The organism is Pedobacter sp. T50_32 (genome assembly GCF_057652195.1).
This window is the reverse complement of record NZ_JBYFBY010000003.1, coordinates 230,687-288,357: the sequence shown is the minus strand read 5'-3', so window position 1 is coordinate 288,357 and position 57,671 is coordinate 230,687. Positions and strand designations below refer to the sequence as shown.

Genomic DNA, 57,671 nt, shown 5'->3' with positions numbered 1-57,671 from the left:
CTCGTTATACCTTAATGAGTAACCACGGTGATGTAAATGGCTATACCAATGCAGGTTTAGTAAAAATACCAATGGTTGTTGGTTGGAATTTGTATCAAGGTTGGTATGGTGGTAAATCGGAAGATTTTGGACCAGCTTTAGATCGAATTCATGCTGCAATGCCTGATAAACCGTTAATAGTAACAGAATACGGCGCAGATGTAGATCCGAGAATACACGCAGAAAATCCAATTCGTTTTGATAAAAGTTTGGCTTACGGCATGCAATATCATCAAATTTACATTAAAGACATTTTAAAAAGACCTTTTATTGCTGGTGCTGCAGCTTGGAACCTATCAGACTTTAGTTCGGAAACGAGAAGTGAAACCATGCCAAGCATCAATAACAAAGGCTTATTAACTTTAGATCGACAACCAAAAAATACGTATTTCCTTTACAAAGCGCATTTCAATAAAGATCCATACCTAAAAATAGGAGATGGCTCATGGAAATTTAGAGCAGGAACGACGACCAAGCAGGAGCTAAGCGTTATCAGTAATTTAGATAGCGTAAGCTTAGTTCTAAATGGCAAAAAGTTGGAGCAGAGAGCTGTAGTAGATGGTATAGCAAGTTGGTCTGTAGATTTCATTTCTGGAAAAAATGTAGTTGAAGCAACAGCTGTCAAAGATGGTAAAATGTATAAAGACCAATCTACCATAGATTTTGTATTGCAACCACAAGCTTTTTTAAATTCTTCAGCAGCATTTAACATTGTATTGGGTTCGCAGCGACAATTTAGAGACGATAAAAATCAAATCTGGCTACCAAGTCAGCTGCACGAGCAAAACAGTTGGGGGCATATTGGGGGTGAACCTTTCAAAATTAAAAACAGCAGCAGGCAATTGTACGGCTCTGATAAAAATATCATCGGTACACAAAATGATCCGATCTATCAAACGCAATTGGTGGGCATAGAGGGCTTTGAGTTAGCTGCGCCGAAAGGGAAATATGAAGTTACCTTGCATTTCGCAGAATTAATGGGAAATGGTATCCAATCGGTGCTACCCTATAACCTAGATAGCTTGGTTGCTGAAGGTAAAGAAGTACCTCCACAACGTATTTTCGATGTTTACTTAAATGGCAAGTTAGTGGTGAGTGCACTAAATCTAGCTGCAAAATATGGCATTGCTAGAAGTGTGGAACGAAAGTTTGAGTGTATCGTAGCAGATGACAAGGGAATTAAACTGCTGTTTAAAAGCATAGCTGGTAAGCCAGTATTAAATGCGCTGCAAGTAAGAAGGATAAATTAATATGTATACTTCGAAAGGGAGTAGCGCAAACGTTTCCGCAGTTTTTGAAAATTGTTTTGTTTATGAGTTTTCTCGTTCGTAAAGGATTGAGACATATTAAAGTATTCTGAAGAATATTTAGTAAGTATTTGTTTTTTAGTTATTTATGTTGATGTTCTTGTTAAACGTTTGAGGTAGCTAGAGATACGCCTCGTCGAGTATAAAGGTAATGATAGTGTAAGTGCTACAACAAGTGAAGGTTTGCAAAGCGATAAAGCTTTTGTAGTTTCATATTTTTAAATTGGTTAACCAAATAATAAATCGTATGTCCAAACAACTGAAATTAGTTCTTCTGTGTCTAATTATTTTAAGTCAATCTTTAAAAGCGCAACAATCTCAACGTTTAAATACGGGTTGGGAGTTTGTAAAGCAAGATTTAGGTGGTATTTGGGAGGCCGTTCGTCCAGTTGGTAAGGGCAATCCAGAAGAACTTCCATTTTGGCAAAAAGTAAACCTACCGCATTGCTTTAACGATGTTGATGCTGTAGACCCAGATGTGCACTACTATCAGGGTGCAGGTTGGTACAGAACAAATTTAGATATCGAAAATCCTTATTCGAATGGAAGGACTTTACTGCATTTTGAAGGCGCAGGGCAGAAAACTCAAGTTTATATCCACACCACCAAAGTTGCCGAACATGTTGGCGGTTACGATGAATGGACTGCAGATATTACCAATGCCGTAGCTGAATTTAAGAAATCGCCTTTGTTTAAAACGCAGTTCAAGGGCAAAGTTCCAGTAATCATTCGCTGCGATAACACTAGAGATTTGGAAATGATGCCCTCAAGCCTGTCCGATTTTAATGTTTATGGTGGGATTTATCGTTACCTCAATCTCGTTTATAATCCGCAATTAGCTATTGATAAGGTTTTTGCTCATGCCAAGGTTGAAGCCAAAGGAGCACAAGGAAACCTAACCGTAAAAGCACGCTTCTTAAATCAAGACAATTTAAAAGATGCTGCGGTAAATATCAGCTTGATAGATCCAAATGGAAAAACAGTTTTCACTGCAAACAAAACCATAGGCGATTTTTCTGATGATCAGTTGCTGGTTGAAACTAATATCAAATCTCCAAAACTTTGGTCGATAGAAACTCCACAGCAATACGAAGTGAAAGTTAGCTTAACTGCTAATGGACAAACTTACAATACTACACAGAAAATAGGTTTCAGACATTTTGAGTTCGTTAAAAAAGGGCCGTTTACGCTTAACGGAAAACGTGTATTACTTCGTGGTACACACCGTCACGAAGATCACGCTGGTGTAGCAGCAGCAATGACCGAAGAAATGATGGTGACGGAAATGAAGATGATGAAGGAAATGGGAGTGAATTTTATCCGTTTAGGCCACTATCAGCAGTCACGCATCATATTAGATTTATGCGATAGTTTGGGCATTTTAGTTTGGGAAGAAATTCCTTGGTGCCGTGGTGGTTTAGGTGGCGCCGTTTATCAAGAACAAGGCAAGCGAATGTTGACAAACATGATCGAGCAACATTACAATCATCCCTCTATTATTATCTGGGGGCTAGGGAACGAGAACGATTGGCCAGGAGATTTCAGCGAGTTCGATAAAGAGAAAATCAGAACTTACATGAAAGAATTGAACGACCTATCACACAAGTTAGATCCTTCGAGAAGTACCGCAATTAGACGTTGTGATTTCTGTAGAGATATTGTAGATGTGTATTCACCGTCTATTTGGGCAGGTTGGTATCGAGGCATCTACACAGAATATAAGGGCGTTTCAAAGGCAGAATTTGATAAATCTGATCGTTTCCTACATGTAGAGTGGGGTGGAGATAGTCATGCTCGTCGCCATTCTGAAAATCCAGACAATGCTTTGATGAAAGTTAAACAGGGCGGCGGCGCCGATGAAAGAGCTGGCGATGCCTCTTTGTATGGAGGTGGCGCAAGGGTAAGTAAAGATGGTGATTGGAGCGAAAGCTACATCGCTAACTTAATTGATTGGCATTTGAAAGAACAAGAAACCATGCCCTGGCTAACGGGTACTGCATATTGGCCATTTAAAGATTTTAGTACACCAATTCGTCCAGAAAATCCAGTGCCTTATGTAAACCAAAAAGGTGTCGTAGAACGTGATTTCACTAAAAAAGAATCATACTACATCTTTCAATCGTATTGGACAGATAAACCAATGGTACATATTTACGGACATTCTTGGCCGGTACGTTGGGGCGCCGAGGGCGAAGAAAAAATGGTTAAAGTATATTCTAATTGCGATGAAGCAGAACTTTTTGTCAATGGAAAAAGCCAAGGTGTGAAAAAACGCAATAGTCAAGATTTTCCGGCTGCTGGTTTGCGTTGGTCGGTGCCAATGCAGAAAGGAACTTATAAATTAAGAGTAGTGGCTAAGAAAGGTAAAGTAACTGTAACCGATGAAATTACCCAAGAATATCAAACCGAAAAATGGGGTAAACCGGCCAAGTTAGTACTTCAAAAAATTAAGGATACAAACGGAATAACTACTGTGGAAGTTAAAGCTTACGATGCGAATAATGTATTGTGTTTAGATGCAGCAACAGAGGTTAAGTTTAACTTATTGGGTGATGGAGAATTAATTAAAGATCAAGGAACTTCTACTGCATCATCTAAAGTTCAGCTTTATAATGGAAGGGCAATCATTAGCTTAAAAACGAACGATAAAAAGAATGTGGTTTCGGTAAGTGCTGCTGGTTTACAAACAGAATTTTTAACCATTGAGAAATAAGGTTAGGAGTGCGTTGTCATTCTGAGCATAGCGAAGAATCTATTAAAATTAAAAATAGATGTCTCGTAACCTCGACATGACAGCGAGCTTTAAACAGGTAACTAAAAAAGATTGAAAATGAATAAAAGACTATTTATATCGCTGCTTTTGATGGGAATGATGAATATTGTCTTGGCACAAAATTCTTTTAAAACCCAAGCTACAGCTATATTAAAAAATCAAATTTTAAAAGAAGCTGACTGGGCAATGCAGCAAAAACCAGTTACGGTAACTGCAAGTAGCTCGCCACGGAGTACTGGTGGTAAACACGATTTCTTTTCAGAAGGAGATTATTGGTGGCCTAACCCAGCAAATCCAAACGGTCCGTACGTAACTAGAGATGGCGAAACCAATCCAGATAATTTTGTAGCGCACCGCCATGCCATGATCCGTTTCAGTGAAATTGTGGGTGCTTTGGCATCAGCATACCAGATTACTGGTGATGAAAAATACGTAAAACACGCTATCGCACATCTTAAAGCATGGTTTATAGATCAGGAAACCTTGATGAACCCAAATTTGGCTTATGCTCAGGCGGTAAAAGGATTATATGCTGGCAGAAGCTGGGGTATTATCGATTCCATACATTTAATGGAAGTTGCGCAAGGTATTGTAGTGATGCAAAAAGCTAAGTCCTTCGACAAAAATGCATTAACAACAATCAAAAAATGGTTTGCTGATTATATCCTTTGGTTAAATACAAGTAAAAATGGTATTGCCGAAAAAAATGCAAAAAACAATCATGGCACCACTTGGGCTATGCAGGTAGCCTCTTTTGCTAAGTTGGTAGATGACCAACCGATGTTAGATTCACTGCGCATGCGCTATAAAAATGTGTTCTTGCCTAATCAAATGGCTTTAGATGGCAGCTTTCCACTTGAGCTAGCTCGTACTAAACCTTATGGCTATGCTATTTTTAATTTAGATGCCATGGTAATGCTCTGCCAAATTTTATCAACATCAAAAGATAACCTTTGGACTTATCAAACATCAGATGGGAAATCGATTAGGAAAGGTTTGGATTATCTTTATCCTTATATTGCTGATAAATCTAAATGGCCGCTAAAACCAGATGTAATGTTTTGGGATAACTGGCCGGTAGCACAGCCGTTTTTGTTCTTCGGAGCTAATTATTTTGCAGAAAAGGGCTGGTTTAATATTTGGAAAGGCTTAGATCTAAAACCTACAAACGAAGAAGTAATTAGAAATTTACCAGTGAGACATCCGCTAATTTGGCTGTGATATGAGATTAAAGTCGGTTATATTTATTAGCATTTTGTGTTTTACAACGCTTTCAAAATTGTTAGCGCAGCAATGGCAATCTAAATTCGTGAAACTGGAAAGCGATGGAAAATTAACGTATTTACCTAATGCCAAAGGCGATATAATTCCTGATTTTAGTCGAGTGGGATATCATCAAGGCGATAAAGAAATTCAGAAGGTTAAGGTAGTTAAAGTCTTATCGGCCAACGGGAAAAATGATCAGCAGCAAATACAAGAAGCCATTAATGAACTATCGAAACTACCTTTAGATGTAATGGGTTTTCGCGGTGCAATTTTGCTAAAAAGTGGTACTTATGAAATTCCAGGAAGTATCAATATCAATGCTAGTGGTATTGTATTGAGGGGAGAAGGTTTAGCCACGAAACTCATAGCTACGGGAACTGGCCAACGGAAATTAATCAGTGTAAATGGTGTTGGAAGACCTAAAGAAGTGCCAAATACGAGAACAAAAATTGAGGATGCCTACGTGCCTGTGGGTGCAAAATCATTCAAGGTAGCCAATGCAGCTCAATTTAACGTGGGAGATGACATCATGGTTTATCGCCCAGGCACCACAAAGTGGATTCAAGACTTAAAAATGGATCAGATTGAAGCGAGGGAAGGCACTGTACAATGGAAACCAGAAGACTACCATCTAAATTTCGAACGGAAGATTACTGCAATTAAAGGTAATGAGATTTTTATTGATAATCCCGTAGTAATGGCAATGGAAACTCAATATGGTGGCGGCGAAATTTATAAGTATACTTTCGAGGGCAGAATTAGTGAAGTTGGTATCGAAGATTTGTTGTTAGAATCTGCTTATGAAACCGACACCGACGAAAATCACGCTTGGGATGCAGTATGGATGAACAGAGTTGAGAATGCTTGGGTAAGTAACGTAACAAGTAAATATTTCGGTTTTTCTTGCGTAAATCTGGCTACTTACAGTAAACAGGTGACGGTTAAAAACTGCACGTCTTTAGCTCCAAAATCAAAAATTGACGGTGGCAGAAGATACTCCTTTAACAATGATGGCCAACTGAATTTGGTGCGAGATTGTAAAGCTGATGAAGGTAGACACGACTATGTAACTGGTGCCAAAGTAGCTGGGCCAAATGTGTTTTATAATTGCATTGCTACTAACGCAAAGGCGGATATTGGTCCGCATCACCGTTGGGCGGTAGGTACTTTATACGACAATGTAACGACCGATGGAGATATTAACGTACAGGATAGAGGCAACTGGGGCACAGGTCATGGCTGGGCAGGCGTAGCACAGGTTTTGTGGAACTGTACCGCTAAAAAAGTAACAGTTCAAAATCCTTATGTAAGTGGAAATAATTATGCTATTGGTGTCAGTGCTGTAAAAGGAGATGGACGGCTAAAAGATCGCCCAGACGGCTTTTGGGAAGGATTAAATAAAAAAGACATGATGGTGCCATCTCTATTTATAAAACAATTGGAAAATAGAAGAAAATAGACTTATAACTTGAAAGATTGCTTCGTCGTACCTCCTCGCAATGACGTTAATTTTTCGTCTTTGCAAGCTTTGCGAAGCAATCTTAAAGCGCATTAAAAAATAAATCCAAAAATATCAACATAACAAACGTATGAAACTAAAAATTACAGCCGCAATTTTGTTTGCTACAGTTAGTGTGCAGGCGCAGAAAATAGACGTTTCCAAAGCTTTTAACCACGCTGCAACACAAACGGACATCCTAGTGAGAAATGTAGATTCTGCAAGGCAGACTAAACCTAACCTAGTATCACCACGTACAGTAGAAAACGGACAGTTTAAAATGGTAGTTTCCAGAGATTGGACCAGCGGATTTTTCCCTGCAGAATTGTGGTATTTCTACGAGCAAACTAAGGATAAAAAATGGCTAGATCTTGCAAAGAAATATACTGAGGATATTAAAAAAGAGCAATTCAATAAAGGAACACACGATTTAGGTTTCATGATCTATTGTCCGTTTGGCAACGGTTACCGTGTTACAAAAGATACTGCTTATAAATCGGTAATTATACAAGCTGCAAAATCACTTTCTACCCGCTTTAATCCTACGGCAGGCGTAATTAGATCTTGGGATCACAGCGGTAAAAAATGGGATTATCCGGTAATTATAGATAACATGATGAACTTAGAATTGCTTTTTGAGGCTACGAAGTTTACCGGCGATTCATCGTTTTACAAAATTGCGATTACACATGCAGATAACACCATCAAAAATCATTACAGACCAGATTTTAGTTCTTATCACGTAGTGGATTATGATGTGAACAAGGGCGGCGTGATCAAGAAAACAACAGCGCAAGGTTATGCGAACGAGTCGTCGTGGGCTAGGGGCCAAGCTTGGGGATTATATGGTTATACTTTGATGTTCCGTTACACTAAAAATCCAAAATATTTAGCTCAAGCAGATGCAATTGCTAACTATATCCTTAACCATAAAAGTACACCTGCAGATGGCATACCATACTGGGATTACAACGACCCGAAAATACCAAATGCACCTAGAGATGCTTCTGCGGCAGCTATTACTTCTTCGGCATTATACGAGTTAGCAAAGTACAGCAAAAATGCAAAGAACTATAAGGCATCAGCCGATAAAATCTTACGTTCTTTATCTACCGCTTATACAAGTAAAGTAGGCAATAACTACGGCTTTATTTTAGAGCACAGCACAGGACATCATCCTAATAATTCTGAGATTGATGTGCCAATTAATTACGCAGATTATTACTACATCGAAGCATTGAGACGATATCAGGGTAAGTTCAATTTTTAATAGGTTAGGGCGATCTAAGAAATTAGATCGCCTTTTTTATTAATACGAAATTTTAATAACTGTAATGATTAAGGAAGCAATTAGCTAATTCAGTTACCTAAGTTCTGCACAGTTTGCTCATGCCGCTCATCCTACGCAATAGCCACATCGACCTAATTGTAAGGTAGTTGTAGTACGTTTTTTGGTTTAGAAGGCAATGTACTACATTTAAGCAAGCAATACGTTGGTGAGAGTAATTACAATCTAAAAGTTTTTAGATATCAACACATCTTCCGTCGGATAGTAGCTTATTTGGCCCTCGCTTGCTAGAATTGCCATTCCCTCTATTTTAAGTATCCCTGTCGATATGCTTAGATAATAATTCATGTAATAGCCGGGGTGTGAGCTTGCGGTATGATTGATTTTATAAACATCATGATATGTTTTTCCCAATATGCTCAAACTAGCATTCTTTTCTAAGATCTTATATTTTATTGTGCCGTATATATCGCTTTCCAAGGGGTCTAGCGGTGTTGGTACGAAATAATCCCACTCGTCTCCCACGTTTGCATTTTTTTTGAGCATTACAAATTTTAAATTACTCTCTGGCCATTCTGTATGACTAGCAAAGCTTTCTTTGTCGGCGTACCAAAATGCATCAATTTCTGGAAGAGGCGTACCTATAAAACCCAACTTGATATTGAAAAAATTATCATCGTTTTTAGACACAATTCTTTGGCTGATCTCAGTTTCGCCACTTGGCGTGGTTACTTTATAATTCCATTGATTGCCAACTTTAACAAAAGGAAAAGCAACTTCCACTTGTGTTAGATTCTCTTTCTTTTTACAAGCAGCTAGGATTAAGCAACCTACAAGCACATACAAGGTTTTTTTCATGTTTTATAATTTAAGTATGATAATAATTTGAAGTAAAAGTAAATGTCAATAATGCAACTAAGCATAGTAAAAACCCTTATTATAACTATTCCGTAGAAATACACGGTAGTGCCATTAGCGCAACAAAGAATATATGAAGTGCAGCCAAGAAAGATGTAGACAATGAAAGCGTAAGTAAAGTCATCGATGCAAGGTTTATAAAACCAATGAATAATTAAGCTTACCTTTGCGCCGAAAATGTGGTCTTCATTTAAGAAATTTCTATCAGCTATCTGGCTTCTATTTACTAGTGAGCACACCGTAGATGCTTTGCGCAACACGCTAGCCGTAATTTTGCCTATTGTAGTTTTTTACAATTTAGGATGGCCAACAACGGGCATTGGAATAGGTATAGGAGCTTTAATGATTTGCATGACTGATTTACCAGGAAATCGTGCGGATAAATTTAAAGCAGCTTGGATTAGTGTGTTCATTTTTACTCTTGTAGCACTTATAACAGCTTGTAGCACATCGTTACCGCTGTTGATGATTGTTGTTGTGGTTGCCATCACATTTCTATTAACAATGTCGGCGGTACTGGGGCAACGTATGGCTGCAATAGGTTTAATGGGAATTATCTTAGCCACGTTCACCATCGGCTTAAAACCTAAAGATCCGTTGCTTTATGCCAACTACATCTTTTGGGGCGGGGTATGGTATTATGTCATCAGCTTATTGCAAATTTCTGTTTTTCCATATCGATCGTTAAACAGAGCTATTTCGCAAGCCGAAAGAGAAACATCAGCTCTGCTAAGATTAAGAGCCCAAGGTTACAACACAAAAGTTAGTTTGTCTGGCTTTAACCAAAGAAATATGCGTCTGCATTTGAAGCTGGCAAGTAGCCACGAACTCATCAGACAATTGCTTTTGAGCGATCGTAAAGCAATACAGAAGTTAAATCCGAAAGTTGCTGCATATCTCGAGAAGTCTATCAATTTGATTGATCTGTACGAGCAAGTAAGTGCTGTGCACTACGATTATCCTTACCTGCGTAATCAATTTGAACACACGGGAGCGCTGCCACTGATCCAACAAAGTATTGAGTTGCTAGCTAAATTGCTGGTCAAACCTAATCATCAATTATCCGTTGCGCAGTTTGAAGATTTACATATTGCTCTCCTACAAAAAGCAGAAACGCTTGAGGAAGAAAAGAAGGTATTGTTAAAGCAGATTTTAGCAAATATCGATGAAATCTATGCCTTAATTATCGCCATTCATCAACCTCAAATTGCTAACCAGCTAAATGAAGATACCGAGCGCTACCGCGATTTTCTGACACTTACACCGGTGCAGGCTAAAGCAGTAAAAAGTCACTTTTCGTTAAGTTCCCCAATATTTCGTTTTTCGCTACGTTTATCAGCCTTGTGTTTAGTTGCCATGATATTAATTGCTTGGCTAACCGAAGAACATTATAGTTATTGGCTGTTGCTTACCATGGTGATTGTTAGTAGACCTGGTTATGGACAAACCATGAAACGTAATGCAGAACGTGTAGCAGGTACTGCCATCGGTTTGTTGATTGGCTGGAGTTTGAGCCACTATTCCGATGTGCAGTTGCAGTTATCTGTGAGTGTACTTGGCTTGTTTGGTTTCTTTGCTTTTAATCGTGTAGCTTACAGCATCAGTGCTGTTTGTATTACAGTAGCAGTAATTTTGTGCTTAAATGTTTACGATGGAGATTTGTGGCGATTAGTTTCGGACAGAGCTTTATTTACCATTGTTGGGGTGTTGTTGTGTTTGGGTGCAACTTTCGTATTTCCGATATGGAATGCCCCTCGTTTGAGTACTTTGATGGCAAAAGTGGTGAAAGCTAACCTACTATATTTTCAAGCAGTAGTGAAATTGAAGCCGAATGATTTAGATTCTATTCACCAAACAAGATTGGCGAGAAAGCTAAGTCACCAACAGTTGTCTGCTTTGAGCGAAGCCATTCAGGCTGCACAAAAAGAACCGTTAAAAAAGCAACTGAATTGGTCACTTATCAAACGTGTACAGCTTTTCAACTATCAATTTAATGTGCTTACAGCTACGTTTGCCAGCTTGCAAAAACAGGGTGCTAATTTTTTGGGAAAGGATGATATCGCTAATATTGAAAGAAATTTAGAACAATCGCTAATCAATATTCATCAACTAGATTTAAAGCAAGCCATAGAGCTACCTCCTTGGGGAGACCAACCCTTACATTTATTAGAGGTATCAAATTATTTAGCGAATATTCATAAAAAGAGTTAGCCTAGAACATTGCGCAATAAAATTTGTTATAACATGAAATTCAATATTCCATGTTATGAAAAGAAGATATTTAGTACTAGCCGCATTTGTAGGTTTAATTTTCACTGCCTGTGGTTCAGAAAATTCAGATAGCAAAGCCGATACAGTGGTTTTGGACAGTCCAGCCGTTTCAGATAGTTTGGATATTAACACAGCTGATGCTGATAGCGCAATGAAAGATAGTGTTGTTATAGATACAACTATTCGCTAGCCTGTAAACGCTTACAATTTCCCTAAATATCAGTTTTGCTTAATTCTTAAATAGATTAGGTCTTTTACCAAAGGATTGGATATATTTACAATCACTAACCAATTCCCCCTTTGGCATTTAGATTTAACATACCCGTTTTAACAGGACTGCTGCTTTTTGTATTAGCCAATTCCGTAGGTGCACAACAGGCACCTATAAAATTTACCCATCTATCTTTTAAGGAAGGCTTGGCACAAAGCCCCATTTCCACTATCGTTAAAGATAGCAAGGGCTTTATTTGGTTAGGCAGTTGGAAAGGTTTAACCCGTTACGATGGTTATACATTTCGCATTTTCAAACATCAGAATAACCAGCCTAAAAGTATCAGTAACAACAGAGTAAATGCTATTGTAGAGGATAAACTAGGTAAACTATGGATTGGTACATCCAATGGACTTAATATCTATAATCCAGCTACAGAAGTATTTAAAAGGGTTGATATTAAAGACATTAAAGGTGGAAGGAACTACATTTCTTCGGTACTAATAGACAGTTATCAAAATGTTTGGACAGCCACTTTTGCGGGTGTTAAATTAGTAGATACGCAAAAATGGGTACTTAAAGAGCAGATTGGCTTAAAGGATACAACATCCAACAGTTTATACACAGCAGTTTCATTTACCATGTTCGAGGATAATGCCAAGAGAATATGGGTAGGATCTAAAAACGGCGTAAAACTGTTCAATCCAAAATCTAAGAAGCTTCTAGCGCTACCTAGATCAATTGCTAACTCTAAGGAGTTAAATGCTGCGAAAATCATCGTTATAAGACAAGACAAAGCTGGCAATTTATGGTTCGGTTCAGAAACTTCTGGCCTGTTTAGATATGAACCTAAGAATGATAAGCTCAGCGTATTTAAATATCAGGACAATAATTCTAAAAGCGTTCTGTCAAATTGGATCAGGGATGTTTATGTTTACGATCAAAAGCACATTTGGGTAGGAACACGTAATGGATTGAGTATATTCGACACTCAAACGGAGCAATTTACAAATCACACACATAGCGCAGTAAATCCAAACAGTTTAAGCGATAATACCATCTGGAGCTTTATGCAAGACGAGGCTTCTGGAATTTGGATTGGTACTTTTGCTGGTGGATTGAACGTCTATTATCCATCTAATGCAAACTTTGGCAACATTGGCGAACGTATTGGTGAGAGAATGGGTCTCTCTCATTTGGTAGTAAATGCTATTTCTGAAGATAAAGATGGTGGTCTGTGGGTTGGAACTTATGGTGGCGGCATAAATTATTTAAATAGAAATACTGGCGCTTATCGTTATTTTGATATCCGTAACGATCAAAAGCAAACACGTAACGGTGTAAAATCATTAGCGGAAGATAATGATGGAAATTTATGGGTAGGTACATTAGATGGATTATGTCACTTCAATAAAGACACTAAGAAAATTCGGTTCTACAAATTTGCCGTAACACAAGGGAAATTTAGCGAAAACCTTATCAACTCTATTATTCCAGAAACTGATGGCGTATGGGTAGGTACAAATGGGGGTGGAATGAGGCATCTAAGACCTGACGGTACTTATGAAACCTTCGTGCATTCGCCCCAAGACAAATCGAGTATCAGCGATAATTTTGTGGTTTCCTTAATTAAAGACGTCCAAAACAATCTTTGGATTGGTACACAAAATGGCCTAAATTATTACGATCGTAAGAAAAACACATTTAAGCGTTTCATCAAACGCAACAAGCCAAATACACTTAGCAATAATAGTATCATCACGATGTTTAAAGATTCTAAAGATAGACTTTGGATAGGAACAGATGGCGGTGGTTTGAACTATTATAACCCGATAACAGACAAGTTTTTCGCACTAAACGAACAAGAAAATCTAACCGATGAAGTGATCCATGCGATAGTAGAAGATGAACTAGGCAATATTTGGTTAAGTACTGATAATGGATTGTACAAACTGCACTTCAAGAATTTTAGTTTGCCATTTTCTGCTAAAAATGTCGAAATCACTCATTATAATGCTGACGATGGTTTGGCGAGTAACCAATTCCAAACTAATGCCGGTTTAAAGTTGAGGAGTGGTGAGTTGTTGTTTGGTGGTATAAATGGCTTGACTTCGTTCTTTCCCGATCAACTCATCAAAAATAAAATAAAACCGAAAGTAGCTTTTACTGATTTTTTAATTAGGAATAGACCTGCTTTGGTAGATTCCGCTGGCTCACCGCTTAAAAAATCAGTTACTTTTTCAGATCATATCGAGTTAAAATATGATGAAGGTTACATCACCATCAAGTTTGCGGCTTTAAATTTCATCAACCCAGAGAAAAACCAATATGCTTACAAAATGGAGGGCATTAGGGGCGATGATTGGCATTATTCGGGTACGCAACGTGAAGCAAATTATACCAATTTAAGTCCTGGGAATTATACGTTTAAGGTAATGGCAGCCAATAATGACGGTTTATGGAATACCGAGCCAATTACCTTGTCAATTAAAGTTTTACCGCCTTGGTGGCAAACTTGGTGGGCTTTTTTAATTTACGGAGCGATTATCTACTATGTCGCCTTAACCATTTACAAGTTTCAAAAGAACAGATTAAAATTGAAACGTGAATTGTATTTGGAGCATCTGGAAAAGGAAAGGCAGGAAGAACTCCATCAAATGAAAATAGACTTCTTCACTAATGTTTCGCATGAAATTAGAACTCCGCTTACCTTAATTCTTGGTCCCATAGAGAAAATGTTGATGGGCTCTGGACTAAATGCATCCGCAAACAAGCAATTGATCCAAGTACAACAGAATGCCAATAGACTAATGCGTTTGGTAACCGAGTTAATGGACTTTAGAAAGGCAGAAAGTGGACACATGAAACTTGCTTTCTCGGCTTGCAACTTCATTCAGTTTGCAGAAGAAATTTATCTATCATTTCAAACCCTAGCGCAAGATAAACGCATTGATTACCAATTTGAAAGCGATACAAAAGAGCTAGAAGTTTATTTTGATAAGGATCATTTAGAAAAAGTGCTATTCAATTTACTTTCTAATGCGTTCAAGTTTACGCAAGAGGGCGGTAAAATCATCTTTAAAATCGAAGCAAGCGATGACAATATTTCGGTTAAGGTTATTGATAATGGTAGGGGAATTTCGCAGAAGAATATTGAGCAATTGTTCACTAAGTTCTTTCAGGTTTACAACGAAGAGGTTTCTAATAGTGGTTACGGGATAGGCTTAGCTTTGTCTAAAAACATAGTAGAACTGCACAAAGGAACTATAGATGTGGTGAGTAATATTGAGGATGAGCATAACAAGCAAACAACGTTTACGGTAACCTTACCCTTAGGGTCGGCTCATTTAGATCAAAATGCGATTATCCCTGAATATATGAACAGCGATAATCCGGTGCACTACTATTTGCAGTCGGCAGCAAACGAAATTATTGCCGATACAGATACCACAGACACTTTACATAAGTACAGCATCTTAGTTATTGAAGACAATCTCGAACTGCGAAACTTCATTAAAGATTCGTTCAAAAGCCAGTATCGGATCATTGAAGCGGCCAATGGGGTACAGGGCTTGGAAATGATCTTGTCAGAACTGCCAGATTTGATTATAAGCGATGTGATGATGCCAGAAATGGATGGCTTGGAGTTGTGCCGAATAATTAAATCTGATGAACGCATCAACCATATTCCTGTAGTACTGTTAACTGCCAGAGCTGCTTATATCCATCAGGTTAATGGGTACGAAAAAGGTGCCGATGCTTATATCACCAAACCATTTAGCACACAGATTTTAGCACTGAATGTTAAAAACATATTGGCTACTAAAGAGGCAGGCCGACAAAAATTTGTGCGGGATATTTTGCTAAATCCAGCACCAATTAAGATCGAATCGCCAGACGATAAGTTTTTAGCAAAGCTGATGCAGATTATTGAGCAAAATATAGATAATACAGATTTCGACGTTACAGCACTAACTCAAGAAATTGGGATGAGTAAGACTGTACTTTATAAAAAAGTTCAATCCATTACCAATCTTTCGGTAGCAGACTTAATAAAATCGATAAGATTGAAACAAGCAGCACACTTGTTAGATATTAATCAAATGAGTGTGGCCGAAGTAGCATTTGCTGTTGGTTTCAACGATAGGAAATATTTCAGTAAGGAGTTCAAAAAACAATATGACGTAAGCCCTTCGGAGTACTTAGCTAATAAGCAATAGGTTTATGTTTATGAATTGAAATTTCACGAAAATTGCCTTAGATTAAAAGAAAAGACAATTTTACCCCTAATTACGGACGATTTTACCCCTCTACTTTAAGCCAGTCTATACATCTTTGCTACAACCAAATATTGTATGATGAAACCGCTAACTAACCAAACAGCGTGTGCAGCGCTAAATTCCAAATCCCAAAAAGTTTATTGCTTAGGTGTTGAAACATCTTATCTATTGATGTGCTTGCATATCGAAGGAACTGCTGTAGCTAATATATTTTAACTAACCATACTATTAAGCCGAATTGAATGATACTACTTTACAAAAGATTTAGTTTTTGTTCGTTACGATTACCAAAAGAAATTGCACACCATGCTAAGAAGGTGTGGCTACTGTTCTTGATGCTTAGTTGCAGTGCCATACTGTATGCACAGAACAGAACAATTTCTGGTAATGTGAAAGACAATCAAGGTTTGCCAATCCCTGGTGCATCTATTAAACTAAAAACTGCTGGCACTACTGCTATAAGTGACGGCGATGGTAAATATACCATTACTGTTCCTGCCGGACCTGCCATTTTAGTATTTAGCTACATTGGTTTTGTACAACAAGAAATTACTGTTCCGTCGGGAGTTAGTACTCAAAATGTTGCTTTAAAAGAAGATAATACCAATTTGAATGAGGTGGTGGTAGTAGGTTACGGTGCACAAAAGAAGTCTACTTTAACAGGAGCCATCAGTACCATTAGTAGCAAAGAGATTTTGCAGTCTCCAACATCTAACGTTACCAATAGTTTAATAGGTAGAACTCCAGGCTTAGGAGCTGTACAACGTAGTGGACAACCAGGTTCAAATGCAGCGGTAATTAACATTCGCGGTTTAGCTACTTACAATGGTTCAGGTGCTATAGTAATTGTAGATGGTATTGAGCGCCCAGATTTTGGAGACATCGACCCAAATGAAATTGAGAATATAAACGTACTTAAAGATGCATCTTCTACAGCTATTTTCGGTATTAGGGGTGCAAACGGTGTAATTATCGTTACCACCAAATCTGGAAAAGAAGGTAAACCAAAAATAAGTTACAGCGGTAATGTAAGCCTACAAGGATACACAGGTATTCCGAAATCATTAGATGCTTACACCAATGCCTACTTAATTAACGAAGCCAATAGAAATGATGGATTAGCGCCAACCTGGAGCGATAATGCCTTGCAAAAATTTAAGGATGGCTCAGATCCTTTAGGTTATCCAAACATCAATTGGTTTGATTATGTGACCAGAAAAACCTACCCACAAACACAACACAACGTAAACGTAAGTGGGGGTACCAAAATGGTTAAATATTTTGCTTCGGTGGGCTATCTTTTCGAAGATGGAATTTTCAAAGAGTTTGATTCTCCTTACCAAATCAATACAGTTCCTAATTACAACCGTTATAATTTCCGCTCTAACTTGGATATCAAACTAACGGAAGACTTAGAAATAGGAGTAAGATTAGGTGGTCGTTTGCAGAAAAGATATCAGCCAAGCGGCTTACAAGGAAATTCTTTCTCTTACGATAATATTGAAGGAATGGTATCTCGTATTTTACAAGTTCCTGCCTTTGCTTATCCGGTTACATTGCTAGATGGTCGCTTAGCGCAAAACCCAAGTGTGGGTACAAATATTTGGAACCCATTAGGTGTTTTAACCCGTTGGGGAACAAGAAATGACGATTTTAATAACGTACAAAGTACATTTAACTTAACCTACAACTTAGGTAAGGTTGTTAAAGGACTTTCATTCAAAGCTAATTTAGGTTACGATTCTTATTTCGAGAACATCACCCGTCGTAATGCAAGTTGGGCTGCTTATGTGATAGATAGGGACTCTAAAGAGATTACGCTAGCTGGAGATAGACCTAGAGATGAACCTTTAAGTGGTTTAATTAGTAGCCACGGAGGTACAATCCACACCAATATTCAGGCAGGTTTTAACTATAATAGAAGTTTCGGTAAGCACAATTTTTCTGGTGTAGCCTTAGGTACTCGTCAGTTGATTAACGTACAAGGTTCTACTGCAACTACGGCACCGCCGAGAGCTTCGCAAGGTGTGGTAACTCGTATTACCTACAATTATGCTGATAAATATTATGCAGAATTTAACGCCGCCTACAACGGTTCAGAAAACTTTCCAGTTGGCTTAAAATATGGTTTTTTTCCAGCAGTATCTGCAGGTTGGACAGTAAGTAGCGAAGATTTCATGGATAACGTAAAATGGATTAGCTACTTGAAGTTACGTGGTAGTTACGGTTTGGTGGGTAGTGACGAAATTGGACAACGTTTCCTTTACATCACTAGTTATCTGCGTAACGCTGCAGGGTTTACAGCTTCTACGCCAGCCTATAGCAGACCAGGAATGCCTGTGCATTTCGGTGATCCTACCAGTGTAGTTACTTATCCAGTGGTGTACTTGCCTAACAGCGCTATTGGTAACCCCGAAATTACTTGGGAAACTGGTTTAAAGCGTAACATCGGTATCGAAAGTAAATTTTTCAAAAATGCACTCTCATTAACTATCGATTTGTTTGATGAAACCCGCAAAGACATTTTAACCAATAGAAACTCAGGTTTAACAAGTTTAGGACAGGGTTATCCAGCCTTAAATGTTGGTGAGGTTTACAATAAAGGTTATGAAGTAGAACTAGATTACAGTAAGCAAAAAGGCGAACTAACTTATGGAATTAACACGCAGGTTTCCTTCGCCCGTAACAGGATCGTAAGTAGGGACGAGCCTATTGGGCAACCTAGCTACCAAAAACAAGAAGGTAAGCGTGTTGGGCAGTTTTTTGGCTACGTAACCAACGGTTTCTACACTTCTCAGCAAGATATTGATAGTTATGTGCCAAATGAACTGGGCAGACCAATTCCTGGAGATTTGAAATACGTAGATATCAATGGAGATGGTCGTATCAATAGCGATGACAGAACTGCAATTGGCTATTCTAGGGTACCAGAATATATTTTCAGTTTATCTCCAAGAGTTGCCTACAAAGGGTTTTCGGTTTCGGTAATGTTGCAAGGCGTAACTAATGTAAGTTCTGATGTAATCTTAACAGAGCAAAACAACGGCCAGCAAATGTATGAGTTTATGTTGAACCGTTGGACACCACAAACCGCCGCTACGGCAACTTGGCCGGCATTGCACTCTAGGGGTAACACATTTATTAGCTACCAATTAAACGATTTCATTTTGCAAGACGCTTCTTACATCAAGCTGCGTAACGTAGAAGTTTCTTACACCTTGCCAAAAAGATGGTTAGAGCCTTTAAAAATCTCGTCAATGAGAGTGTTTTTAACAGGACAAAATTTAGCTACTTGGACCAAATTTAAGATGTACCTAGATCCAGAAAACATCAACGTTACCAACAACGATTTTTCGAGACAATCTATTTACCCTACATCGAGGATATACAATTTAGGTGTAAACATTCAATTATAAGCATGAACATGAGAAACATATATTATTCTTTCGTTTTCCTTTTTGTTGCTCTTGCTGTTACTTCATGCAAAAAGGACTTTCTAGATCGTACGCCATCGGCAGATTTAGATGAGAAAAAAGTATTCAGCGATCCAGCTTTGGCCATCGCTTATGCAGACAACGCCTACAACCATTTGATAGACGATTATGCAAGGTTTAATGCACATCGTGGCACTACATCTCAAGCATCAGACGAAGCGGTTTCGGGCAATACAGATGTTGGTGTTCGTACCCTAAACCAAGGCTTATTCCACGATCATTACGAACGTGGTGGTGCACAGCTAAATGATATTGGTGACGTATGGGATAGGGCTTATGCAGGTATTAGAACAACCAATACCATGTTGGCAAAAATGAACGAAATTCCATGGACAGATGCACAAATTAGTGCTAAAACTCCGCAAAGAATTACTGGAGAAATGCACTTTTTACGAGCATTTCTCTACTTTGAACTGATCAAACGATTTGGTGGAGTGCCAATTTTCGATAAACCAGCAAGTATTTTCGATAACATTGATATTCCCCGCAATTCTTACCAAGAGTGTTTAGATTTTATATTGGCTGATATTGACAAAGCTGTACTTCCAGATGCCTTACCAGATCAGTACAATGCTTCTAATTATGGCAGAGCAACCAAAGGTGCAGCACTAGCGCTAAAAGCTAGAGCGTTACTGTACGCTGCAAGTCCGCTAAATAACCCTACAAACGAAGCAAGCAGATGGAATGCGGCAGCTAACGCAGCAAAAGCAGTAATGGATATGAACTTGTATTCGTTACAAGCCAGCTATAATGACATAATGAATGTAGCTAACTCTAGCGAATACATTATGATCAAAATCCGTCCACCTCGTGTAATTGATGGTTTCCTACTAGATTTTGTGATGTCACCAGGTTCTGGCGGTGCACAAGGATCTATGAACCCGACGCAAAACCATGTAGATATGTACGATATGCAGGCTACAGGCTTGCCAATCACAGATCCGGCTTCGGGTTATAATCCACAAAATCCTTATGTAGGTAGAGATCCACGTTTTGACGCAAATATTTTATACAATGACGTGCCTTGGCAAGGCCGCAGAATGGGAATGTGGTCGCAAACTAATGGTACAACCACCACCTATGGTGCCGATTTTAGACCAAACAACATCATTTACTCTGCTACTCGCTACTACTGCCGCAAAATGTGGCCAGAGGTTTATGTGAGAAACGCCACTCAAAGAGCGCTATTCAATTACATTTTCTTCAGATATGCAGAAGTGCTGTTAAACTATGCCGAGGCTACCAACGAAAGTGAAGACACACAAACGGCAAGAGATTTGGCCATTACCGAAATCAATAAAATAAGAGGTAGAGTAAATATGCCAAGCATTCCAAACACCTTAACGCAAGCCCAGCTAAGAGAAGCTATTGTGAAAGAGAGAGCGGTAGAACTTGCTTTTGAAGATTTTAGATGGTACGATTTGATCCGTTGGAAGCGAGCAAAAGATGTGTTAACGCAACCGATAAAAGGGATGGATGTAGTAAGAAACGCAAATGGAAGCTTTACTTACAATGTGATCACTTTACCGAACCTTTACCAAAAAAGATTTACCGATCACATGTATTTGTATCCAATTCCGAGAAGGGAAGTATTTAAGAGCAACGGCATTTTAATACAAAATCCAAATTGGTAATAAGTAAGATTTGAAACATTTTTTGTGTGAGCTAACCATAAATAATAAATAAACTAGATGAAGTTCCTAACCAGATATATATTACTTTCTTTACTGAGCATAACTTTCTCTCAGCGTGTTTTGGCACAAACAGAGCAAATTACTGTAAAAGGTAAGGTTGTGGATCAAAGTGGTGCCGCAATTGCTGGAGTTGCAATTGTGGTGCAAGAAAAAACAAGCGGTGTCACAAGCGATAAAGATGGAAGATTTTCTATCGAAGCCAGTACCAACGACCGCTTTGTTTTTAAGGCGGCGGGTTATAATATCCACTATGTGCCAGCTTTAGAAATTAAGGAAAATACACCAATTACCTTGGTTAAATCTTTAATTGCCGCGGGCGATGATGACAATGTTTATATCCCCTTTGGCGTGAGAAAAAGGAGAGAAGTAACCGCAACAATTACCACGGTAACCGATAAAGATTTACCACAATTGCCACTATCAACCTTAAACAATGCCCTAACGGGACGTCTTTCGGGCTTACATATTCAGCAAACTGGTAATCGCCCAGGTACAGATGATGCTACATTTTTGATTAGAGGAAGATCTTCTTACAACAGTGGCCAATCGCCTTTAGTTTTGGTAGATGGCGTAGCCCGTGAGTTTGTAGATATGGATTTGAATGAAATTGAAAGTATCAGCGTACTAAAAGATGCGGCTTCGCTGTCTTGGTATGGTATGTACGGTGCCAATGGTGTTGTTTACGTGGTAACCAAAAGAGGTAATGCAAGTGCCACCAAAATAACTTTAGATGCGCAGGGAGGTGTACAAACGCCAACAACCTTAATCAATCCGCTACCTTCTTATGCCTATGCTTACTTATACAATGAAGCCCGCCAAAATGATGGTCAAGCACCTCAGTATAACCAACAAAGTTTAATTGGTTATTATACCAAATCAGATCCTTACTTATATCCAGATGTAGATTATACTTCAGAGTTTTTAAAGAAAATATCGCCAGTGCAACGTTATGTAGCTACAGTAAGCGGCGGTAATGCTTTTGCTAGATACTTTACCTCGGTAAGCTTTTACGATCAGGATGGTTTATATAAAGGTGGAGAAACACCGAATTTCAATTCAAATACTAATTTTAGAAGATATAATTTCCGTACCAATTTAGATTTACACATCAATAAAAATCTAGATGTTACTTTAGATGTAGGTGGCCGTGTATCTAACCTACGCTATCCAAGAGATGGTAACGGTGGATTTTTAAGCGCTATTTTCGGCACGCCTTCTAACGCATTTCCATTAATTAACCCTAATGGTTCTTACGGAGGTAGCACGCTTTTCAGAACAAATCCTTTGGCAATGTTACAAGCAAGAGGAAACATCACGGATGTATATCGTACCCTGTTAGCTACGGTAACCGTTCGTCAAAAACTAGATGCTGTATTGAAAGGCTTGTCGTTAAATGCTGCTTACACCTATGATATGACGGGCTTGTATACGCATGGTTTTACGCAAAACTACATTGCTTACGAGTGGCAGGGTGGAAACTCTTACCAGGGGTATGGAACAGAAACGCCTTTAAACTATGCTTCGAGTACCTTTAGCGACAACCTGCGCAACAACGAGTTTTGGGGTGGTTTTGATTATGATAATACCTTTGGTAACCATGGTTTCAAATTTTCTACCCGTTTTCAGCGTGCCGTGTCAGCTTCAGCAAGTAGGTTAGATGATAGAAGGGAAGGCATATCAAATCGTTTGTCTTACAACTACAAACAACGTTACTTTGCCGATGCCATAGCTACTTATTCAGGTTCGCAAAACTTTATGCCGAGCAAACGCTTTGGTTGGTTTCCGGCAATTGCCGCTGGATGGATCGTTTCTGAAGAGAATTTCTTAAAAGGCAATAAGGTGTTAGAATACTTCAAAATCCGTGGATCTTACGGCATTGTGGGCAACGAAGCTATTGGCGCATCAAGACGTTTTGCCTTTAATAACTATTTTACTAGAGGTGGTACGCAATATTTCTTCGGAACAGGATTTAGTGCAGTACCAAATACCGAACAGTTAGATTTGGCAAACCCTAATTTAACCTGGGAAAAAGCCATTAAATCTAGTGTAGGTTTTGATGCACAGTTCTTAAACCAGTCGTTAACCTTAACTGCCGATGTATTCCGTGAGCACAGGAAAAACTTACTTACGGCAGATTTAGCTCCCTCAATTGTAGGGCAACCTTTGGTAAATATTAATGCTGGCGAAGCTCAATATCAAGGTATTGAAACCAATTTGAGCTACAACAAAACCATCAATAAATTCACCTTTGGTGTACATGGAAACTATACTTATGCCAAAAGTAAAATCTTGAAATTAAATGAGGAAGCTGGCCTGCCTGCTTATCAACGACAAGTTGGCTTTCCAATTGGCGGCGTAGTAAATGGATCAGGAACGGTAAGAAGGTTTTTAGTTTCCGAAGGTTTATTCCAATCGGAAGAGGAAATCGCGGCAGCGCCTGTACAACGTTTTTCGGGAGCTGTTAAACCTGGAGATATCCGCTACAAAGATATCAATGGCGATGGCGTAATCGACAATTTCGACTTTGTAAGCACTAACTATTCTGATATCCCAACCTCTTACTTCGGTTTTGGAGGTTCAGCAAAGTACAAAGGTTTCGATATCAATTTCTTATTTCACGGCGTAGCCGGAAGAACTATCCAAATCGGAACTTTGGTAAATGCGGGAACTTCAAATTCGGGCTATATTAACCAGTTTAGTGCTTACCGTTGGACACAAGCTGGAGCAGATGAGGCTTTGTATCCACGTTTAACCATAGCGGATAGAGCCAACAATACACAAAACTCTGATTTTTGGTTACGTAGTGGAGATTTCTTAAGGTTAAAGCACGTAGAATTCGGTTATTCTTTACCTGCAAATACGCTTAAAAAACTTAAAATTTCACAATGCAGGTTCTTTGTTTCGGGCTTTAATTTGTTAACGTTCGATAAGTTAGATGGCTTTCCGATAGACCCAGAAATGCCAGAAGCAGGTTACAATTCTTCGTATCCGGCACTAGCAACCTATGCTTTCGGTTTAAATCTTAAATTTTAATAAGATGGCAATGAAAATCAGACATATCAACATGAAAAAATATATGAGCCTATCTTCCAAAATATTGATGTTTACCGCTTTAACTCCTGTGTTTTCTTCTTGTAAGAAAGACTTTTTGCAAGATGGCAGCATCACAGATGGTGCTATTAAAGGAGAAGAAGTTTGGAAAAATGACGCATACGCAAGAGGTGTGCTCAATAATGCTTATTTCGCTATCCCAGAAGGATTTAGTATTGATGGTAACGGTGGAATGTTGGCTTCTGGCTCTGACGAGGCAGTAAATTCTGGGGCAAACGCAACCATCAGCATTTTTAACAATGGCACTTGGGGGCCAGTAAGAACTGTAGATGATGAATACAGTAATCTTTACGAAGGTTTAAGGAAAGTAAACCTATTCTTGGAAAATCTTCCTATTGCAGAAATTATTCCTACTGATGGTTTAACGGTAGCAGAAGACAAAAGCAGGTTAGAGGGACAAGCCTACTGTTTGAGGGCTTGGTTACATTTCGAGTTGGTAAAACGTTACGGCGCCATTACTTTAGCTACACGTGTTTTTAGTAGGGATGAAAATCTAAATCTGCCAAAGAACACTTACAAAGAATGTTTAGATCAAATTATTGCAGATTGCGATAAGGCAATTGCATCAAACATTCCTGTGTTTACGAGAGAAACAACGGCCAACAAGTTTGCTTGGCGCACTGGCGATTATGGTAGAGCTACCAAAACTGCTGCAATGGGTTTAAAATCTAGAATGTTGTTGTATGCCGCTAGTCCGCAGTTTGCAGCGCAAAGCGGAGTTACTTGGCAGCAAGCGGCAGATGCAGCCAAAGCCATCATCGATTTAAATGTACATAGTTTACGCACCAACTACACCAACGTGTTTAATTTCGGTGCCGATCCATACAATGTGGAAGTACTTTTTGCTACCAGAGCTCAAAACAGAAACGATATTGAGCAACAGCAAGCACCGATTGGCTATGATGGCGCCAGCGGCAGAACAAACCCAACCCAGGAGCTGGTAGATGCTTTTGAAACTACAGATGGAAAGCTGATTACCGATCCTTCGAACGTTACCTACAATGAGAATAATCCTTATGTAAGTCGCGATCCTCGTTTTGCATTGGTGATTAACTACAACGGTAGGATGTTTAAATCTACAAGAGCAGTGCAAACCTACGTTGGCGGTTTAGATGGTTTAAATAGAAACATTAACGCTACTAGAACAGGCTATTACATGCGCAAGTTTTTAAGCGAAGCGGCTACTTGGAACCAGCAATCTAATACGTTGGCTCGCCGTCCGTGGGTGGTGCAACGTTATTCAGAAATATTGTTGAACTATGCAGAAGCTTTAAATGAAGCGCAAGGCATTGCCGCTGTAACTGAAGTGCTAAGGCATGTAAACATGGTTAGAGCACGTGCTGGAGTTACGATGCCTGCTTTGCAAACTACAAATCCTGCAGGTAATGGTTATGTGGCACTAACACAAACCGCAATTAGAGCACGTATTCATAACGAAAGAAGAGTAGAGCTTTGTTTCGAAGGTCATCGTTTTTTCGATGTAAGAAGATGGAAACAGGGCGAACTTTATTTCAATAAACCAGTAACCGGAATGCGTATCACCATAGATGGTTCGGGCGCTATTCTCTACAACCGATTTGAAGTAGAAAGACGTTACTTCCAAGAAAAAAATTACTTATATCCATTCTCACAAAACACCATTAATCGTCAGCCTGCGCTAGTACAAAACACAGGTTATTAAAACTTTATTATGATTAAGCTAAATAAATACTTCCTATTATTATTACTTTCCGTTGCTTTCTTATCGGCAGATGCACAATTGGTGCAAAACATCTTTGGCCGTAAACATTTAAGTCTAAATGGCCGATGGAATTACATCATCGATCCTTACGAAATGGGTTACTACGATTATCGCCATGAACCCTTTGACCAATCTAAATCTGGTAAGGGAGGCTTTTACGACGACAGAGCGCAAGTAAACAAAACGGAGCTAATTGAGTATAACTTCGATTTATCGCCAACCGTAAAAATTCCTGGCGATTGGAATTCTCAGGTAGAAAAACTGGAGTTTTACGAGGGTACGGTTTGGTTCAGACAAAAGTTTGTATCAAATCCAGTAGCTGATAAAAAGTACATTCTTTACTTCGGTGCGGTAAATTACGAAGCACATGTTTACCTAAACGGGAAAAAATTAGGTGTACACAAAGGTGGATTTACACCGTTTCAGTTTGATGTAACTGGTAAGTTAAAAAACGGACAAAACTTTGTAGTAGTGAAGGCCGATAATACCCGTAAACAAGATGAAATTCCTACGGTTAATACCGATTGGTGGAATTATGGTGGTATTACCCGCGATGTAGTTTTAGCTGAATTGCCAAACAACTACATCAACGATTACAAAATTCAGTTAGCTAAATCTAACTCAAAGCAGATAGAAGGTTACGTGAAATTGAGCAGTGCATCGGCTAATCAAAAAGTGGAAGTGAGCGTTCCAGAAGCTGGCTTAAAAACAACAGCTACAACAGATGCAAATGGCTTAGCTAAAATTAGCATTCCAGTAAAGAATTTATCGTTGTGGAGCCCAGAAAACCCGAAGCTTTACCAAGTAGTAATTACGTCTGCCAGCGATAAAGTGGAAGATAAAATCGGTTTTAGAACCATCGAAACTCGTGGTCAAGACATTTTATTGAATGGAAAATCGATCTTTTTGAGAGGTATTTCGCTACACGATGAAAACCCGCTTATTCCGGGCAGGTTGCGCGGACAGGGTGATATGCGTATGATGTTGCAGTGGGCCAAAGAATTGAACTGTAACTATGTGAGGTTAGCTCACTATCCGCATAACGAAGAAATGAACCGTTTAGCAGATGAAATGGGCCTATTGGTTTGGGCAGAAGTTCCTGTTTACTGGACCATTTCTTGGGAAAATCAAGATACTTACAACAATGCAGAGCAACAGTTAACAGATTTAATTGAACGCGATAAAAACAGAGCAGCAGTAATTATTTGGTCTATTGGTAACGAAACACCTTTAAGCGAGCCACGCTTTAAGTTTATGAGCAAGCTGGCAGACAAAGTGAGAGAACTAGATCAAACTCGTTTGGTTGGTGCTGCTTTAGAGGTTCATCGTAAAGGATTTGACGTAATTGTTGATGATCCGCTAGGAGAAAAATTAGACTTGGTAAGCTTTAATCAATACGGTGGTTGGTATTGGGAGCTGCCGAAGGAATTATCTAAATATAAATTTCAGATAAAGTACAATAAACCTGTGGTAATTACCGAGGTAGGAGGTGATGCATTAGCAGGTTACCATGCTGATGAAGACACTCGCTGGTCTGAAGAATTTCAAGAATCGCTTTATAAGCACCAGATCCCTTTTATGAATACAATGAGCGGTTTACGTGGTATGACACCTTGGATTTTGACAGATTTCCGTTCTCCACGCCGTCAACATCCTTTCTTCCAAGATTTCTGGAACAGGAAAGGCTTGATATCAGAAACTGGAAAGAAAAAGAAAGCATTTTATGTGCTGAAAGATTTCTACGATCAAACTCAGGTAAAATATAAATAAGGTATTCAGGCAGTTCATTTCTAAAACACTGAAAAATGAAAAAGTATAGCATATTAATAGTTGCGCTCGGATTAATTTTTGGAGGATGTCTTAAAGGACAGAACGACCCAGTTTTTCCTTCGCCAGAACTTACCATTCCCATAGATGAAAGCACTAGCTTGCAAAAAGCTTTACCATTTAAAATTGGTGCAGCGGTAAACAACGGTTTGTTGAGAACCAGACAGGCCTATCGGGATGTAGTAGTAAAGGAGTTTAATAGTGTAACTTCAGAAAATGCAATGAAGTTTGCGCAATTGCACCCTTCTGAAAATACCTACACTTGGACAGAAGCAGATTATTTAGTTGATTTTGCGCAACAAAATGGCAAGAGGGTACACGGACATACCTTAATCTGGCATAAAAATCCGCCAAACTGGGTGTTAAACTTCCAAGGTGATGCAGCAGCTTGGGATAAATTACTGAAAGACCACATTACAGCCGTTGTTTCTAGATATAAAGGTAAAGTTGTGTCTTGGGATGTAGTAAACGAGGCTGTAGCTGAAAATGGATCATTGAGAACAGAGAGCATCTGGTTGCAGAAGTTAGGGCCAGATTTTATAGAAAAAGCTTTTCGCTACGCACATCAGGCAGATCCAGATGCACTATTGTTTTATAACGATTATGGTCATGAATTTGGCCCTACCAAAAGAACAGCAATCATCAATCTAGTGAATGGTCTTTTGCAAAAAGGTGTGCCAATCCATGGCGTCGGAATGCAAATGCACACTCGCTATACGCAATCTAATGCAAACCTTTCGGCTGCAATTACTACTGCTGCTGCGACAGGTTTAAGAGTACATATTGCAGAGTTAGATATTGCAATGAACCCAGATAACATTCAAGATTTGGTCTACAGTGCAGGTTTGGCAGAACAGCAAAAAGCCAAATACGAATTTATTGTACGCACTTTCAATGCAATTCCAAAACATCAGCAATTTGGCATTACTACTTGGAACGTTGGCGATTCGGATAGTTGGATTAGAGGAGAATATAAACGTCCAGACTGGCCACTTCCTTTCGATGATAATTACAACAGAAAAGCTGCTTATCAAGGCATTTTAGACGGTGTGAAATAACATCCTTACTAAAAAACAAACCAGATGAAGAAAACAATATGCTTAATCATAGGTGCTTTGGCAACCATAAGTACCTCATTTGCACAATTTGCTTCCGATAATATTGCGGTTTACCGTTTTGGAGATGGAAACACCTTAGTAAACGGGGGCAGGGTTCCAGTTTTTATAGACGAGTATAATCCGCTAACAGGCGAAAAGGTACGTACAATTGCCGTTTCTAGGGCTAATGCTGGTAGCAATTACGGTATCGAAGGCTTAGGTTTAACTGGCGGAGGAGGCTACGAAACTGAAGGTTTTCCAGCACTGTCAAGAGATGGGGAGATTTTCTCGATCATTGGTCGCCATCCTACAAACTCGGCTCAATTTGTTATCGGTACTATTAATGCTGCAGGTGTATTTAGTTCAAATACTTTAGTAATAGATGGTATTGGAGCACCCCGTTCTGCCGTAATAGAAGGAAATGCAGTTTATTACAACGGATACCAAAACGGAGTGATGTACAAAACCTTAGGCACTGCAACTGCCGGGACAAGAGTTTCTTCGGGGCAAGCGGCGCCACGTGTGTTGTCTATTGCCGAAACTATCTTAGGCAACAACGAAGGATTAAGAATATTTGCGCCTATTGGAGGTACTATCACGCAATTGGCAAATGCTTCTCCGTTGCCAACTTCATCGGTAAACTTTTCAACGGCTCCAAACTTTCCTGGAGCTGCAATGCCATTTAACGTTCACCATGCAATTGCCATCAAAGCTTATGGTAGAACAATTGTTTATGTTTTAGATGACGGAAACACTTCGGGTTCTGCACCGGTAATTAGAAAGTACAGAAGTAATTCGGGCGGTAGCGATTGGTTACCACTAGGAAGTGTAAGTGTGCCAGCAACTACTAAAAACCTAGCTGTAAAGTTTGATGCCGCAGGTGCAAAACTTTACTTTACTACCTTGGGTACGCCAGGCACGCAAAATTCTAGCATTTATAGGTTAAATGATGATTTTGCTACAGCTTTAGCTAGCGAAAGCAAGCAATTGAGCGGCACACCTGTATTAATTGCTACTGCACCGGCTAACACTTCATTTAGGGGCGTAACACTTGCCCCAGGATATCTAAAAGCTCCTTCTACACTACAAGCTAACGTAATTTCCTTAACGGAAGTTAGGTTGAATTGGCTTGACAATTCTAGCACAGAAAGTGGATACGAAGTAGAACGTTCTACCGATGGCGTGAATTATAATTTGTTGACGACCACCACTCAAAATGCTGTTCAGTACATAGATAATACTATTACAGCTGGAACCACTTATTACTACAGAGTAAGAGGAATTGAGGGCACTGCTCGTACCATTTATACCAATCCTGCTAAAGCCGAACTTGGTGCAGGCATGGTTACTGATTTGAATTTTGCAGCATTAACAGTGTACGAGGGCAGACCAGTAGGAACAGAAGTTGGTACATTTACGGTAACTCCTGCAAATACTACAGTTGCTACCTACACTTTGGTAGCAGGAAACGGTAGTGCAGACAATGCCAAGTTTAGAATTGTAGGCGACAAGCTGCAAAATAACGTGTTGCTAGATTTCGAAGCACAGGCGAGCTATCAGGTAAGGGTTAGGGCAACATCTTCATCTAACTTCATTTTTGAAAAAAGCTTTACAGTTACCGTTAATGATGTAAACGAAGCACCGACTATAGATTTGGTAACCGAGAAGGTAGTCTGTGAAGGAACGGAAGAACATATCATTGTATTAACTGGCATTACTGCTGGTCCTGAAGTTGGACAAACCTTAACTGCTACAGTAAGCGCAAGTCAGCCAGCACTTTTTCAAAGCCTTCAAATTAATTTGTTAGGTGGTGGTAATGGCGAAATCCGTTACCGTTTAAATGCAAATGCAACTGGAGAGCCTGAAATATCGATTACGCTTAAAGACAATGGCGGTACAGCCAACGGAGGTGTTGATACACACACAACTAAATTTATTTTGAAAGTATTTGCGTATCCCACAGTTGCCATTAACTCAGATAGAGGCAACATTGTTGATAAAGGTTTAGCAGTTAGGTTAACCGCATCTGGCGGAACTTCTTACCAATGGGAAAGCAACCAAAGCATTGTGGGGAACACCAACACCGCTGAAATTACCGTGAGACCTTCAGTTAAAACTACATATAAAGTAACGGTTTCCAATGCTGGAGGTTGTACATCTACTGCCGAATTTACTATCGATGTTAATGATAATTACAATATAGTAACCGCTGCAAATTTAGTTTCGCCAAATGGCGATGGTGTAAACGATTTCTGGATCATCAAAAACATAGATATGTATCCGCAAAGCTCGGTTAGGGTTTTCGATAGGGCGGGCCGTGTAATTTTCGATAAAAAAGGTTACCAAAACGATTGGGATGCTCGAGTTGGAGGTGCTTCGTTAAAAGCAGACACCTACTATTACATCATTGATTTTGGATCAGGTTTGCCTAAAAAGAAAGGTTCATTAACCATAATGAATAACTAATTAGCGTGTATAAAATGAAGATATATCAAAAATATTTACTTGCAATTGGCTTGCTTACCGTGCTCAGCACAACGCTTAAGGCGCAGCTTAGTCCAATGGGAAACATGTACTTCTTTAACCAGTATTTGAGTAATCCAGCAATGGCAGGCGCAAAAGATCAGGTTAATGTTAACCTATTGTATCGTAAGCAGTTTAATGAAATTCCGAACGCACCAACTTATCAGGTAGTTACCGGAGAATATGCTTTTTCTGATAGAGCGGCCGTTGGCTTAAATGTAGATTTGTCGAAAAGTGGGCTGATTAATCACAATCGCATCATGGCAAGCTACGCCTATCATTTGCCAGTATCAGCAGCAGGCAAATTGCATTTTGGTCTTTCTGCTGGTGTAGCCAAAGATTTTGTCAATCGTGAAGATATCACAGCAGAAAGCTATGATCCAGTTGTCAATCGCTTTAATGAGATGGGATACCGCTTAGATGGCGACTTAGGTGTAGCTTTTACCGACAACAAGTTCAACCTACAAGCAACGCTACTCAACCTTAACAATCTACTAAAGACAGATCCAAACTTTGTAACTGGTGTCAATTATGCCACATTTTTTACTTCGGCATCTTACAAAATCAGTGCGGCTAAAGATTTGTCAGTTGAGCCAAAATTGGTTTATCGCGGTATTAAAGGAATGGACAATATTGTAGAAGGCGGTTTGGGACTTTCTTATCAGGATTTTAATTTGTTCGGTTTATACCATAGCACTAAAAACGCAACCTTGGGCTTAGGTTTTAAATACCAGCAATTTAAAATTTCTGGCATTTACAGCATTGGTCCATCTGCCATCAGATCATTTACCGGAGGTGATTTCGAAATAGGTTTAGGATGGGCTTTGAGTGGAAAGAAGTAGAACTTGTGAATAATCAAATTCCAACGATCAAAATCGGCCAAGTCGTCAGTTCTATTTAAATATCAAGTAATCAATTTTATTAACCAAAAATAAACAGCATATGAAAAAAAGACTACTCACAATTTTATTAACTGCCGCAAGTGCATTTGGTGCATTTGCACAATTTACAGCAGGTAATTTAGCGGTTTATCGTTACGGAGACGGTACTGCGATGTCTAACGGTACTCGCGTACCAGTATTTGTTGACGAATACACTCCGACTGGAGCTTTCGTAAAAACAATCGCTATCCCACGCACAGCAGCTGGAGCTAACTATGGTTTCGAAGGATTAGGCTTAACTGGTACTGGAGGCTTCGAGGCAGAAGGTTTTCCCGTGCTTTCCAGAGACGGATCGGTGATGTCAATCTTCGGCTATAATCCTGGGCAATCGGGACAATTTGTAATAGGTACATTAAATGCTGCCGGAGCATGGACTGCGAATACTCTAGCAATTGATGCAATCGGGGCGCCACGTTCTGCGGTGGTAGAAGGAAGTGCAGTATATTTTCATGGCAATACCATTGGAGTGAGATATAAAACATTGGGCACAAACACTGTTTCTGAAAGAGTTTCTGCGAACCAGCCAGCGCCTAGAGTTTTAACCATTGCTGAAACTTTGTTGGGCACTAATCCAAGTGTAGTAAATATCTATGCGCCAGATAATAATAACAACTTCCCAGCTAGTACATTAGTAACCACTTCAACCTCTTTTAATTCTTTGATTTTTAGTGGCGGCAATCCTGCAAATGCACATCAGGTAATTGTTTTAAAAAGCCCCGGTGGCCGCACCATGCTTTACGCCTTGGAAGATAATGGAGGTGCGCCAAGAGTAAGAAAATATCGTTCTAATGCAGCTGGAAATACTTGGATAGCTTACGGAGCGGTTAACGTTCCCGTAAATACGAAGAGTTTGTCGGGTACGATTAGCACTGCTGGCGTTAATTTGTACTACACAACTTACGGTACCGTTGGCGGTAACAATTCTAAGCTATTCAAGCTATTTGATCCGTTTACTAGCGGAAACGAACAACTTGATTTAGTAGCAACTGCAACCGAATTGGCAACCGCACCTGCAAATACCACTTTTCGTGGAGTAACCATGGCGCCAGGTACAAGTGTTTTGCCTGTAAAACTTACCGCTTTTAACGCTAACGAAAAAAATGGATCAATCCGTTTAAATTGGTCTACAGCTAGTGAAACTAGCAGTTCGCATTTTGATATCTTACGTTCATCAACCGCTAACGATTTCGTAAAAATCAACGCTGTTACTGCAAATGGTACAACCAATAATGTTTCGAACTACAGTTTTGTTGACGAAACTCCTTTGCCAGGAACTAATTATTACAAATTACAACAAGTAGATTTTAATGGCGATAGTGAAACTTTCGGCCCTGTAAGCGCAACTATTCCAGTACAAAAAACAGATTTCAGCATTGCTAAAGATGGCGCTAACCTAAGTGTAAATATTTATGCAGCCAAAGCAACCAAAGGAAAAATCGAAATTGCAGATGTAAACGGAAAGATTAACCACACGCAATCTGTAAGCCTAGAAAAAGGATATAATAAAGTTAGCATTCCTGCTGCAAAATTGCCAATGGGTTTAAACGTAGTGGTGCTAAACACCGCTGATGGCAGACTAGCTAAAAAGACGATTTTATAAGAAATAGACTAGATTTCGCTCAACACTTATTGATTTAATTCAAAGAAGGAGTTTGAAGTTAATCGTCAAATTCCTTTCTTTTTGATACTTAGAATTTAAACACATATTAGATGAACAAATTTGCAGGCATCACACTTACCCTTTTACTAAGTTCTGGCCTTATTGTACATGCACAACGTAAAACTATAGAGCAGCGAGTAGACTCTGTAATGAGATTGATGACACTTAATGAAAAGATAGGTCAATTGAACCAGTACTCTGGCAGAGAAGTTACGGGGCCAGCAAGCGATAGAAAAAACTACCTGTTGAATGACATTAAAAGTGGGATGGTAGGTTCTATGCTCAATGTAAAAGGCGTAAAAGATACCCGCGAAATTCAAGCTATAGCTTTACAATCTCGTTTAAAAATACCTTTGTTATTTAGTTTGGATGTGATACATGGCTACAAAACCGTTTTTCCAATTCCATTGGCAGAATCAGCTTCATGGGATTTAAGTATTATTAGACGCACAGCGGAAGTAGCAGCAGAAGAATCTGCGGCTTCTGGTATTCATTGGACTTTTGCACCAATGGTGGATATTGCCCGTGATCCGCGTTGGGGACGTGTAATGGAGGGTGCTGGTGAGGATACTTACCTTGGTTCGCAGATTGCCAAAGCAAGAGTTTTAGGTTTTCAGGGTGATCAATTGGGAGGGGTAGATCGGATCATGGCCTGTGCCAAGCATTTTGCCGCTTACGGTGCATCAATGGCTGGTAGAGATTATAATCCGGTTGATCTAAGTAAACAACAATTACACGAAATTTACCTGCCGCCTTTTAAAGCTGCCGCCGATGCAGGCGTGGCAACGTTTATGAACTCCTTCAATACATTAAACGGTATTCCCGCAACTGGAAATGCTTATCTACAACGTGATATCCTTAAAAAACAATGGAACTATCAAGGTTTTGTGGTGAGCGATTGGGCTTCTATCAAAGAAATGACACCGTGGGGATTTGCAAAGAATTTAAATGAAGCAGCCGAAAAAGCGATTATCGCTGGTAGCGATATGGATATGGAAAGCGAAGCCTACAAAAAGGAGCTTGAGAAATTAGTGAATGCCGGAAAAGTAGATGTAAAACACATTGATGAAGCTGTGAAAAGGATATTGTACAAGAAATTTGAGCTTGGGTTGTTCGATAATCCCTACAAATTCTCTGATGAAAAACGCGAGAAGAAAGTGATGAACGATCCAAAGTATAAAGATGTTGCCAGAGCAGCAGCGCAGGGTTCTATCGTATTATTGAAAAATAACAATGCTATCCTACCTTTAAATAAATCATTAAAAAACATCGCACTCATTGGTCCATTGGTAAATGCAAAAAGAGATCAGGCAGGTAGTTGGGTAGTTTATGCCGATACCGCCAACATTATAAGTGTTTACGAAGGCGTAAAACAAAAGGTGAAGAATGCTAAACTTAATTTTGCTGAAGGAACTTCTATTACCGACAGTTTAACCAGCGGCTTTGCAAATGCCGTAACGGCTGCAAAAAATGCAGATGCTGTAGTGATGGTTTTAGGAGAAAACTGGGATATGAGCGGCGAAGCAAAATCTCGTACAGATATTTCATTACCTGGCAAACAAGAAGAGCTTTTCAAAGCTGTAAAAGCAACCGGCAAACCTGTGATCGTAGTGCTCATGGCTGGAAGACCTTTAATGTTTAACAGCATTGCAGCACAAGCTGATGCGATTGTTTATGCTTGGTTTTTGGGCGATCAAGGTGGGAATGCTATTGCAGATGTGCTGTTTGGCGACTACAATCCATCAGGGAAACTGCCGATCAGCTTTCCGAGAAATGTCGGTCAAATTCCGATTTTTTATAATTTTTACAATACGGGAAGACCAGTTGCCAAACCAACTGATATTCGTTACAAATCTGCTTATATCGATGCGCCTAACGATCCGCAATATGCATTTGGATACGGTTTAAGCTACACCACTTTTGCCTATAGCGATCTGAAATTATCGAATTCAAATCCTCAAAAAAACGAAGCCGTTAAAGTAAGCTTTACGTTAACAAATACAGGTAAGGTAGCAGGAGAGGAGGTTGCTCAACTCTACACTCAAGATACTTTTGCATCGGTAGTTAGACCGGTAAAAGAATTGAAGGACTTCGTGAAAGTAAAGTTAAAAGCTGGAGAAAGTAAGCAAATTACTTTCGAACTTAACCCAGAAAAGTTGTCTTTTTATCATGAAGAAAAAGGTTGGATCATTGAGCCAGGAGAATTCAAAGTAATGGTAGGTACAGCTTCTAACGATATCAAACTTAAATCCTCTTTTGAATTGAGGTAAAAGCTAAATCCCTAGTAAATTGTACTAGGGATTTTTTGTTTCTATAAGCCATAACAGTTACGATGCACCAAGCTAGTAAATAAGCTAATGAACCAGTGAACCAATGAACAATTAAAGATCCAAAATCCCTATCTTTATCCCTCCATTAACAACAATGCAGGAAAAAGAGACAGAACAAAAAGCTAATTTAAACTATGATAAGCTCCTGCCTATCATTAAAAAAAGTAAAATCAACTTAGCTGCTTCGTCTCAAAAAACCGTAAATCTCGTATTGGTATTTAGTCGCCATCGTCATTACCGACATTTGGTTGTTGAATTGATGAGTGCCGAGCAAACTAAGCAGGGCAAGCTCAAAAATCCTCTGCAAGTTGTAGATCCATTAGATTTAGTTTGGAAAACCGAAAACAAAGATGAGCTAAAGTTCTTTGCTGCGGTAAGTAAATTCAAAAACCATTATCAAGAAAGTCAAGCAAATTCAGATTTAGAAGCGTTGAAAGCCATCGTGAAAAATCCAATGGCCTTATCGGTTTATTTACATGATGAAAAGGCTTCCTCAACCATTAATGCCAATTCGCTAGAAAAGGTAGTGTTAACCAACTTGCAACCAGATTTCGAACTTAACGTTGATCAACGAGCTGGACACTTCGCATTAAATGGTATCATCCACATCGATAACAAATCTCTCCCGTTAGAAACTGTTGACCTAAAGTTCCAATATTTTCTGCAGAAAAAGCAGCAGTTGTTCCTTGTAAAGGATCCTTATTTTTTATCACTAATCGATTTTTTTAAGCAAAACCGAAACGAATTAGTATTTGAACGTTCTGCATACGAAGATTTCCAAGAAAATATCCTCAATTACCTAGAGGAAAAAATAAAAATCAATTATGCCTATCTCAAACCCGCTACGCAAAAACAAATTGCCGAGCAAGGCTTTGATTTAGACAATGAAAAATTGATTTACCTAACCGAATCGGAAGATTACGTGCTGCTTACGCCCGTAATGCGCTACGGTGCATTAGAAATCCCAGTAATCTCGCAAAAGCAGATAAAGACAAAAGATAAACGGGGGCAGCTTTTTACTGTACACCGTGACGAGCAGCGTGAATTACAATTTATCACTGATATTGCTAAAATGCACCCATATTTTGAAGAACAAGCAGCAGAGTTTTGGGAGCAACGTCATGCTGATTGTTTTTACATCCACCGCAAGCATTTTCTTGCGCCAGAATGGTTTTTAGCAGCTTTTGAAACCTGGCGTAATAAAGGAATTGCCATTTTAGGTTTCAATAATTTAAAAGATAATAAACTCAATCCATTCAAAGCAAGCATCTCCATACAGGTAATTAGTGGAATAGATTGGTTCGAAACCGCAGTGAAGGTGCAGTTCAATAAACAAACGGTTTCGCTTAAACATCTTCATAAATCCATCAGAAATAAAAGTAAGTTTGTTCAGTTAGATGATGGTACGCAAGGTATTTTGCCTGATGAGTGGCTACAAAAGTTTGAAAAGTATTTTGCTGCGGGAGAAATTGTGGAAGAAACATTACGTACGCCGAACATCAATTATTCTGCAGTAGAAGAATTGTACGAAGAGGCTTTGCTGAGTATTGATGCAAAAGAGCGCTTGCAATTGTATCGATCTAAATTGGCAACATTCGATCAGATCAACGAAACCAAAGTGCCAGCAGCTTTAAACGCCACCTTGCGACCTTACCAAAAAGAAGGGCTGAACTGGCTAAACTTCCTCGACGAATTTAACTTCGGCGGCTGTTTGGCAGATGACATGGGTTTAGGAAAAACCATTCAAATTATTGCCTTTCTACTTAGTCAAATTGAAAAAAATGGGCAGAACACCAATCTAATTGTAGTTCCCGCATCCTTAGTTTTTAATTGGCAGCAAGAAATCAAAAAGTTTGCACCAAGCTTAAAGGTAACAACCATTTACGGCGCAAACAGAGACAAGCAAATCAAAGATTTTGATAAATATCATGTTGTACTTACTTCTTACGGTACTTTGTTGGCAGATGTTGTTTGGTTAAAATCTTATCGTTTCAACTACATCATCTTAGACGAATCTCAGCTAATCAAAAATCCAGATGCGCAACGTTACAAAGCTGTACGGTTGCTACAATCGAGAAACAGGCTCGTGCTTACGGGTACGCCAGTAGAAAACAACACCTTCGATCTGTATGGACAATTGTCTTTCGCATGTCCGGGTTTGTTGGGCAATAGGGAGTATTTCAGGCAGCAGTATTCGGTTCCTATAGATCAATTTAACGACAGCCGAAAAGCAGAAGAGCTACAACAACGCATCAAGCCTTTTATTTTACGTAGAACAAAATCGCAGGTAGCTACAGAACTGCCAGATAAAACCGAAATGGTGATTTATTGCGAAATGGGAGCGAAGCAGCGTGAAATTTATGAAAGTAGCAGAAACGAAATTAGAGATTACCTGATGGGCCGTTCGGAAGATGAACTGACGAAAACCAGTATGTTCGTACTGCAAGGTATCACCAAATTGAGGCAAATTTGTAATTCTCCATCGCTCATTAGTAAAGAAGAGTTTTATGGTAATGCTTCTTCTAAAATGGATGCATTGTTAGAGCAAATCGAAAGCAAATCGCCGTATCATAAAATCTTAGTTTTTTCGCAGTTTGTAGGCATGTTAGATTTGGTGAAGGCTGCATTAGAAGAAAAAGAGATCAAATTCGCTTACCTCACCGGACAAACCAAAAACAGAGAAGCGGTAGTTAATTCCTTTCAACAAGACGACGAAGTAAGGGTGTTTTTGGTGAGCTTAAAAGTAGGTGGCGTTGGGCTTAACCTTACCCAAGCCGAGTATGTTTATTTAATTGATCCTTGGTGGAACCCAGCAGTAGAAAACCAAGCCATCGACAGAACTTATCGCATTGGTCAGCATAAAAATGTGATGGCGGTGCGCCTAATCTGCCCAGACACCATTGAAGAAAAAATAATGCTAATGCAGGACAAAAAAAGGGATTTAGCTGCCGATTTAATCAAAACAGACAATTCAATTTTCAAGTCACTTTCAAGGAAAGATTTGTTAAGTTTGATTTAAAGATTGCCAAGGTTGGACAGAAATATTGCCTCGCCTAGGTCTGCGCCATGTGGATTGGCCTTATCGGATTCCACAGCAATATGCAGTGAAACTTTTGCAGAAATTAAAAATTTGCAGAAACAAGAAATTGGGCAGTCGAGTGAAGGACGGTGCGTACGGAGGACATCTCAATTTCGCCATTGAAGTTTCGCTAGCGTAGTGCAAGGAAGGCGATACAGCCTTGATTTTTGTTTCTTTTCATCAAGGAAAAGAATTACGAAGAATAAATAGACGCTGCATCTGCAAGATGGTATGGTACTAGATACCTATAACTCCAACTTCCACTGTTGTTTCGCCACTTCTTTTTCCTTTTCTTCACTAGCGTACAAACCATGCGCACCTTTCAATCTTCTTTTTATACGTTGTGCCAATATTTTCGGCCCTAAAACTTTCACGCATTCCCCAAAACCTAAAATTTCCCGTTCCAACTCGTAGTTTAAAATCACATCAATTCTAAAGATGGATGTTTTTTCCTTCTCTGCAACAAGCTGCTGTGTATGATGTAGTGGTTTCGTGATTACATAAGGTACGTTTCCTGCGTCAAATTCTAGCAGTACTTTGTGTGGTCTATCATTGCCACTTTTAGTTACGCCGATTAAATCGCTGTAGTAACGTTCAAAATCAATACCCTCATGCGCAATAAATGGTTCGTTAGGCAACTCTTGAAATTCAATAATTCTGTCTAAAGCCAAGTTTAATAACATACCGCCTTTTTTGGCTTTCACAATCAAAAACCACCTATTTCTATATTCTTTTAATAAATAAGGGTAATAAATCATGTTTTGCGATTGCTGCGCCTTAAAAGATTTATACTCTATCAGCAAAGCCGATTTCTTTAAGATTGCTTGATACAAACTAGGAATATTATCCATTCCTTTCAGCTGATTGTTGCTTTCTAGCTGTATATAGCTACCACCTTCATGTGTAGATTTATGAATATTGTTTTCCAAGCGAGTAATCATGTCGCTCATCTCGTCGAAGTAATTAAAGGCGTTAAACTGCTTCAAAACGCCAACAATTTCCTTCATTTTATCAACGTCGGTATTGTTAATTGGCGCTTTAGTAATGCTGAAATTCGCATCTTCATAAACATAAAACCGTTTGTCTTTCACTACAATGGGAGCGTTATAACCCAATTTGTCGCTGCGCATAAACTGAATATCTGCCTGTATAGTACGTTTACTGATGCCTGAAGTAATGCCCTCCAACTCATAAAGCGTTTCCGCAACCTTTTCAATCAAATCTTCTAAAGTCCATTTCTTGTAGCGATTTCTCAAGCAATCGTCAATGGTTTTGTATCTAATTAATGCGAGTTTGTTTACAGCCATTTTTGTTCTTTATTTAATCTTATTCGATTGTTTATTTGAAAAGCAATTATCTACATCATCGGTTAGAGCAGTCCCGCTAAACGCTTTATCCCGATGAAAAACGGGATGCTCGCTTATATCGGGTTTAGTAAACTCGGGTCGGGTAAATAGCACAACCTTTGTAAAATAAACCTGATGGCAATGGAAAGCCGATTTTAGCATCTGTTACTTCGTATTTACGTATTGCTTTTGTATTCTACAGGCTTTATCGGCTTATAATGTACAGCAGGACAACATTTGCCAAAATCTCCGGAGCAATCTTTTCCAAAAAAAATAAAATCTTAACCCATATTTCTACTTGTGATAAAAATTTAAGGTCTTTAAAAGTAGTAAGTTAAATTTTACTACGCAATATAGACGCGTAATTAAGTGAGGTGATTAAGTCTTGCTAATTTTATTTTTCTCATTTACAGTAAATTAATAATTTTTTGCGGAGTATTTTTTGTTGCGTAAATAAGCTGCGTAGTACTGCCGGCATCTTTGTAATGTCGCTAGTCGATAACAGTTCTTTGATTAAATATAAAATAGATATAAAGATATTCCGATGAAAATTGGGATGGCAAATTAAAGTTTAAACCTATTCTTAGTTGAGGGTTTCAAAAGGCCCCAAAGTGTGAGTGCGCTGCATCATCATATACTGGTAGGAGAATGATAATTTGTCTAACACGTTGTGTGCGTGGGTTCGAATCCCACTTCCGTTAAGCGGAAATAACTCAGGGGTAGAGTAACAACCAAATATGCAGGTTCGAATCCTGCTTCCAACCACAAATTGGAATAGCAAAATTGGTAATGCAATGGATTAGGGTTCCATCTAGAAAGAAGAGATACTTCAAATTTCTCAAACGAAAGCGTTGCAAAAGCATTCGGCTCGTAGAGGTTGCAAAATCTTGAAGAGCAAATTTGCCTTTTGCTTTGTAAGTAAAACGAAAAAGGTGCTGATTTAATAATCAAATCATCTAGCTGCTAAAGCAAAATTCGCAAGAATATTGCCAAAGCTAAAAGCTGATTTCATTCTTAAAAACAACCAGACGCAATTTACTTCCGCAGAAAACAAATGAATGTTTTGGCAACGCTTTTTAAAATGTAAAAATAGCTTGTAAAACTAGTCCCGAATTAATTTCGGGAGACGAACCGTAAATATCTCGTCACCCTGACCACGCAGTAGCTGCGAAGCAAATTTATTTCAGGGTCAGTTAAACGGGTTGGAATATAATAAGTAAAACAAATTTTAAACATCAAAAAACATGAAAAGAATTACAATTAACACCAATTATGTTGGATTGGTGTTTAAAAACGGAGAATTTAAAAGAGTATTAACAACAGGTACTTACTGGTTAGGTTTCGGCGAAAATGTGACTTTGTACGATAAGAGCAAAGATTACGATTTCTCGACTGCTGAGTTGGATGTATTATTGTTGAACGCAGACTTTGCAAACTTAATTTACTTAGTAAGCGTAGCTGATAACGAATTGACCTTAGTCTATCAAAACAAAAACTTTAAAAACGTTTTAAAAGCGGGTAGATATGTAATCTGGAAAGGTTTATCGACTTACGAGTTTGTAACGGTTGACATCAGCAAGATTGAAATTGAAGACACCATAGACAAATATTTATTCGAAAAGGGGGCTTTGTTCAACTTTGTGAGAATGTATAAAATTGAAGCTTACGAAAAAGGCGTCATGTTAATTGATGGCAAATTCGATAGGATTTTGGAAGCTGGTACTTACTTGTATTGGAAAAACAATACTACAATTGACGTTTTAAAAGCCGATTTGAGGCAATTGAACATGGAGATTGTGGGTCAGGAGATTTTAACGAAAGACAAAGCGCAATTGAGGATGAATTTTACCATCCAATACAAAGTGGCGGATGTTATGAAAGCCTTGTTGATGAACAAAGATTTCGAAAAACAATTGTACGTTATCATGCAATTGGCTTTAAGGGCAACTGTAGGTTTAATGACTTTCGACGAGTTAATGGAAAGCAAAGAAAAAATTGGAGTATCAGTTTTGGAGGCTACCGTAAGCAAAGCCGAAGAGTTAGGTGTAAAATTAGCCGATGCTGGTGTGAAAGACATCATTTTATCGGGCGAAATTAAAGACATCATGAACCAAGTTTTGGTTGCCGAAAAAAGAGCACAAGCCAACATGATTACAAGGAGAGAGGAAACTGCATCAACGAGAAGTTTGTTAAACACCGCCAAGTTGATGGAAGACAACGCTATGTTGTACAAATTGAAAGAGATGGAATATGTGGAGAAAATTGCAGAGAAAATCAATACCATTAGTTTATCTGGTAGTGGACAAATTGTTGACCAATTGAAACAGATTTTTGTGAAGTAGTATTGTAAATCCTCCCTCTTTAATTCTCCCTCCAAAGGGAGATACTTTACGCCTAAGCGATATGCTTATCCCCCTCATTGAGGGGGCAAGGGGGAGGAAATAAACGTAAAATAAATTAAATTTAGACGCCCTCGGTAAGTGAACGATGCTTGCCGAGGTTTAGCTTGGAAAAAAATGAAAAACACTATAATCGAAAAACTTAAAAATATAGAAGGTGAAAATGATATAAAAATATTGTTTGCTTGCGAGTCTGGAAGTAGAGGATGGGAATTCCCATCGCCTGATAGTGATTTTGATGTTAGATTTATTTATGTAAGACCACTTAACTTCTATCTATCAGTTCTAGATAAGGAAGACCAGCTAGGTTTCCCAATAAATGATGAGTTAGATATTTACGGGTGGGATATAAGAAAAGTACTTAAGTTGATTAGAAAATCTAATACAACACCATTTGAATGGTTACAATCTCCAATAATATATGGTGAGCAACCAGGTTTTAGAAATGAACTTTGGGAGTTGTGCCAACAATATTTTTATGGTAAAACAAATATCAATCATTACTTGGGTATTGCGAAAGGCGCATTAGATACTATTATAAATGATGATGAAATCAAAATCAAAAAGCTGTTCTATATCCTTCGCCCACTGCTTTCTGCGAAATGGTGTTTAGAAAGAAAAATCATTGCACCTATGACTATTGGACCATTAATGACGCTTATGCCAGAGGAACTGCAGGACGATGTTAGAAAGATTATACACTTAAAATCAACATCACCAGAAGGTTATGTTATAAAAATAGATGAGGCATTAAAAAACTACATTACCGAGCAGTTTGCAGTTTGTAGTAATGGTGCAAAGGAATTGCCTAAGGAAAGCTTTAATGCTGAAGCTTTAGATGTTTTCTTCAGGAATACAATTAATCGTTATGACAATTAAAGATATAAAAGATAAAAACCTACTCTTATTCGAATGTCTAAGTGGTAGTAAGGCTTTTGGTTTAGATACTCCACAATCGGATACAGATATAAAAGGTGTGTATTATATGCCAAAAGAAATGTTTTTCGGTTTGCAGTACATCCCACAAATTAGTAATGAAAGTAACGACGAGGTTTATTATGAGATTGGTCGTTTCGTAGAATTGTTGATTAAGAATAATCCGAACATTGTTGAGATTTTAGCGTCGCCTGAAGATTGTATTTTGTATAAACATCCGGTTATGAGCCAGCTTAGGTTAGAGCTGATATTATCTAAATTATGTAAGGACACTTTCGGTGGGTACGCGTTATCGCAGATTAAAAAGGCAAAAGGGTTAAAGAAAAAGATTGTAAATCCGATGCCGAAAACTAGAAAGACGATTTTAGATTTTTGCTATATCACAGAACATTATTCATCATTAAAAGCTAAGAAATGGCTAGCTAAAAACGGATTATCTCAGACAAACTGTGGATTGTCAAAAGTTTCACATGCAAAAGATTTATACGCCCTTTTTTATAGCGAAAGTATTCTTTACAAAGGAATAATGAACAAAGAATTAGCTAATGATGTATCGGTTTCATCTATTCCTGCTGGCGAAAGAGAACTGGGTTATTTGTTTTTTAACAAGGATAGTTATTCCTCGTATTGTAAAGAATACGCCGAGTACTGGGAATGGGTTGAGAAAAGAAACGATGAGCGTTATAGTCTAAATAAAAGTCATGGGCAAGATTACGATGCGAAAAATATGATGCACACTATTAGGTTGTTGCAAGTTGCATTGGAAATAGTGAGAGATGGAAAACTGAATGTGAAACGTCCAAATCGTGAGGAACTATTAGCTATAAAGCGAGGTGAACTTAAATATGAAAGTGTTTTAGAATTAGCAGAAGACCTCATGAAACAAATAGAAGAAGAAACGGTTAAAAGTAAGCTTCCTGATAAACCAGATTACAAACAGATGGAAAATATCTTAATAGATATTAGGGAAGAACTTTACAAGAATTAAAACAATGAACACAAATATAACAGGAACAAACCTTTTAGCAATTGGTTATTCCGAAGGAAAAATATTAGGCTTGACTTTGAATATCATTGCTGAGCATTTTATAGCAACAAACGAAACTGAGCTTTTGACTTTGTTGAAGAAAGTGAAAGATTATCCAGAAAGCTTTTTGGATGACCCAATTTTGAGCAATTTAGCTACCGCGATTATAGAAGAAGCAACAGCTAAAACAACCGATACCATCGAATTAAAAGCTGATGCGAAAGACTACAGCATTTTCGGTGAAAGCTATATCGAGGAAGGTGCTAGAAACCAAATGGATATTGCCATGAAGTTGCCGGTTACCGTAGCTGGGGCTTTAATGCCAGATGCGCACCAAGGTTATGGTTTGCCGATTGGTGGTGTTTTAGCTACCAATAACTCCATTATTCCTTACGGTGTAGGGGTTGATATTGGCTGTAGAATGGCTTTGAGCATCTTTGACATTCCAGAGAAACATTACTTCGGGAAAGATGATAAATACAAAAGGGAGTTGCTCGCTTTTACAAGATTTGGAGCCGGTAGAGAATTTAGAGGATTGGAACGAGCAGACCATGACGTGATGGAAAGTGAAGCCTTCAACGCGACGCCATTTTTGAAAAACTTACATGGAAAGGCTTGGGCACAATTAGGTACTTCGGGTGGTGGAAATCACTTTGTGGAGTTTGGAATTATTGAGTTTGCTGAAAGAGATGAAGCTTTAAACATCGATAAAGGTAGGTATGTGGCTTTGTTGACACATTCTGGTTCGAGAGGTTTGGGCGCTACCATTGCTGGTCACTACACCAAATTAGCGAAAGAGATTTGTAAACTACCCAGAGAAGCAGCAAACTTGGCTTACTTAGATTTAAACACCGCCGAAGGTCAAGAATACTGGATTGCGATGAATTTAGCTGGAGATTATGCTTCTGCTTGTCACGAGGTTATTCATAAACGATTGACCAGAGCGATTGGAGCAAAAGTTTTAGCTAAAGTAGAAAACCACCACAATTTTGCTTGGAAGGAAACTTTAAACGGCGAAGAAGTGATTGTGCACAGAAAAGGAGCAACACCAGCGGCTAAAGGTGTAATGGGAATTATCCCAGGAAGTATGACTGCACCAGGTTTCTTGGTGAGAGGAAAAGGCGAAGATAGTTCTATTAATTCTGCATCTCACGGTACGGGAAGGTTAATGAGCCGTTCTAAAGCTATTCAAGCTATCACTAAATCAGAGATGAAAGCGATTTTAAAAGACCACGGTGTAACTTTAATTGGTGCTGGTTTAGATGAAGCGCCAATGGCTTATAAAGATATCCATCAAGTGATGGCTGCACAAACTGAATTGGTTGATGTAGTTGCTAAATTTGAACCTAAAATGGTGAGGATGGCTGATGATGGGAGTAGGGAGGATTAATGCTAACCTCGGAGGTTCAAAAAACCTACGAGGTTTTATGTTTTTAGCGGATTTGAACTTTCAAACCGTATTAAGTTAACTTGAGTTAAAATTAAAGTATGTAAAATAACTCTGAGCAATATTTGAAATATTTTTTTAGCTCGCCGCCGCTGGACTCTTACTTTTTGACCGCAAAAAGTAACAAAAACTCTCGGTTGCCTATTTTTCTTTAAAAGGAAATACTTTGGCTTATTGGTGCAACCTGAAAAATAGGAGACCGAAAATAGCTGAACCAAGATTTGAAGTGCTAACGCTAGCAAGAGATTTAATTGGTCTTCGTGAATAGCACTGTTTTAGGTTAAATAAACCTGATTGCAGTGAAAACAAATCCCGATTTAAGCATCTGTTTTTATGGTTTTTAGGTATGCTTGCTTGTTGCACAGGTTTCATCGGGATGTTGAAACGAAAAGCAGGGCTGAAATATCCTACGTAGTACAAGAATTGTTTTTCAAAAAAATAATAAACTCCATTGCTTTTCAATACGATAGCGAGCGTTTGAAAGTAACAAGTTCAATAAATTAGAAAATAAAGACATTTAATTCGTGCCAAATGCGAACTTTGCGCCCTTAAACAATAAATAAGGATATGAAAAGAGTTGTAGTTACTGGTTTAGGAACTATTAATCCCTTAGGACACAATGTTGCCGATTTTTGGAATAACATTGTGGATGGTAAAAGTGCCTGCGAAACTGTGACAAGATTTGATGCTTCTCGCTTCCGTTCGCAAATGGCTTGCGAAGTGAAAGGATTTAATCCCGCTGAGCATTTAGACAGAAATGAAATTAAGCGTACAGATTTGTTTACGCAATATGCTTTATATGCGGCGGCGCAAGCTATGGAAGATTGTGGTATCGATTTAACGACCATTGACCCGTTTGATTTTGGTGTGATTTGGGGTAGTGGACAAGGTGGTATGCAGACTTTCGAAACTGAAGTAGAAAACTATGTAACTGGTGAATATAACCCGCGTTTCAATCCGTTTTTTATCCCTAAGTTATTGGTAAACATGGCTTCTGGATTGATTTCGATGAAGTTTGGTTTGCAAGGAATTAACTATACGCCGGTTTCTGCTTGTGCTACCGGCAACAACGCCATTATGGATGCCTTTAACTACATCAGAATGGGCAAAGCGAAAATGTTTGTAACTGGTGGTTCTGAGGCGGGTATTACGCCAGCATCATTTGGTGGTTTCGCTGCGCTAAAAGCGATGTCGCATAGAAACGACGACCCGCAAACGGCTAGTAGACCTTTTGATAAAGATAGGGATGGTTTTGTGATGGGCGAGGGCGCAGGTGCTTTGATTTTAGAGGAATACGAACATGCCAAAGCCAGAGGTGCAAAAATTTACGCGGAGGTAGTTGGAGCAGCAATGACTGCAGATGCTTATCATATTACTTCGCCACATCCGGAAGGAATTGGTGCGGCTAAAGCAATGAATTTAGCATTGGAAGAAGCTAATGTGAAAGCAGAAGAATTAGATTATTTGAACCTTCATGCTACTTCTACGCCAGTTGGCGATTTAGCTGAGTTAAATGCTGCTTTCTTGGTTTTCGGTGCTTCGAAGAATTTGCACATCAGTTCTACAAAATCTATGACTGGTCACTTGTTAGGTGCGGCTGCTGCAATTGAAGCTATTATTGCAATTAAGAGTATCAATGATAATATAGTGCCTCCAACGATTAACGTAACAGAGCCAGACCCAGAAATTCCAGCAGGAATGCAATTGGTATTTAATAAAGCGGTACATAAAGAAGTGAAAACTGCCATGAGTAATGCTTTTGGTTTCGGTGGACATAACAGTACGGTAGTATTTAAAGAGTTGGTTTAATCCAACTTTGCCGTCATCGCCAAGTAGTTCATCCAAATCATTTGGGAAAGCAATCTTAAAGCAATTGCAAAAAAATATAATATAAAAAGAAGCCCCGAATTTGTTTTAATTCGGGGCTTTGTTATGTATGAGCTCGCTGCAATTATTTCACACCGTGCATTAGTTTTTTCATGATTGGATTAAGCGCTATCACGATCAATCCAGCAATAATTGGAACAATAGTAAAGATTAAGAAAAACGTAGAAAGCGAATATTGCTTAGTGATGTTCTCAATCTGTCCGCCAACAATAGCCGCTAGTTTATTTCCAATAGCAATAGCTAAATACCACATACCAAACATAAAACCAATCATACGTGCTGGAACTAGTTTCGATACATACGATAAACCAACTGGAGATAAGAATAACTCACCAATAGTGTGGAATAAGTAAGCTAATACTAGCCATATCATCGATACCTTAACACCTGCTTGAACACCGTGTGATCCAAAAGCCAATAATCCAAATCCGATTGCCATAATAATTAAGCCTAAGCCGTATTTAACAGCAGCAGGAGGGTTGAATTTCGAATCCCAAATTTTAGAAACAGATGAAGCGAAGGTGATGATGAAGAATGAGTTTAAGATAGAGAACCATGAAACGGTGATTTCAGAACCTTCTGCTGTAAATTCTCTGTACAACATCCAAATAGCTACTGCCCAAATTCCAGCAAAACATAAGAATTGAAAAATGTTTGTTCCTGGCGCTTTTTTGAAAGTTTGTTGGGTTAGCTTAATTACCACAAAGGTTACAATTAGCAGTGGTACAACAGTTAACAAGGTATTGATGGTGTTAAACACAGTTAACGATGTTCCAGATAAAGTTCTGTCTATATTATCTCTAGCAAAAATAACTAATGATGATGCACCTTGTTCAAATGACATCCAAAAGAAAACGACGAAGAATGCGAACACGATAACGGCGATCATTCTATCTCTAACAACTTTGGTATATCTAATTAACCTACTAATAACAACAATTAAGAACAGAATTAGGGCTATTAAGATCACAACTTCTTGACCATTCATTGCACCAACTTTAAAGTTGAACATGTTGATTTCTGCAATTTTAGACAAAGGATCATTAAATGCATATCCTAATCCTAATACGGTCATTATCACAATTAAAACCTTATCAATCATCGTAAATGGATTAGGTTTGTCATCTGGATTAGTAGAAACTTTAGCTCGTTCTTCAGCTAACCTGCGTTGCTCTTTGTTAGGTGGATCTCCAACCGTTCCGAAAATCGGCTTTGCCAACCAGAATTGGAATGTACCAAGTAACATGAAGATACCCGCTAAACCAAAGCCCCAGTGCCAACCTACTTTTTCTGCTAAATAACCGCAAAGCATCATACCAAAGAATGCACCAGCGTTAACACCCATGTAAAAAATGGTATATGCACCATCTTTTTTCTCAGGATAATTTTTGTACATTTCAGATAGGATAGAGGTCATGTTAGGTTTGAAAAATCCTGTACCAATAACCAAACATGCTAAACCGATGTACATAAATGCAGGTTGATCTAATGCCATAGAGGCATGGCCTAAGGTCATAATGGCTGCACCAATAATAACCGCCCATCTGTAGCCTAAATACCTATCGGCAATAATACCACCGAAAATAGGAGTGATGTAAAGTAACAATGCATAAGTTCCGTACAGTGCTCCCGCTTGTACTGGATCCCATCCCCAGCCCGAAAACGGACTCCCTGTAATGATAGCGGTAGTTAGGAAGTTGATTAACAAAACCCTCATTCCGTAGAACGAAAAACGCTCCCACATCTCTGTAAAGAAAAGTACAAAAAGCCCTGATGGGTGTCCTAATACCTTACTCTTGAAAAAATCATTTTGATCTTCTGCAGTAGTTGTTTGCATAAATTATTTGATAAGTTAGTCTTAGTTTTTTATAAAAAATTGGGTGCAATATAGGCTAATACATTTATATTTTATCAACAAAATTAATGTTTGACCTTTTGAAATAAGGTTGTAGCCTTTCTTGGCGTGCTATATAGCTCGTCTAAATCTGAAGCATCGTTTCTTAAAGGTACGTTCTCTTTAAAATATAAACGTTGATAGCTAATCGAATAGCCGTCAAAACTCGAATCGGATACGTAATACTCTGCTTTGCCTTGCATATCCTCGTCGTATGGCGCCAAATGATCAAATACGATCATATTTACCTGCTTATCGAAAGTCAAGGTCATCGAGTTTTTTTTGTTATACTCAAAAACGATACGATTTTTATTTGCAACCTTTCGTTTAACTTCGAAAATACTCTTGCCAAAAACAGCATTATCTTTAGCAAAAGATAGTACCTCAATCACCTTTTTGGTCGTTTTTTCATCGTTGCCTTTCCATCCCAACAACACATAGTATGGATTTTGACCAGGATAGGTTACTGGAATGATCTCATAGTAACGGGCGCCATACCAACTCTTCTGATCGGTGATGATGTTTTCGTCAGTGATTTTCGATGTACCATCATTTAAAGGAATAAGCTTTAAAGAACCGTCTTTAGTTGCCAATTGGATGGTTCCATAAAACTTATAGGTACCATCGGCAAATGGCAGCGACCAAGTGATGATCCTAAATGCCTGGTTGGGAGATTTTAGAAATGAAACATTATTAGCAAGCGAATCGAAATCAAAGTTAAAGGAGTGGGGAGTTTTAAGGACGCTAACCAACTTTTTAACAAACATGGTGTTGTACGCCATTCGCTCAACATCGTCTTTAACTGTAATGGTAGAATCGCTGTAGGCAGACAAACTATCTTGTGCTAAATTAAGTTTCTCCAAATTTGCAGGTGTAATCAAGGTTTGGGCGCTCAAATTCCCAAGCATCAAACACCAAATAGTCATAAATAAAAGCGTCCTTAAAATATTCCTCTGCATTTAATTTCGTTAACGAAGATTTTCTATAACTATTGCGCTGGCGCCGCCACCACCGTTACAAATTCCTGCTACACCTATTTTTCCGTTATTTTGTAGTAATACCGATAAAAGCGTTACTACAATTCTAGCACCAGAAGCACCTAGTGGATGGCCCATTGCTACTGCACCACCATTTACGTTCACTTTTTCGCCATCTAAACCCAGTTCTTGGTTGTTTGCTAATGAAACCACCGAAAAGGCCTCGTTAATCTCGAAGTAATCTACCTGATCTTTGCTGATGTTAGCTCGTTGCAATGCTAATGGAATTGCTTTAGAAGGAGCTGTGGTAAACCATTCTGGCGCTTGTTGTGCATCGGCGTAAGCCAAAACCTTAGCTAATGGTGTTAAACCTAATTCCTTTGCTTTATCTGCACTCATTAAAACTAATGCTGCTGCGCCGTCATTCAAAGTAGAAGCATTAGCGGCCGTAACTGTACCATCTTTCTTAAAAACTGGTTTCAATGCCGGAATTTTATCAAACTTCACAGTTGCAGGTTCTTCATCTTCCGAAAATAAAGTGGTTTCACCTTTTCGGTTTTTGATTTCTACTGCTACAATCTCTTCTTTAAACTTTCCGTTTGCTTGCGCATCTTGTGCTCTTTTGTAAGATTGGATAGCAAACTGATCTTGATCTTCTCTAGTGATTTTACAAGTTTCGGCACAAAGTTCTGCGGCAGATCCCATATGGTAATCGTTGTACACATCCCACAAACCATCTTTTACTAAGCCATCGGTAATTTGTCCATGACCTAAACGATAACCGTTTCTAGCTTTATCTAAATAGTAGGGGACATTGCTCATGCTTTCCATTCCACCCGCTACAACAATGTCATTTTCACCTAAAGCAATGCTTTGAGCAGCTAACATAATTGCCTTTGTACCAGAAGCACATACCTTATTGATAGTGGTTGCAGGAAGATCTGGCAAACCTGCGAATTTAGCTGCCTGTGTTGCTGGTGCTTGCCCTAAATTTGCAGATAGCACATTGCCCATGTACACTTCCTGTATTTGTTCTGGCTTAATTCCTGCTTTAGCAATAGCGCCTTTAATTGCAAAACCACCCAGTTGTGTGGCCGAAAAAACTGATAGTGTGCCGCCAAAACTTCCAATTGGAGTTCTAACCGCCGATACGATAACTACTTCTTTCATTTGTAATGTATAAAATATATTTGGTTGGCGGCAATTTAGCTATAATATGAGAAAACAAGTAAATCGTAGCTTTTTTATTGCACAATAATCACTAAGAAGGATCATTGTTTTTTTTGGAAGATTTTTTCTTTCTAGCTTTTACGGCTTCATTCAGAAGGTATTCAATCTGTCCATTCGTGCTTCTAAATTCGTCCGAAGCCCAAGCTTCAATCTCTCTCAACAATTCCGCATTTATTCGAAGTGCGAAAGCTTTTTTATCTTTATCAGACATCGGTATTAATCATTAATAGGTGATGATCTTTCTTTAACTTCGATAGAAAATCACGAAGTCTTGCAGATTTTTTTGGTACTGAATAGCAGTTTCTTATTGTTTTTTAATACAATCTGAAGACCTAAAGAATTGCCATCAAATATAAAAGCCTTATCGCTCCATTTAAACCATAATTTATAACGAAATCCCCATCCACCATATTCTCCCAAAGCTTCATATTTTCTCAGGTATGCATTATCAATCTCATTCCAACTTATACTTTTAGTTCTCGTAAAAGGCCAATATTTGTAGGTAATGCCTTCTTTGTTTACCGTAAGTAATAGGTAATTCTGATTGATGAAATAGGCTAAAGCAAATATCATTACTACACCTACAATGGGTAGATAATAAATTTCCTCGAGTTCTTCTAAGCTTACACCAGTATCACCTAAGAAAGTAACGCTTAAAATAATGATGGCTTGTATACCAAATAAAATATACAGCCACCATAAATTTAGCTTCTGTTTTTCTTTAAATTCCATTAATTGTATAGTGTGCCTGCATTTACTACTGGTTGCGCATTTCTATCGCCACATAAAACCACTAATAAGTTGCTCACCATAGCTGCTTTACGTTCTTCGTCTAGTTTAACTATTTCTTTTTCAGATAATCTCTCTAATGCCATTTCAACCATCCCAACTGCACCTTCTACAATGAGCTTTCGTGCGGCAATTACTGCAGCAGCTTGCTGACGTTGTAGCATAGCACTCGCTATTTCTTGCGCATAGGCCAAATGTGAAATTCTGGCTTCTATTACTTCTATACCAGCTCTCGAGAGGCGGTCGTTTAATTCTTGTTCTAGCAATGAATTTACTTTCTCGGCACCATCTTTCAAGGTGATTTGCGCATCTTCGTCCTCTAAATTATCGTAAGCAAAACTATTGGCTAAATGTCTTACCGCTGCTTCACTTTGTATCGTTACGTATTGCACATAATCTTCTACAGCGAAGCTTGCTTTTGCAGTCTCTTGTACTTGCCAAACCACTACGGCACCAATTTCTATGGGGTTACCCATTTTATCGTTCACTTTTAACTGTTGACCGTTTAAGTTTCTAGCTCGCAACGATAATTTTTTCTTAGAAGTTAATGGGTTCACCCAAAAGAAGCCATCAGATTTTACTGTGCCAACGTATTTCCCAAACAAGGTCAATACTTTAGATTCGTTAGGATCAACGATAATTAGTCCTGGTAGAACAAGGATAAAGTCGACAGCTAGTACAGTCGAACCCCAACCAAATTGACGGGTTGCTAAAAGATATATGCCGCCAGCAAGCAGCAATAAAAAAACAACTAACGTTAGATAGCCAGAAGGCGGTTTGATAATTTTTTCAGTTTGCATATTGATATTATTTTGATATCAATTTTAATAAAAATAAATGTGGATTCCAAATGGTTTTATCTGCCAGATTTAATCTATTGGCTAGTTTCTGTGCTAATGAAGAAATAAATAGTATTTTTGATTTAAATAAACGGATTATATTTTGGCCAAGATTAAAAAGAATTCTCATAAAATACTTTATCGCAAGTACTCGTCCAATTTAAAATATGTAATGATGGCGATTTGTGTGCTGGTAACTACATTGTACTTGCCGAAGCAACCTCGTTTTCGTTATGAGTTTGAAAAGGGAAAAACTTGGTTAAATAAAGATTTGATTTCGCCATTTAGCTTTGCCATTTTAAAGACGCCGCAACAAATAGAAGAGGACAAAAAAAGTGTTGTTAATAATATCTTACCACTATACCAATACAAAGACGAGGTTTTTAAAGATCAAAGTGAGGCTTACCTTAACGAGTTTGATGTTAAATGGAAGTCTAACACTTTAAACGAAGCAGAAAAGGAAGTAAATAGGCAACGTTCTCATCAACTCCTTCGAACAATTTATACCAGAGGGATTATAGATATCAATCCAAAACATCAGAGAGGAAATAAATATTACGATTTTTCACAGGTTAGAAACAATGTATCTTCCAAAAGCAATTCACAGGATGTTTTCACAGTAGAAACTGCATTGAGTTATTTAAAGGAGAATTTTAGGGGTAGTGATGAAGTTAAGCAGACGGTTTTAGATCTTGCAGAAAGTCATTTAAAACCTAATTTAATATTCGATGAAAGCTTAACCGCAACAGTTCAAGCTAACGCACTTAAAAGTATTTCTACAACGAAAGGAATGGTGCAAAAGGGCGATTTGATTGTAGCTAACGATACTGTTATAGACGAGGAAGTTTATCAAAAATTGGTATCTTTTAGAGAAACCTACGATGCACAGACCAAAAGTGTTGGCGATGATAAGTTGGTTTTCCTAGGGCAAGTACTTTTGGTTGGTTTTATCATTACTTTGTTAATGGTATTTCTGTATTTATTTAGAAAGGATATTTTTGCAGATAGCAGGCAGCTTTCACTAATTCTGCTCGTAGTTACATCTATGTTATTGGTGCTCACTTGGGCAATCAAGTTCAACTTATCCAATCTCTACCTTATTCCATTCTGTATTGTTCCTATCATCATTAGGATTTTGTTTGATACGCGACTAGCACTAAATCTACATTTGTTGGTGATTTTGATAGCTGGTTTCTTCGTGCCAAATAGTTTCGAGTTCGTATTCTATCAAACCACAGCTGGTATGGTGGCTATCTATAGCATCAAAAATCTGGTTAAAAGAGAGCAGCTACTTATTTCAGCATCGTTTATCCTAAGTGCATATTTCATCTCTTTTATGGGGATTACTTTGCTAAGGGAAGGTTCTTTAACGCATATAGAATGGGAGAATTTCTTGCCATTTGTATTTAGCGTATTATTGTCACTATTAGCTTATCCTCTTATTTACGCTTTTGAGAGAGTATTTGGAATTACATCAGATGTCGCTTTAATTGAGTTAACCAACACCAACAACAAATTGCTACGTGAACTCGCTTTTAAAGCCCCTGGAACGTTCCAACATTCCCTTCAAGTAGCCAACTTAGCCGAAGCTGCAATTTTTAAAATAGGAGGGAATGCTTTACTGGTGAGAGCTGGAGCACTTTACCACGATGTTGGTAAGATGGAAAACCCTCAATATTTTATAGAGAACCAAACAGGGACTAGTCCGCATGATAAGTTGCCGTATGAGCAAAGTGCGCAGATTATTATTAGACACGTACATAAAGGTATTGAGATTACACGTAAGTACAAATTGCCAGAGTCGGTAATTGATTTTATTAGAACGCACCATGGAAATACTCGTGTAGATTATTTTTATCAATCATTCCTTAAAAATTCTCCAGAAAAATTCATTGATGAGAACATTTTCCGCTACCCAGGCCCCATACCTTTTTCTAAAGAAACTGGTGTTTTAATGTTGGCAGATTCGGTAGAAGCGGCATCAAGAAGTCTTAAAAATCCGGATGCTCAAAGCATAAGTGACCTCGTTGAAAGGATAATTGACTACAAATTGGAGCAAAACCAGTTAGATAATTGCGATTTAACGCTAAAAGATTTAGAAACTATTAAGTTGATATTCAAGACGATGCTAATGAGTATCTATCATGTTCGCGTAGATTATCCAAAAACAGTGTAATTTTTTTTTGCAAACATTAATGAATTACTATATTTGCAACCTCGAAACGCAGTAATGCTGATCGAAAGGAGAGGTGCCTGAGAGGCCGAAAGGAACAGTTTGCTAAACTGTCGTACTGGTAACGGTACCGCGGGTTCGAATCCCGCCCTCTCCGCAAACAAAGGTGATACCACCATCGGGGTGTAGCGTAGCCCGGTATCGCGCCACATTTGGGATGTGGAGGTCGTAGGTTCGAATCCTGCCACCCCGACTAAGACCATTAAAAGTCTATTAAGCCCTTCTAATTATAAATTGGAAGGGCTTTTTGTTTAGTTACATCTTAACATTCAATTTGGATTGATATAAAAAGTTTATTTGTGTAATTGTTGTCATAAAGAAACATCAACCTAACATAGATTGGAACAAATAAAAAGCCCGATAACATCACAGCTACCGGGCGCACAAACCGGAAAAATCTTTCTCAGTAAGCTTTTCAACCAATAAGAGTATATGTGATTTTTTGCTTCAGCTTAGGCTTACTTTGCTTCTTTGCCTGTCTTATCTATCAAAAACTCTTTGTCTCCCACAGAAACAGTTGCTTTTCCGTTCATAAAAGGACTTGCATAATCGTATTTAAGTGAAATAATTTCTTTACCAGCTTTATCTATATAACCGTACTTATCATCTTTTGTTACTACAGCTATTTCTTCTATAAATTGGCTCATGCTATCACAAGCAGTAGCTATTACAAAATTTCCTTTGGTATCTATTGCTCCCCATTTATTTTTGATTTGTACAGGCGCTAATCCACCAGAAAAACTGCGAGCTTCGGTGAACACCATATCTATTACCTTTTCTGCTTTTTTATTAATGAAAAAATACTCTTTTTCTCTTTTTGCAGAATTGAATATTGAAACAAGGGCTATACCATCCACAAAATTTTCTGCTAAATTATACTTGAATTCTATTAATGTTTGTCCAGTTTTGTTAATAAAACCAAAAGCTCCCGTAGTATTATTTTTTACCGCGGCTGCATCTTCGTTAAAACTAAATGATTGAAAGTATTTCAATGGAACGATTATTTTCCCGGTTTTATCTATAGCTCCCCAATCGCCACCCACACCAAAATTACCACCAGAACTGCCACCTATGTTTACTGTAGCAACGCCATTCTTAAAAAGACCCACCCAATCGTAAGTAAGTTTTATTGGAATGATTACTTTTCCAGTAATATCTATGTAACCCCATTTATCATTTAGTTTAACACCAGCCAAACCTTCAGTAAATTTATTTGCATTATCGTATTTAGGGCTGATAACTACAGTACCATTGTTGTTTTTGTATCCCCATTTACCGTCGGCATCTTCAAAATTTGTTAATTGTTGAGCCATTAATTT

Annotated in this window: 34 protein-coding genes and 3 tRNA genes (2 of these 37 running past the window's edge); 28 read left to right on the top strand and 9 right to left on the bottom strand. The window is 38.5% G+C overall.

From position 1 onward, the window contains the following. The 5 genes from AC23ME_RS11970 to AC23ME_RS11950 all read left to right on the top strand — a co-directional run. A protein-coding gene (locus AC23ME_RS11970) for a glycoside hydrolase family 2 TIM barrel-domain containing protein (RefSeq protein ID WP_487728003.1) crosses the window boundary here: on the top strand, window positions 1-1,289 show its 3' end. The gene continues 1,363 nt to the left of window position 1, outside the view; only the last 1,289 of its 2,652 coding nucleotides appear in the window; its start codon lies beyond the left edge, outside the window; the stop codon is at window positions 1,287-1,289. Between the two features lie 304 nt (window positions 1,290-1,593). Beyond that, entirely contained in the window at window positions 1,594-4,059 is a 2,466-nt protein-coding gene (locus AC23ME_RS11965) for a glycoside hydrolase family 2 TIM barrel-domain containing protein (protein WP_487728002.1), read from the top strand. 117 nt (window positions 4,060-4,176) lie between these two features. Continuing rightward, the gene (locus AC23ME_RS11960) at window positions 4,177-5,340 is read left to right on the top strand and encodes an alginate lyase family protein (RefSeq protein WP_487728001.1); all 1,164 of its coding nucleotides are present in this window, start codon (window positions 4,177-4,179) and stop codon (window positions 5,338-5,340) included. 1 nt (window position 5,341) lies between these two features. After that, complete coding sequence (locus AC23ME_RS11955; RefSeq protein WP_487728000.1) at window positions 5,342-6,844, top strand: hypothetical protein; 1,503 nt, start codon at window positions 5,342-5,344, stop codon at window positions 6,842-6,844. A 130-nt stretch (window positions 6,845-6,974) separates the two neighbouring features. Further along, window positions 6,975-8,153 carry a glycoside hydrolase family 88 protein gene (locus tag AC23ME_RS11950; RefSeq protein WP_487727999.1) on the top strand — a complete coding sequence of 393 codons (1,179 nt, stop codon included), beginning with the start codon at window positions 6,975-6,977 and terminating at the stop codon, window positions 8,151-8,153. A 243-nt stretch (window positions 8,154-8,396) separates the two neighbouring features. Here AC23ME_RS11950 and AC23ME_RS11945 read toward each other — a convergent pair whose 3' ends face one another. Continuing rightward, entirely contained in the window at window positions 8,397-9,029 is a 633-nt protein-coding gene (locus tag AC23ME_RS11945; RefSeq protein ID WP_487727998.1) for a hypothetical protein, read from the bottom strand. A 237-nt stretch (window positions 9,030-9,266) separates the two neighbouring features. Between AC23ME_RS11945 and AC23ME_RS11940 the strand changes: the two genes are divergently transcribed. The 14 genes from AC23ME_RS11940 (at window position 9,267) to AC23ME_RS11875 (ending at window position 39,288) form a co-directional block, all read left to right on the top strand. Beyond that, complete coding sequence (locus tag AC23ME_RS11940; RefSeq protein ID WP_487727997.1) at window positions 9,267-11,300, top strand: FUSC family membrane protein; 2,034 nt, start codon at window positions 9,267-9,269, stop codon at window positions 11,298-11,300. Between the two features lie 55 nt (window positions 11,301-11,355). Next, complete coding sequence (locus AC23ME_RS11935; protein WP_487727996.1) at window positions 11,356-11,550, top strand: hypothetical protein; 195 nt, start codon at window positions 11,356-11,358, stop codon at window positions 11,548-11,550. A 110-nt stretch (window positions 11,551-11,660) separates the two neighbouring features. After that, window positions 11,661-15,791, top strand: coding sequence for a hybrid sensor histidine kinase/response regulator transcription factor (locus tag AC23ME_RS11930; RefSeq protein ID WP_487727995.1), 4,131 nt, complete (start codon window positions 11,661-11,663; stop codon window positions 15,789-15,791). Between the two features lie 302 nt (window positions 15,792-16,093). Continuing rightward, entirely contained in the window at window positions 16,094-19,267 is a 3,174-nt protein-coding gene (locus tag AC23ME_RS11925; RefSeq protein WP_487727994.1) for a SusC/RagA family TonB-linked outer membrane protein, read from the top strand. An 8-nt stretch (window positions 19,268-19,275) separates the two neighbouring features. Continuing rightward, the gene (locus AC23ME_RS11920; RefSeq protein WP_487727993.1) at window positions 19,276-20,979 is read left to right on the top strand and encodes a RagB/SusD family nutrient uptake outer membrane protein; all 1,704 of its coding nucleotides are present in this window, start codon (window positions 19,276-19,278) and stop codon (window positions 20,977-20,979) included. Window positions 20,980-21,036: 57 nt separating this feature from the next. Continuing rightward, on the top strand, window positions 21,037-24,072 hold the full coding sequence (locus AC23ME_RS11915) for a SusC/RagA family TonB-linked outer membrane protein (protein ID WP_487727992.1): 3,036 nt from the start codon (window positions 21,037-21,039) through the stop codon (window positions 24,070-24,072). 4 nt (window positions 24,073-24,076) lie between these two features. Beyond that, complete coding sequence (locus AC23ME_RS11910) at window positions 24,077-25,831, top strand: RagB/SusD family nutrient uptake outer membrane protein (protein ID WP_487727991.1); 1,755 nt, start codon at window positions 24,077-24,079, stop codon at window positions 25,829-25,831. Window positions 25,832-25,840: 9 nt separating this feature from the next. Next, on the top strand, window positions 25,841-27,661 hold the full coding sequence (locus tag AC23ME_RS11905) for a glycoside hydrolase family 2 protein (RefSeq protein ID WP_487727990.1): 1,821 nt from the start codon (window positions 25,841-25,843) through the stop codon (window positions 27,659-27,661). 35 nt (window positions 27,662-27,696) lie between these two features. Further along, a complete protein-coding gene (locus AC23ME_RS11900; protein ID WP_487727989.1) occupies window positions 27,697-28,776 on the top strand; it encodes an endo-1,4-beta-xylanase in 1,080 nt (359 codons plus the stop codon). Window positions 28,777-28,800: 24 nt separating this feature from the next. After that, on the top strand, window positions 28,801-31,281 hold the full coding sequence (locus tag AC23ME_RS11895; RefSeq protein WP_487727988.1) for a T9SS type B sorting domain-containing protein: 2,481 nt from the start codon (window positions 28,801-28,803) through the stop codon (window positions 31,279-31,281). Window positions 31,282-31,295: 14 nt separating this feature from the next. Beyond that, window positions 31,296-32,180 (top strand): PorP/SprF family type IX secretion system membrane protein, encoded by an 885-nt coding sequence (locus AC23ME_RS11890; protein ID WP_487727987.1) that lies wholly within the window; start codon window positions 31,296-31,298, stop codon window positions 32,178-32,180. A 100-nt stretch (window positions 32,181-32,280) separates the two neighbouring features. Beyond that, window positions 32,281-33,879, top strand: a complete 1,599-nt coding sequence (locus AC23ME_RS11885; RefSeq protein ID WP_487727986.1) for a hypothetical protein — start codon at window positions 32,281-32,283, stop codon at window positions 33,877-33,879. 110 nt (window positions 33,880-33,989) lie between these two features. Beyond that, complete coding sequence (locus AC23ME_RS11880; RefSeq protein WP_487727985.1) at window positions 33,990-36,209, top strand: glycoside hydrolase family 3 N-terminal domain-containing protein; 2,220 nt, start codon at window positions 33,990-33,992, stop codon at window positions 36,207-36,209. Window positions 36,210-36,363: 154 nt separating this feature from the next. Next, window positions 36,364-39,288 (top strand): DEAD/DEAH box helicase, encoded by a 2,925-nt coding sequence (locus AC23ME_RS11875; RefSeq protein WP_487727984.1) that lies wholly within the window; start codon window positions 36,364-36,366, stop codon window positions 39,286-39,288. 305 nt (window positions 39,289-39,593) lie between these two features. Here AC23ME_RS11875 and AC23ME_RS11870 read toward each other — a convergent pair whose 3' ends face one another. After that, window positions 39,594-40,655 carry a helix-turn-helix transcriptional regulator gene (locus tag AC23ME_RS11870; RefSeq protein WP_487727983.1) on the bottom strand — a complete coding sequence of 354 codons (1,062 nt, stop codon included), beginning with the start codon at window positions 40,653-40,655 and terminating at the stop codon, window positions 39,594-39,596. 742 nt (window positions 40,656-41,397) lie between these two features. Here AC23ME_RS11870 and AC23ME_RS11865 point away from each other — a divergent pair. The 6 genes from AC23ME_RS11865 (at window position 41,398) to fabF (ending at window position 48,312) form a co-directional block, all read left to right on the top strand. Next, window positions 41,398-41,459 (top strand) — tRNA-OTHER (locus tag AC23ME_RS11865). 479 nt (window positions 41,460-41,938) lie between these two features. Further along, window positions 41,939-43,036: a slipin family protein gene (locus tag AC23ME_RS11860; protein WP_487727982.1), complete on the top strand. Its 1,098-nt coding sequence runs from the start codon at window positions 41,939-41,941 to the stop codon at window positions 43,034-43,036. A 174-nt stretch (window positions 43,037-43,210) separates the two neighbouring features. Then, on the top strand, window positions 43,211-43,972 hold the full coding sequence (locus AC23ME_RS11855; RefSeq protein WP_487727981.1) for a nucleotidyltransferase domain-containing protein: 762 nt from the start codon (window positions 43,211-43,213) through the stop codon (window positions 43,970-43,972). Beyond that, complete coding sequence (locus AC23ME_RS11850) at window positions 43,962-45,017, top strand: DNA polymerase beta superfamily protein (RefSeq protein WP_487727980.1); 1,056 nt, start codon at window positions 43,962-43,964, stop codon at window positions 45,015-45,017. The genes AC23ME_RS11855 and AC23ME_RS11850 overlap by 11 nt, the downstream gene beginning before the upstream one ends. 4 nt (window positions 45,018-45,021) lie before the next feature. Then, complete coding sequence (locus tag AC23ME_RS11845; protein WP_487727979.1) at window positions 45,022-46,446, top strand: RtcB family protein; 1,425 nt, start codon at window positions 45,022-45,024, stop codon at window positions 46,444-46,446. A gap of 624 nt (window positions 46,447-47,070) precedes the next feature. Continuing rightward, complete coding sequence (gene fabF, locus AC23ME_RS11840; RefSeq protein WP_487727978.1) at window positions 47,071-48,312, top strand: beta-ketoacyl-ACP synthase II; 1,242 nt, start codon at window positions 47,071-47,073, stop codon at window positions 48,310-48,312. Window positions 48,313-48,454: 142 nt separating this feature from the next. On the opposite strand, the gene AC23ME_RS11835 is transcribed toward fabF, so the two are convergent. From AC23ME_RS11835 to AC23ME_RS11810, 6 genes are all read right to left on the bottom strand, one after another. Then, the gene (locus AC23ME_RS11835) at window positions 48,455-50,227 is read right to left on the bottom strand and encodes a peptide MFS transporter (protein ID WP_487727977.1); all 1,773 of its coding nucleotides are present in this window, start codon (window positions 50,225-50,227) and stop codon (window positions 48,455-48,457) included. A gap of 83 nt (window positions 50,228-50,310) precedes the next feature. Beyond that, complete coding sequence (locus AC23ME_RS11830; protein ID WP_487727976.1) at window positions 50,311-51,243, bottom strand: hypothetical protein; 933 nt, start codon at window positions 51,241-51,243, stop codon at window positions 50,311-50,313. A gap of 9 nt (window positions 51,244-51,252) precedes the next feature. Beyond that, complete coding sequence (locus AC23ME_RS11825; RefSeq protein WP_487727975.1) at window positions 51,253-52,431, bottom strand: acetyl-CoA C-acyltransferase; 1,179 nt, start codon at window positions 52,429-52,431, stop codon at window positions 51,253-51,255. Window positions 52,432-52,522: 91 nt separating this feature from the next. Further along, window positions 52,523-52,702, bottom strand: a complete 180-nt coding sequence (locus tag AC23ME_RS11820; protein ID WP_487727974.1) for a type II toxin-antitoxin system antitoxin — start codon at window positions 52,700-52,702, stop codon at window positions 52,523-52,525. A 50-nt stretch (window positions 52,703-52,752) separates the two neighbouring features. After that, window positions 52,753-53,223, bottom strand: coding sequence for a hypothetical protein (locus AC23ME_RS11815; protein WP_487727973.1), 471 nt, complete (start codon window positions 53,221-53,223; stop codon window positions 52,753-52,755). After that, window positions 53,223-54,080, bottom strand: coding sequence for an SPFH domain-containing protein (locus tag AC23ME_RS11810; RefSeq protein WP_487727972.1), 858 nt, complete (start codon window positions 54,078-54,080; stop codon window positions 53,223-53,225). Before AC23ME_RS11810 ends, AC23ME_RS11815 begins: the two co-directional genes overlap by 1 nt. Window positions 54,081-54,222: 142 nt before the next feature. On the opposite strand from AC23ME_RS11810, the gene AC23ME_RS11805 reads away from it, so the two are divergent. From AC23ME_RS11805 to AC23ME_RS11795, 3 genes are all read left to right on the top strand, one after another. Then, window positions 54,223-56,295 carry an HD family phosphohydrolase gene (locus AC23ME_RS11805; protein ID WP_487727971.1) on the top strand — a complete coding sequence of 691 codons (2,073 nt, stop codon included), beginning with the start codon at window positions 54,223-54,225 and terminating at the stop codon, window positions 56,293-56,295. A gap of 67 nt (window positions 56,296-56,362) precedes the next feature. After that, a tRNA-Ser gene (locus AC23ME_RS11800) sits at window positions 56,363-56,449 on the top strand. Between the two features lie 22 nt (window positions 56,450-56,471). Further along, a tRNA-Pro gene (locus AC23ME_RS11795) sits at window positions 56,472-56,545 on the top strand. Window positions 56,546-56,810: 265 nt separating this feature from the next. On the opposite strand, the gene AC23ME_RS11790 is transcribed toward AC23ME_RS11795, so the two are convergent. Continuing rightward, window positions 56,811-57,671: the 3' portion of a WG repeat-containing protein gene (locus AC23ME_RS11790; RefSeq protein WP_487727970.1), read on the bottom strand. 93 nt of this gene lie beyond the right edge of the window; only the last 861 of its 954 coding nucleotides appear in the window; the start codon falls outside the window, past its right edge; its stop codon occupies window positions 56,811-56,813.

Excerpts from the sequence above, each read along its gene's own strand:
- AC23ME_RS11815 (WP_487727973.1), bottom strand. The coding sequence starts at position 53,223 with ATGGAATTTAAAGAAAAACAGAAGCTAAATTTATGGTGGCTGTATATT.
- AC23ME_RS11830 (WP_487727976.1), bottom strand. The coding sequence starts at position 51,243 with ATGCAGAGGAATATTTTAAGGACGCTTTTATTTATGACTATTTGGTGT.
- AC23ME_RS11845 (WP_487727979.1), top strand. The coding sequence starts at position 45,022 with ATGAACACAAATATAACAGGAACAAACCTTTTAGCAATTGGTTATTCC.
- AC23ME_RS11870 (WP_487727983.1), bottom strand. The coding sequence starts at position 40,655 with ATGGCTGTAAACAAACTCGCATTAATTAGATACAAAACCATTGACGAT.
- AC23ME_RS11810 (WP_487727972.1), bottom strand. The coding sequence starts at position 54,080 with ATGCAAACTGAAAAAATTATCAAACCGCCTTCTGGCTATCTAACGTTA.
- AC23ME_RS11900 (WP_487727989.1), top strand. The coding sequence starts at position 27,697 with ATGAAAAAGTATAGCATATTAATAGTTGCGCTCGGATTAATTTTTGGA.
- AC23ME_RS11925 (WP_487727994.1), top strand. The coding sequence starts at position 16,094 with ATGATACTACTTTACAAAAGATTTAGTTTTTGTTCGTTACGATTACCA.
- AC23ME_RS11910 (WP_487727991.1), top strand. The coding sequence starts at position 24,077 with ATGGCAATGAAAATCAGACATATCAACATGAAAAAATATATGAGCCTA.
- fabF (WP_487727978.1), top strand. The coding sequence starts at position 47,071 with ATGAAAAGAGTTGTAGTTACTGGTTTAGGAACTATTAATCCCTTAGGA.
- AC23ME_RS11885 (WP_487727986.1), top strand. The coding sequence starts at position 32,281 with ATGAAAAAAAGACTACTCACAATTTTATTAACTGCCGCAAGTGCATTT.
- AC23ME_RS11835 (WP_487727977.1), bottom strand. The coding sequence starts at position 50,227 with ATGCAAACAACTACTGCAGAAGATCAAAATGATTTTTTCAAGAGTAAG.
- AC23ME_RS11935 (WP_487727996.1), top strand. The coding sequence starts at position 11,356 with ATGAAAAGAAGATATTTAGTACTAGCCGCATTTGTAGGTTTAATTTTC.
- AC23ME_RS11860 (WP_487727982.1), top strand. The coding sequence starts at position 41,939 with ATGAAAAGAATTACAATTAACACCAATTATGTTGGATTGGTGTTTAAA.
- AC23ME_RS11960 (WP_487728001.1), top strand. The coding sequence starts at position 4,177 with ATGAATAAAAGACTATTTATATCGCTGCTTTTGATGGGAATGATGAAT.
- AC23ME_RS11825 (WP_487727975.1), bottom strand. The coding sequence starts at position 52,431 with ATGAAAGAAGTAGTTATCGTATCGGCGGTTAGAACTCCAATTGGAAGT.
- AC23ME_RS11905 (WP_487727990.1), top strand. The coding sequence starts at position 25,841 with ATGATTAAGCTAAATAAATACTTCCTATTATTATTACTTTCCGTTGCT.
- AC23ME_RS11895 (WP_487727988.1), top strand. The coding sequence starts at position 28,801 with ATGAAGAAAACAATATGCTTAATCATAGGTGCTTTGGCAACCATAAGT.
- AC23ME_RS11855 (WP_487727981.1), top strand. The coding sequence starts at position 43,211 with ATGAAAAACACTATAATCGAAAAACTTAAAAATATAGAAGGTGAAAAT.
- AC23ME_RS11875 (WP_487727984.1), top strand. The coding sequence starts at position 36,364 with ATGCAGGAAAAAGAGACAGAACAAAAAGCTAATTTAAACTATGATAAG.
- AC23ME_RS11965 (WP_487728002.1), top strand. The coding sequence starts at position 1,594 with ATGTCCAAACAACTGAAATTAGTTCTTCTGTGTCTAATTATTTTAAGT.
- AC23ME_RS11880 (WP_487727985.1), top strand. The coding sequence starts at position 33,990 with ATGAACAAATTTGCAGGCATCACACTTACCCTTTTACTAAGTTCTGGC.
- AC23ME_RS11920 (WP_487727993.1), top strand. The coding sequence starts at position 19,276 with ATGAGAAACATATATTATTCTTTCGTTTTCCTTTTTGTTGCTCTTGCT.
- AC23ME_RS11850 (WP_487727980.1), top strand. The coding sequence starts at position 43,962 with ATGACAATTAAAGATATAAAAGATAAAAACCTACTCTTATTCGAATGT.
- AC23ME_RS11820 (WP_487727974.1), bottom strand. The coding sequence starts at position 52,702 with ATGTCTGATAAAGATAAAAAAGCTTTCGCACTTCGAATAAATGCGGAA.
- AC23ME_RS11945 (WP_487727998.1), bottom strand. The coding sequence starts at position 9,029 with ATGAAAAAAACCTTGTATGTGCTTGTAGGTTGCTTAATCCTAGCTGCT.
- AC23ME_RS11915 (WP_487727992.1), top strand. The coding sequence starts at position 21,037 with ATGAAGTTCCTAACCAGATATATATTACTTTCTTTACTGAGCATAACT.
- AC23ME_RS11950 (WP_487727999.1), top strand. The coding sequence starts at position 6,975 with ATGAAACTAAAAATTACAGCCGCAATTTTGTTTGCTACAGTTAGTGTG.
- AC23ME_RS11890 (WP_487727987.1), top strand. The coding sequence starts at position 31,296 with ATGAAGATATATCAAAAATATTTACTTGCAATTGGCTTGCTTACCGTG.
- AC23ME_RS11955 (WP_487728000.1), top strand. The coding sequence starts at position 5,342 with ATGAGATTAAAGTCGGTTATATTTATTAGCATTTTGTGTTTTACAACG.
- AC23ME_RS11940 (WP_487727997.1), top strand. The coding sequence starts at position 9,267 with ATGTGGTCTTCATTTAAGAAATTTCTATCAGCTATCTGGCTTCTATTT.